Annotated in this window: 56 protein-coding genes, 1 other RNA gene and 1 CRISPR repeat array; of the genes, 43 read left to right on the top strand and 14 right to left on the bottom strand. The window is 40.0% G+C overall.

Annotation, left to right across the window (positions count from 1 at the left end; translation table 11 throughout):
* The first annotated feature begins 126 nt into the window (after nt 1–126).
* From H6G76_RS20080 to H6G76_RS20070, 3 genes are all read left to right on the top strand, one after another.
* Nucleotides 127–870 (top strand): MotA/TolQ/ExbB proton channel family protein, encoded by a 744-nt coding sequence (locus H6G76_RS20080; RefSeq protein ID WP_190704483.1) that lies wholly within the window; start codon nt 127–129, stop codon nt 868–870.
* A 17-nt stretch (nt 871–887) separates the two neighbouring features.
* Nucleotides 888–1,532, top strand: coding sequence for a biopolymer transporter ExbD (locus H6G76_RS20075; protein ID WP_190704481.1), 645 nt, complete (start codon nt 888–890; stop codon nt 1,530–1,532).
* A gap of 421 nt (nt 1,533–1,953) precedes the next feature.
* Nucleotides 1,954–2,319 carry a phage holin family protein gene (locus tag H6G76_RS20070; protein WP_190704479.1) on the top strand — a complete coding sequence of 122 codons (366 nt, stop codon included), beginning with the start codon at nt 1,954–1,956 and terminating at the stop codon, nt 2,317–2,319.
* Nucleotides 2,320–2,473: 154 nt separating this feature from the next.
* Here H6G76_RS20070 and H6G76_RS20065 read toward each other — a convergent pair whose 3' ends face one another.
* Nucleotides 2,474–3,550: a fatty acid desaturase gene (locus H6G76_RS20065; protein ID WP_190704476.1), complete on the bottom strand. Its 1,077-nt coding sequence runs from the start codon at nt 3,548–3,550 to the stop codon at nt 2,474–2,476.
* Nucleotides 3,551–3,779: 229 nt separating this feature from the next.
* On the opposite strand from H6G76_RS20065, the gene H6G76_RS20060 reads away from it, so the two are divergent.
* The 5 genes from H6G76_RS20060 (at nt 3,780) to H6G76_RS20040 (ending at nt 10,285) form a co-directional block, all read left to right on the top strand.
* A complete protein-coding gene (locus tag H6G76_RS20060) occupies nt 3,780–4,268 on the top strand; it encodes an allene oxide cyclase barrel-like domain-containing protein (RefSeq protein WP_190704472.1) in 489 nt (162 codons plus the stop codon).
* A gap of 471 nt (nt 4,269–4,739) precedes the next feature.
* Entirely contained in the window at nt 4,740–5,060 is a 321-nt protein-coding gene (sugE, locus tag H6G76_RS20055) for a quaternary ammonium compound efflux SMR transporter SugE (protein ID WP_190704469.1), read from the top strand.
* A gap of 68 nt (nt 5,061–5,128) precedes the next feature.
* Nucleotides 5,129–5,950: an aminotransferase class IV gene (locus tag H6G76_RS20050; protein WP_190704532.1), complete on the top strand. Its 822-nt coding sequence runs from the start codon at nt 5,129–5,131 to the stop codon at nt 5,948–5,950.
* A gap of 78 nt (nt 5,951–6,028) precedes the next feature.
* Entirely contained in the window at nt 6,029–7,867 is a 1,839-nt protein-coding gene (gene ftsH3, locus H6G76_RS20045; RefSeq protein WP_190704467.1) for an ATP-dependent zinc metalloprotease FtsH3, read from the top strand.
* A 720-nt stretch (nt 7,868–8,587) separates the two neighbouring features.
* A complete protein-coding gene (locus tag H6G76_RS20040; RefSeq protein ID WP_190704463.1) occupies nt 8,588–10,285 on the top strand; it encodes an ABC transporter ATP-binding protein/permease in 1,698 nt (565 codons plus the stop codon).
* On the opposite strand, the gene H6G76_RS20035 is transcribed toward H6G76_RS20040, so the two are convergent.
* A complete protein-coding gene (locus H6G76_RS20035; protein ID WP_190704460.1) occupies nt 10,271–11,770 on the bottom strand; it encodes a sorbosone dehydrogenase family protein in 1,500 nt (499 codons plus the stop codon). The genes H6G76_RS20040 and H6G76_RS20035 overlap by 15 nt on opposite strands.
* A gap of 27 nt (nt 11,771–11,797) precedes the next feature.
* Between H6G76_RS20035 and H6G76_RS20030 the strand changes: the two genes are divergently transcribed.
* Entirely contained in the window at nt 11,798–13,879 is a 2,082-nt protein-coding gene (locus H6G76_RS20030; RefSeq protein WP_199337452.1) for a galactose-1-epimerase, read from the top strand.
* A 22-nt stretch (nt 13,880–13,901) separates the two neighbouring features.
* Here the strand turns inward: H6G76_RS20030 and H6G76_RS20025 are convergent, their stop codons facing one another.
* On the bottom strand, nt 13,902–14,285 hold the full coding sequence (locus H6G76_RS20025; RefSeq protein ID WP_242056465.1) for a PQQ-dependent sugar dehydrogenase: 384 nt from the start codon (nt 14,283–14,285) through the stop codon (nt 13,902–13,904).
* On the bottom strand, nt 14,282–15,346 hold the full coding sequence (locus H6G76_RS20020) for a LacI family DNA-binding transcriptional regulator (protein WP_190704457.1): 1,065 nt from the start codon (nt 15,344–15,346) through the stop codon (nt 14,282–14,284). The genes H6G76_RS20025 and H6G76_RS20020 overlap by 4 nt, the downstream gene beginning before the upstream one ends.
* A gap of 556 nt (nt 15,347–15,902) precedes the next feature.
* Here H6G76_RS20020 and H6G76_RS20015 point away from each other — a divergent pair.
* The 5 genes from H6G76_RS20015 to H6G76_RS19995 all read left to right on the top strand — a co-directional run bounded on the left by H6G76_RS20015 (nt 15,903) and on the right by H6G76_RS19995 (nt 22,849).
* Nucleotides 15,903–16,925, top strand: coding sequence for an ABC transporter substrate-binding protein (locus tag H6G76_RS20015; RefSeq protein ID WP_190704454.1), 1,023 nt, complete (start codon nt 15,903–15,905; stop codon nt 16,923–16,925).
* A gap of 78 nt (nt 16,926–17,003) precedes the next feature.
* The gene (locus H6G76_RS20010; protein ID WP_190704450.1) at nt 17,004–18,557 is read left to right on the top strand and encodes a sugar ABC transporter ATP-binding protein; all 1,554 of its coding nucleotides are present in this window, start codon (nt 17,004–17,006) and stop codon (nt 18,555–18,557) included.
* Nucleotides 18,554–19,552: an ABC transporter permease subunit gene (locus H6G76_RS20005; protein ID WP_190704447.1), complete on the top strand. Its 999-nt coding sequence runs from the start codon at nt 18,554–18,556 to the stop codon at nt 19,550–19,552. Before H6G76_RS20010 ends, H6G76_RS20005 begins: the two co-directional genes overlap by 4 nt.
* Before the next feature lie 109 nt (nt 19,553–19,661).
* Nucleotides 19,662–21,062 (top strand): sugar porter family MFS transporter, encoded by a 1,401-nt coding sequence (locus tag H6G76_RS20000; RefSeq protein ID WP_190704445.1) that lies wholly within the window; start codon nt 19,662–19,664, stop codon nt 21,060–21,062.
* A 194-nt stretch (nt 21,063–21,256) separates the two neighbouring features.
* Entirely contained in the window at nt 21,257–22,849 is a 1,593-nt protein-coding gene (locus H6G76_RS19995; RefSeq protein WP_190704443.1) for an iron uptake porin, read from the top strand.
* 186 nt (nt 22,850–23,035) lie between these two features.
* On the opposite strand, the gene argJ is transcribed toward H6G76_RS19995, so the two are convergent.
* From argJ to H6G76_RS19980, 3 genes are all read right to left on the bottom strand, one after another.
* A complete protein-coding gene (argJ, locus tag H6G76_RS19990) occupies nt 23,036–24,295 on the bottom strand; it encodes a bifunctional ornithine acetyltransferase/N-acetylglutamate synthase (protein ID WP_190704441.1) in 1,260 nt (419 codons plus the stop codon).
* 157 nt (nt 24,296–24,452) lie between these two features.
* Entirely contained in the window at nt 24,453–24,677 is a 225-nt protein-coding gene (locus tag H6G76_RS19985) for a hypothetical protein (RefSeq protein ID WP_190704439.1), read from the bottom strand.
* Nucleotides 24,678–24,698: 21 nt separating this feature from the next.
* Nucleotides 24,699–26,300 carry a peptide ligase PGM1-related protein gene (locus tag H6G76_RS19980; protein ID WP_190704437.1) on the bottom strand — a complete coding sequence of 534 codons (1,602 nt, stop codon included), beginning with the start codon at nt 26,298–26,300 and terminating at the stop codon, nt 24,699–24,701.
* Nucleotides 26,301–26,801: 501 nt separating this feature from the next.
* Here H6G76_RS19980 and H6G76_RS19975 point away from each other — a divergent pair.
* Both H6G76_RS19975 and radC read left to right on the top strand, forming a co-directional pair.
* A complete protein-coding gene (locus tag H6G76_RS19975) occupies nt 26,802–27,740 on the top strand; it encodes a phosphoribulokinase (protein ID WP_190704435.1) in 939 nt (312 codons plus the stop codon).
* 322 nt (nt 27,741–28,062) lie between these two features.
* Nucleotides 28,063–28,794: a DNA repair protein RadC gene (gene radC / locus H6G76_RS19970; protein WP_190704433.1), complete on the top strand. Its 732-nt coding sequence runs from the start codon at nt 28,063–28,065 to the stop codon at nt 28,792–28,794.
* A 203-nt stretch (nt 28,795–28,997) separates the two neighbouring features.
* Here the strand turns inward: radC and H6G76_RS19965 are convergent, their stop codons facing one another.
* Complete coding sequence (locus H6G76_RS19965) at nt 28,998–29,546, bottom strand: 2'-5' RNA ligase family protein (protein ID WP_190704431.1); 549 nt, start codon at nt 29,544–29,546, stop codon at nt 28,998–29,000.
* A 99-nt stretch (nt 29,547–29,645) separates the two neighbouring features.
* On the opposite strand from H6G76_RS19965, the gene H6G76_RS19960 reads away from it, so the two are divergent.
* From H6G76_RS19960 to H6G76_RS37765, 15 genes are all read left to right on the top strand, one after another.
* The gene (locus H6G76_RS19960; RefSeq protein ID WP_190704526.1) at nt 29,646–29,912 is read left to right on the top strand and encodes a YciI family protein; all 267 of its coding nucleotides are present in this window, start codon (nt 29,646–29,648) and stop codon (nt 29,910–29,912) included.
* A 37-nt stretch (nt 29,913–29,949) separates the two neighbouring features.
* Nucleotides 29,950–30,046: signal recognition particle sRNA small type (gene ffs, locus H6G76_RS19955), an RNA gene on the top strand.
* A gap of 25 nt (nt 30,047–30,071) precedes the next feature.
* A complete protein-coding gene (locus H6G76_RS19950) occupies nt 30,072–30,455 on the top strand; it encodes a phasin family protein (protein WP_190704428.1) in 384 nt (127 codons plus the stop codon).
* Between the two features lie 155 nt (nt 30,456–30,610).
* Nucleotides 30,611–31,006, top strand: coding sequence for a hypothetical protein (locus H6G76_RS19945; protein ID WP_190704426.1), 396 nt, complete (start codon nt 30,611–30,613; stop codon nt 31,004–31,006).
* 131 nt (nt 31,007–31,137) lie between these two features.
* A complete protein-coding gene (queF, locus tag H6G76_RS19940; protein ID WP_190704423.1) occupies nt 31,138–31,563 on the top strand; it encodes a preQ(1) synthase in 426 nt (141 codons plus the stop codon).
* Nucleotides 31,564–32,123: 560 nt separating this feature from the next.
* Nucleotides 32,124–33,614 (top strand): APC family permease, encoded by a 1,491-nt coding sequence (locus H6G76_RS19935; RefSeq protein WP_190704421.1) that lies wholly within the window; start codon nt 32,124–32,126, stop codon nt 33,612–33,614.
* A 114-nt stretch (nt 33,615–33,728) separates the two neighbouring features.
* Nucleotides 33,729–34,430, top strand: a complete 702-nt coding sequence (locus H6G76_RS19930) for a cadmium resistance transporter (protein WP_190704417.1) — start codon at nt 33,729–33,731, stop codon at nt 34,428–34,430.
* Nucleotides 34,431–34,623: 193 nt separating this feature from the next.
* Entirely contained in the window at nt 34,624–35,259 is a 636-nt protein-coding gene (locus H6G76_RS19925) for a hypothetical protein (RefSeq protein ID WP_190704414.1), read from the top strand.
* A 53-nt stretch (nt 35,260–35,312) separates the two neighbouring features.
* On the top strand, nt 35,313–35,981 hold the full coding sequence (locus H6G76_RS19920; RefSeq protein ID WP_190704411.1) for a hypothetical protein: 669 nt from the start codon (nt 35,313–35,315) through the stop codon (nt 35,979–35,981).
* A gap of 189 nt (nt 35,982–36,170) precedes the next feature.
* Nucleotides 36,171–37,004, top strand: coding sequence for a TSUP family transporter (locus tag H6G76_RS19915; RefSeq protein WP_190704408.1), 834 nt, complete (start codon nt 36,171–36,173; stop codon nt 37,002–37,004).
* Between the two features lie 3 nt (nt 37,005–37,007).
* Nucleotides 37,008–37,532, top strand: a complete 525-nt coding sequence (locus tag H6G76_RS19910; RefSeq protein ID WP_190704405.1) for a DUF1634 domain-containing protein — start codon at nt 37,008–37,010, stop codon at nt 37,530–37,532.
* Nucleotides 37,533–37,739: 207 nt separating this feature from the next.
* On the top strand, nt 37,740–38,705 hold the full coding sequence (gene phnD / locus H6G76_RS19905) for a phosphate/phosphite/phosphonate ABC transporter substrate-binding protein (protein ID WP_190704402.1): 966 nt from the start codon (nt 37,740–37,742) through the stop codon (nt 38,703–38,705).
* Nucleotides 38,702–40,438 (top strand): ATP-binding protein, encoded by a 1,737-nt coding sequence (locus H6G76_RS19900; RefSeq protein ID WP_190704399.1) that lies wholly within the window; start codon nt 38,702–38,704, stop codon nt 40,436–40,438. The genes phnD and H6G76_RS19900 overlap by 4 nt, the downstream gene beginning before the upstream one ends.
* A 37-nt stretch (nt 40,439–40,475) precedes the next feature.
* Nucleotides 40,476–41,252: an FHA domain-containing protein gene (locus tag H6G76_RS19895; protein WP_190704396.1), complete on the top strand. Its 777-nt coding sequence runs from the start codon at nt 40,476–40,478 to the stop codon at nt 41,250–41,252.
* A 533-nt stretch (nt 41,253–41,785) separates the two neighbouring features.
* On the top strand, nt 41,786–42,547 hold the full coding sequence (locus H6G76_RS37765; protein ID WP_199337451.1) for a calcium-binding protein: 762 nt from the start codon (nt 41,786–41,788) through the stop codon (nt 42,545–42,547).
* Between the two features lie 55 nt (nt 42,548–42,602).
* Here H6G76_RS37765 and dacB read toward each other — a convergent pair whose 3' ends face one another.
* Nucleotides 42,603–44,060, bottom strand: coding sequence for a D-alanyl-D-alanine carboxypeptidase/D-alanyl-D-alanine-endopeptidase (gene dacB, locus H6G76_RS19885; protein WP_190704393.1), 1,458 nt, complete (start codon nt 44,058–44,060; stop codon nt 42,603–42,605).
* Between the two features lie 75 nt (nt 44,061–44,135).
* Here dacB and H6G76_RS19880 point away from each other — a divergent pair, with 75 nt between their 5' ends.
* From H6G76_RS19880 to H6G76_RS19870, 3 genes are all read left to right on the top strand, one after another.
* Nucleotides 44,136–44,729 carry a pyridoxamine 5'-phosphate oxidase family protein gene (locus H6G76_RS19880; protein WP_190704390.1) on the top strand — a complete coding sequence of 198 codons (594 nt, stop codon included), beginning with the start codon at nt 44,136–44,138 and terminating at the stop codon, nt 44,727–44,729.
* A gap of 163 nt (nt 44,730–44,892) precedes the next feature.
* Complete coding sequence (locus tag H6G76_RS19875; RefSeq protein WP_190704388.1) at nt 44,893–46,176, top strand: serine hydrolase; 1,284 nt, start codon at nt 44,893–44,895, stop codon at nt 46,174–46,176.
* Nucleotides 46,177–46,474: 298 nt separating this feature from the next.
* On the top strand, nt 46,475–46,981 hold the full coding sequence (locus H6G76_RS19870; protein WP_190704385.1) for a GNAT family N-acetyltransferase: 507 nt from the start codon (nt 46,475–46,477) through the stop codon (nt 46,979–46,981).
* Nucleotides 46,982–46,985: 4 nt separating this feature from the next.
* Here the strand turns inward: H6G76_RS19870 and H6G76_RS19865 are convergent, their stop codons facing one another.
* The gene (locus tag H6G76_RS19865) at nt 46,986–47,621 is read right to left on the bottom strand and encodes a glutathione S-transferase family protein (RefSeq protein ID WP_190704382.1); all 636 of its coding nucleotides are present in this window, start codon (nt 47,619–47,621) and stop codon (nt 46,986–46,988) included.
* On the bottom strand, nt 47,593–47,919 hold the full coding sequence (locus H6G76_RS19860; RefSeq protein WP_199337450.1) for a hypothetical protein: 327 nt from the start codon (nt 47,917–47,919) through the stop codon (nt 47,593–47,595). Before H6G76_RS19860 ends, H6G76_RS19865 begins: the two co-directional genes overlap by 29 nt.
* 155 nt (nt 47,920–48,074) lie before the next feature.
* Here H6G76_RS19860 and H6G76_RS19855 point away from each other — a divergent pair, with 155 nt between their 5' ends.
* From H6G76_RS19855 to H6G76_RS19835, 5 genes are read left to right on the top strand one after another with little or no spacing between them, the layout of a single operon-like run.
* On the top strand, nt 48,075–48,968 hold the full coding sequence (locus tag H6G76_RS19855) for a LysR family transcriptional regulator (protein WP_190704379.1): 894 nt from the start codon (nt 48,075–48,077) through the stop codon (nt 48,966–48,968).
* 58 nt (nt 48,969–49,026) lie between these two features.
* The gene (locus H6G76_RS19850) at nt 49,027–49,440 is read left to right on the top strand and encodes a GNAT family N-acetyltransferase (protein ID WP_190704376.1); all 414 of its coding nucleotides are present in this window, start codon (nt 49,027–49,029) and stop codon (nt 49,438–49,440) included.
* Nucleotides 49,441–49,456: 16 nt separating this feature from the next.
* Complete coding sequence (locus H6G76_RS19845; protein ID WP_190704373.1) at nt 49,457–49,921, top strand: cupin domain-containing protein; 465 nt, start codon at nt 49,457–49,459, stop codon at nt 49,919–49,921.
* Nucleotides 49,922–49,924: 3 nt separating this feature from the next.
* The gene (locus tag H6G76_RS19840) at nt 49,925–50,434 is read left to right on the top strand and encodes a hypothetical protein (RefSeq protein ID WP_190704370.1); all 510 of its coding nucleotides are present in this window, start codon (nt 49,925–49,927) and stop codon (nt 50,432–50,434) included.
* A 6-nt stretch (nt 50,435–50,440) separates the two neighbouring features.
* Entirely contained in the window at nt 50,441–50,902 is a 462-nt protein-coding gene (locus H6G76_RS19835; RefSeq protein WP_190704367.1) for a protein tyrosine phosphatase family protein, read from the top strand.
* 72 nt (nt 50,903–50,974) lie between these two features.
* On the opposite strand, the gene H6G76_RS19830 is transcribed toward H6G76_RS19835, so the two are convergent.
* Nucleotides 50,975–51,835, bottom strand: coding sequence for a metal ABC transporter permease (locus H6G76_RS19830; protein ID WP_190704364.1), 861 nt, complete (start codon nt 51,833–51,835; stop codon nt 50,975–50,977).
* A gap of 37 nt (nt 51,836–51,872) precedes the next feature.
* Nucleotides 51,873–52,700: a metal ABC transporter ATP-binding protein gene (locus tag H6G76_RS19825; RefSeq protein ID WP_190704361.1), complete on the bottom strand. Its 828-nt coding sequence runs from the start codon at nt 52,698–52,700 to the stop codon at nt 51,873–51,875.
* A gap of 194 nt (nt 52,701–52,894) precedes the next feature.
* On the opposite strand from H6G76_RS19825, the gene H6G76_RS19820 reads away from it, so the two are divergent.
* The 4 genes from H6G76_RS19820 to H6G76_RS19805 all read left to right on the top strand — a co-directional run bounded on the left by H6G76_RS19820 (nt 52,895) and on the right by H6G76_RS19805 (nt 55,907).
* Nucleotides 52,895–53,827, top strand: coding sequence for a metal ABC transporter substrate-binding protein (locus H6G76_RS19820; protein ID WP_397333893.1), 933 nt, complete (start codon nt 52,895–52,897; stop codon nt 53,825–53,827).
* A 228-nt stretch (nt 53,828–54,055) separates the two neighbouring features.
* A complete protein-coding gene (locus H6G76_RS19815) occupies nt 54,056–54,415 on the top strand; it encodes a hypothetical protein (RefSeq protein ID WP_190704355.1) in 360 nt (119 codons plus the stop codon).
* Nucleotides 54,416–54,503: 88 nt separating this feature from the next.
* A complete protein-coding gene (locus H6G76_RS19810) occupies nt 54,504–55,241 on the top strand; it encodes a hypothetical protein (RefSeq protein ID WP_190704352.1) in 738 nt (245 codons plus the stop codon).
* Between the two features lie 18 nt (nt 55,242–55,259).
* Nucleotides 55,260–55,907 carry a prolyl oligopeptidase family serine peptidase gene (locus H6G76_RS19805; protein ID WP_190704349.1) on the top strand — a complete coding sequence of 216 codons (648 nt, stop codon included), beginning with the start codon at nt 55,260–55,262 and terminating at the stop codon, nt 55,905–55,907.
* A gap of 94 nt (nt 55,908–56,001) precedes the next feature.
* Here H6G76_RS19805 and H6G76_RS19800 read toward each other — a convergent pair whose 3' ends face one another.
* The gene (locus H6G76_RS19800; protein ID WP_190704346.1) at nt 56,002–56,235 is read right to left on the bottom strand and encodes a hypothetical protein; all 234 of its coding nucleotides are present in this window, start codon (nt 56,233–56,235) and stop codon (nt 56,002–56,004) included.
* A 325-nt stretch (nt 56,236–56,560) separates the two neighbouring features.
* Nucleotides 56,561–57,544: a CRISPR direct-repeat array (repeat unit 37 nt; unit sequence GTTGAAATTTCAAATAATCCCTATCAGGGATTGAAAC).
* Nucleotides 57,545–57,671: the final 127 nt, after the last annotated feature.

The raw sequence follows: 57,671 nt of genomic DNA, 5'->3' as shown, positions 1-57,671 counted from the left end.
TGAAAAGGTATAATTCCTGTCTCCTCATGAAATTTCTTTGATCTAAGTACCTAACTGCACGTTAATCTTTAGAATTAAAGTGCTTTGGGATAATTGCTTTAGGAACGGAGGGAGGAAAGTTAAACAGTGGATATTTTAGACCTGTTTCAAAAAGGTGGCCCAGCAATGTGGCCTTTGGCAGTTTTGTCAGTTCTAGCTTTAAGTGTAATATTAGAGCGTTTATGGTTCTGGTTGCGAATTTTAACGCAAGAAAAGCAAATAGTTAACCGAGTGCTAGATGCAGCCCAAGATGATTGGGATATAGCCGCAGATATTGCCAAACAAGCCACAGACCAGCCAATTGGAAGATTTCTTTACGCACCATTGCGCTTACTAAGAGTTGATTTAGAAACCTTTCGTTTAGCACTAGAAGCCACAGCAGAAGACGAATTAGCTGGAATGCGTCGAGGGGAAAAACTGTTAGAAGCAGTGATTGCACTATCACCATTGTTGGGATTGTTAGGTACAGTGTTGGGTTTAATACGATCTTTGCGATCAATTCGGATTGGTGATTTAGGAACGGAATCAACAGCTGGGGTAACTACTGGGATTGGTGAATCACTAATTAGCACGGCTACAGGGTTAATAGTTGCAATTGTTAGTTTGGCATTTTATCGCTTATTTCAAAGTTTTTTGGTTAATCAAGTCAAGATTTTTCGCAGCGCGGGTAATGAGTTGGAATTACTTTACCGTCAATCTCCGCCTGAGTTTAGCAAGAGTACATCAACTGTTCAGGATAGCTTTACACCACGACGTAAACAAGCCAAAAGTTCATTTCCTCAACCTCCAGAGCCACCTAATGTGGCTGATTCATTAGATCCTGAGCAATAACCAAAAATTCAAAGACGATGAAAGTTAATCTGCATACTCCAGTTGAAGAAATACAAATTCAAATCATTCCTTTGATTGATGTTGTTTTTTGTATTTTGACGTTTTTTTTGTTAGCGGCATTGCAATTTACTCGCCAACAAGCTATTAATGTTGATTTGCCTAAAGCTGCTACAGGTACAGTTGCGGGGCAAGATGCTAGTAGGATTGTCACTATTGATGCAGTAGGAAACACTTACATAGAAAAACAACCTGTGAAACGGGAGGAATTAGCCGAGAATTTAAAGCAGTATCTTCAACAAAATCCTAACGGTATTTTGGTGCTGAATGCGTCACGAACTACAACTTACAATGATGTCATTGAAACATTGGATATATTGCGCCAAGTAGGAGGCGATCGCGTTTCTTTGGGAATTATCCCAGGGCCTACTCAACCATCAGTTTCGTCGCCTAACCTGCCTGTAGACCCTAATATCCCATCAATTCCTGGTATCCCACCAGCACCAGTCCCAGAATTTAATCCACCTGGTAATTTTAATCCTAATCAAATACCTACTGCTCCTGTTCAGCCACCAGCAGGTCAAGGTGTCAGTCCGCTCAACCCTGGTGTTAATCCTGCTATTCCTAACGCACCAAGAAAAACTAGTCCTGCACCACAAAGGTGAATTTGCCTGAAGAATGACACAAGGGAAGTGGGGAAGACAAGGAGGATTGTTCAGAAGGGTGTAGGGGGTAGGGTGTCGGGTGTAAGAACCCACGCTTAAAAACGTGGGATTAAAATAAGGATGCTGTATTTAATCGCACTGCGTGTTGCGAAATACATCTTTTTTTTACGCTCGCTTAAACCCGGAACTAAAGTTTTTCCATCACCACACCCTACACCCCACACCCTGTTATTTGTCAGAATTTCCTCCTTGTCTCCCGTGTCCCCTCTTATCGCCTAAACCTAAAGAGATACAAAATAAATTATCATCATAGAAAAATATCTGCTAATTTACAGGTAATTGGCTAAACTACCAATATTCTGAGGTCGCTTGCTAAAGTAAGCGATCGCAAATCGCCATTCGCGTTTCAAGGGTTATGGCAATGAATGTAATTGTGACACTTTTAATTGTTTGGATTGTAACATCTATTAGCTTGTTACTGATTAGTAAACTCCCTATAGGGGTTGAAATTGACACTCCCAAAAAAGCCTTTATTTCGGCAGCAGTTCTCGGTATTGTGACTGCGATCGTCAGACCAATTTTACGTCTGATATTTGCAGTGCCAAATTTCCTCACCTTTGATTTATTATCCGGCATTTTCACTTTTATGATTGCCGTAGTTTGCTTTAGTGTTGCTGCTTGGTTAGTTGAAGGCTTTCGCTTGCGCTTCGGTATTTGGAGTGCTGTGCTAGGTGCTTTTGCCCTCACTATTATCAACAGCTTAATTTACAAAATCTTAGGTGTTTAATACTTTGGAGAAACAAGGGTTTAGGGGTGTAAGGATGTGGGGGTGTAGGGGATAAAAAGTAATATTTTACCTCTCATACCATTTCACCAAATAAATGATACAAATAATTTCTCCTCTACCCCCCTGCCTCCCCTGCGGTCTATTTGTATCAAATTTAAAGTGAAACGGTATCACCTCCTGCCTCCTGCCCTCTGCCTCCTGTTATCACTGGAATCATGCGATGGCGATTTGTGGTGTCTGAGGAGTCAACTTCACCAATTAATGAGGGATGACAACTCAACCAATATGTAGATTTTAAATAGCCTAGTTCCAACTTCATTAGTGGTAAATTGTGCTTTTGCAGTACATTTTGAATGCGCGCAAATGCTTCTGGTAGTTGGTTGAAGGGAATATTGGGAAATGTGTGATGCACTGCATGATAATCTAGTCCACCCATCAACCAACCAACTAGAGAACTCGTCTGAATGTTACGACAAGCATAAAGCTGTGTTAGTTGGTGACTAGTAAATTTACCCCACAGCGCGTAGTGTTCTAAGTGATCGCGTGTTTGGGCTATGATGCCAATTACTCGTTCTAAAATTAACCAAAATAACAGGTAGCGCAGGATTTCGCCTTGAAATATTGCCAGCATTAACATAATGCTATGCACAAACAGCATACCCATGACATCAAGCATTATTTGTCGTCGCATATTAGCAACGGTATTTTGAAAGCGTACACCTTTAATAAAAGTTTTAATAATTAGCCCTATTCCACCCAAAATAAAAATATCGCCAAGCCACTGATGACGCACATACCAACGCATTAAAGGGTGCGCTTGCTGGTATTCTTGCCAAGTCCATTGCAGCCTTTCAGGATCTCGTAAGTCAATGCCATTCCAGCTATGATGCAAGCGGTGTAATTGGGCGTAGACGCTATAAGGCCACAGCATTGGCCAACTCATCAACCGAGGGATGATATTATCAAACCACTGCCAACCTGTTAAGGTTTGATGCGCCATATCATGGGTACAAATCAGCCAAAAGCCATAAAAAACTCCCGCCAGTATTGTTGCAGACACAAACACGATATTATTTGGCACTGACCAAGCTAAGATTACTAAGCCCAGAAATATTGAACCAAGTAAGCTAAAGCGTAGTAGCCCGATTGTAGAATTAACTTGGTGTAAGTCTTCTGTAACTTGCTGTAACTCTTGAGCGATACTATTCACAGTCACCGTGCGATCGCCCATAACCCACCTCACCTAAATTTGTTGTCTAAGTTACTATTAGCTTACCGGAACTATCACTACAGGCGATCGCTAGTAGTATGCTTCAGTCAGATCCCCGCCAGATCTAAGCATCACATCCAAACATCAAATTCACAGTCTCCATAGTTTACTTTCTCGAATGTAAGATAACTTATTCTTTGATAATACCTGGCTATGTTATTTGTACGATTAATGCGTTGTGTGTATAGTCATGTTCGATTCTCTAACGGGCGAGTTTGGCTGCAATAATAACGATTCTTTTTTAGGAAAAGCTTATAAGGGTATAGAAGTACTAAAATTATCCTTTACCGAAGACGGGATAGAATCTAGCTTTGCCTTCAATCAAGGCGATGTACCTGGCTTTAACGAAATCGGCGACGGCGGTACCTATAGCTCTTTTCTATTTAACAAATCAGGCAACCGGATTGGCTCTTCCGAAGCCGAGTTTAAACTGGTTCAACAGATTAACGACGGCTCTTTTATTGCTGATATTACCGATACCTTTAACTTCGGCGGCGGCAATACCTTAACAATTAAAGGTCAACTCAATGTTCAGGATTTTGAAGCACTCCAACCAGCTGAACTTAGAGTCACCGGAGGTAGTGGTATATATGATAATGCTATAGGTAAAGCAGTCCTGCAACAACAACAGATCGGAGTGCTAGATGTCATTAATGCTGACATTCAAGTAATTATCTAAAACTATTGGCGATTGGAGCCTATCCTAGTCAGTAGTTTTAGTTAGTATCGCACCGAAACGCGAAAATAGTGCGTTAGCAGGCTTTATTTAGACAATCCTTAAAATCTTCATCTAGATTGAGCTACCGCTTTCTCTAATTTTAAGAAACTTGGCCGCTGCCCAATTGCAACTTGCTACTGCCAACGGAACGGACTATTCTCTGCGTTTTTAAGTAATTGCTTCCCACCATTGTAAAAAATATTGTGCATAAACAAGCAACAATCTAAATTTGTTTGCATTATTGATAAATTCTGGTGAAGAAGTTAAAGTCTGTTTTACACAGAATTAAGGGATTGAGCCGAGATAAGGAATAGATTTGTTTGAAACTCCTACACGGACTGCTGTACCGCAATATTTCTTAATATTTACAATAAGCAAGAATCGTTAAAAGAAGATTAGCTTTCATTTCTGCAATGTGCAGGAGAATAAACAATGGCGTGGGTCTATCTGTTAATTGCAGGTTTATTAGAAATTGCATGGGCAATTGGACTGAAATATTCACAAGGTTTTACAAAGCTGGCTTACAGTATTCCCACAGTTGCTTGTATGGTGTTGAGTTTTTTCTTTTTATCAATAGCACTACGCACACTACCAGTAGGTACTGCTTACGCTGTTTGGACGGGGATAGGTGCAATGGGTACGGCTTTGTTGGGGGTAATTTTACTTGGTGAACCGGCTTCTATGAAACGTTTTATTTGCATTGGCTTAATTTTGGCTGGCGTACTCGGACTCAGGCTAGTATCAAATCACTAATTTTGCTGACCTGCATCGAAACTTGGCATCATAGATAATAACGACTGTGTTAAAAGGCGGGTAAAACTATTTATTGGTATAACGGCAAATTAATCCAATCCCAAACCCTGGAATTAGATATTAACGATCCGGGTTTACTTTATGGTGCTACGGTGTTTACTACTCTGCGGGTTTATCAAAATTCTCTCGATAGTAGTTTAACTAACTGGCAAGCTCACTGCGATCGCCTCAACTCCAGCTTACAAGCCTTTGCTTGGCCACAACCAGACTGGAACAGGATACGCAAAGGCGCACAAATCCTGTGTGAAAGTTTCCCCGTTCTCAGAATTGCCTTGTTTCCCGACGGCAGAGAGTGGATAATTGGCAGAAATTTACCGCAGAATTTGGCAGAAAAACAGCAACATGGTGTGAAATGTGCTGTAGCTCAATCGGAATTTTCGCGCAACCTGCCTTCTCATAAAACTGGCAATTATTTAAGTGCTTGGTTAGCGAAAGCGAGTGTGCAAACCTTAGCAGCCGAGGAAGGGATTTTAGTTGATGTTGCGGGTAATTGGCTAGAAACCACCACTGGTAATCTTTGGGGTTGGCGAGATGGCTGTTGGTGGACACCGCCCGAATATGTAGGGATTTTACCCGGAATTATGCGAGCGCAAATCCTAAATTGGCTGCAAACTCAGCAAATACAGGTGCGAGAGGAACCTTGGACACCGCAGTTAGTCACCCAATTTGAAGCGATCGCCTACACTAATAGTGTGGTTGAAATAATCCCCATCCATACTGTTGAGCAAACTTCAGGGTCGCTACAATATAATCCCTACCATGCCATTTTTCAAGAAATTAGGAGGCTTTTTAGCATGACAGCCGGCTCATTTTGTTATACCTTAAGATAAGTTAACATAATTCTTAATAATGCCCTCTCAATCGAGACGCTCCGCGAAAGCACAAAATATACAGGAGAATAGACCTCAGTGAATAAAAGATGGAGAAATGCGGGGCTGTACGCACTGCTATTTATCGTTGTCATTGCGCTAGGAACAGCATTCTTTGACAAACAACCACAAAGCAGAGAATCATGGCGATACAGTCAATTTATTCAAGAAGTTGAAAAAGGTAGAGTAGATAAAGTTAGTTTAAGTGCAGATCGGTCTAGTGCTGTCGTCACATCTAGAGATGGTACTAAAAAGGTTGTCAATTTAGTCAACGACCCAGACCTAATTAATAATCTCTCCTCCAGAGGTGTTGATATTTCAGTTCTGCCCCAAACCGACGAAGGATTTTGGTTTAAGGCACTGAGCAGCTTATTTTTCCCTGTATTGCTTCTGGTTGGTTTATTTTTCTTGCTGCGCCGCGCCCAAAATGGCCCCGGTAGCCAAGCAATGAACTTTGGTAAATCCAAAGCCAGAGTGCAAATGGAACCTCAAACCCAGGTGACATTTGGCGACGTTGCGGGTATTGACCAAGCCAAGCTGGAGTTAAATGAAGTCGTAGACTTTCTGAAAAACGCCGATCGCTTTACCGCCGTTGGTGCAAAAATTCCTAAAGGAGTATTATTAGTAGGCCCTCCAGGTACAGGTAAAACCCTCCTCGCTCGTGCTGTTGCTGGTGAAGCAGGTGTACCTTTCTTCTCTATCTCCGGTTCGGAATTCGTAGAAATGTTCGTTGGTGTGGGTGCATCCCGCGTCCGCGACTTATTTGAACAAGCTAAAACTAACGCTCCCTGTATCGTCTTCATCGATGAAATTGACGCAGTTGGTCGTCAACGGGGTGCAGGTTTAGGCGGTGGTAACGACGAACGGGAACAAACCCTCAACCAGTTACTCACCGAAATGGATGGTTTTGAAGGTAACACTGGCATCATTATTATTGCCGCTACCAACCGTCCCGACGTATTAGACGCAGCTTTATTACGTCCTGGTCGCTTCGACCGTCAAGTTGTGGTTGACCGTCCCGACTACGCTGGCCGTAGCGAAATTCTCAAAGTTCATGCACGTGGCAAAACCTTAGCCAAAGATGTGGACTTAGATAAAATTGCGCGTCGGACTCCTGGTTTCACTGGTGCAGATTTATCTAACCTGTTGAACGAAGCAGCAATTTTGGCAGCACGTCGCAACTTAACCGAAATTTCGATGGATGAAATAAATGATGCCATCGATCGCGTGTTAGCTGGCCCAGAGAAGAAAGACCGGGTAATGAGCGAAAAACGCAAAGTCCTGGTAGCTTATCACGAAGCTGGTCACGCTCTGGTTGGTGCATTGATGCCCGACTATGACCCAGTGCAGAAAATTAGTATTATTCCTCGCGGTCGTGCAGGTGGTTTAACTTGGTTCACCCCTAGCGAAGACCGGATGGACACTGGTTTATACAGCCGCGCCTATCTTGAAAATCAGATGGCTGTGGCCTTAGGTGGTCGTCTGGCTGAAGAAATCATCTTTGGTGATGAAGAAGTTACCACAGGTGCTTCTAACGACCTGCAACAAGTAGCAAGAGTTGCTCGCCAGATGATAACACGCTTTGGGATGAGCGATCGCTTAGGCCCAGTTGCCCTCGGTCGTCAACAAGGTAATATGTTCCTCGGACGCGATATCATGTCAGAGCGCGACTTTTCGGAAGAAACTGCTGCTGCCATTGATGAAGAAGTTCGTAAACTGGTTGATACAGCTTACAACCGCGCTAAGGAAGTATTACTCAACAACCGTCACATCCTTGATCAAATAGCACAAATGCTAGTTGATAAAGAAACCGTAGATGCTGAAGAATTGCAAGAAATTCTCGCAAATAACGATGTGAAAACTGCCGCCTTTGCTTAATCAATTGCGGTGAAAATTTAAAATCTAGATTTGGGGTAATTCTACTCAGAATTACCCCTCTTTTTTATTTATAGCTACCTATGCAGACTTCATAAGTATGTCAAACTAATTAAACATCAAAAATAGTAGGGGAGCCAGTTCGCTCAAGTCAGGAAATCCGCTCGCGCGACTGTCTCCTCTGTGGTTCGATAAATTAAGCTTTATCGGAATTTTTGCGTAATATCATGTCCGGCTTTACAGTTGTGATCAATGTACATCTGTGCAGAGACGACAAAACCCTCTCCCCTGCGGCCTTAATCATAAGTCTTTAACCGAACACGATATAAGTACTCATACCGTTTCACTTTAAATTTAATACAAATAGACCGCAGGGGAGCCAGCGCGTTGGGGGGGTTTCCCGACTTGTAGCGACTGGCGTGGGCAGGGGAGCAGAGGGGCAGAGGAGAAAGAAATTATTTGTATCATTTATTTGGTGAAATGGTATGAGACTCTAAAATTTAGTCGCGTTTTACCTGATGCAAGCTGTTTTACCTCTATGTGAATTGGCGGTTCGATAGATATTTAGTTATGCCGTATCAGCGTTTATAAACATATGCGTTTACATACATAACTCTTTTCTATATGTAGTGAAAAATTTATATTTACTTTATTGTTTGATGATAGACTCTAAAAAACAGTTTTCAAAAAGTAAATCATTTTAAAAAAAGTAAATATTTATACATGAAAAATACTAAACGTAAGTTTCTCTGGAAGTTTTGGAGTATTGCAAAACTTTATTGGGCTGGTGAAGAAAAATGGGGTGCCATTGGTTTACTTTTGATTCTGATCACGATTAATCTAGTTACTACCCAAGTAGATGTCATCGTCAATAGTCAAAACGGCAGTTTACTTTCGGCTCTCGCTGCAAAAAATGCTAATCAATTTTGGAATATTACAATTAGTTTACTAGGCTTATCTCTATTTTTGGTTTTGAGTTGGGCTACTTACAACTATGTAAGAAAAAAATTAACTCTATATTGGCGACGCTGGTTAACTAACCATTTTCTAGATAATTATTTTAAAAATCGAGCTTTTTACGAACTCAGCCAAGCACAAAAAGAATTAGATAATCCAGATCAGCGTATATCTCAAGATATTAATAGCTTTGCTGATGGGTTTTTATCCTTATTTTTTGATTTATTACATTCAACTATCCAAATTATTGCTTTTAGTGCAGTCTTATGGATAATTTCTCCAACTTTAATGATTTCTTTAGTAATTTATGCTGTCAGTGGCACATTAATTACTACGGGTATTTTCGGCAGAAAATTAGTTAAAATTATTTTTAATCAAAACAAAAAAGAAGCTGACTTCCGTTTTGGTTTAGTCCGCTTGCGAGAAAATGCTGAATCTGTGGCTTTTTATCGGGGAGAAGCACAAGAAGCAAGGCAAGTTAAATTTCTATTTAATCGGGCATTTAAAAATTTTAATGATTTGCTCCTTTGGCAAGAACTATATTTAAATTGTTTTATTAGGATTTATCAATTTATTCCTCGTTTATTGCCAGCAGTTATTATAGCTCCTCAAATACTCTCTGGAGAGTTAGAAATTGGTAAATTTGGGGAAGCACAAGGAGCATTTTTCACTCTTTTTAATTCGATGTTTGTGATTTCTAGAACATTTAACGAACTGGCTGGTTTTGCAGCATCAATTGAACGTTTATATGAACTGGATAATTTTTATAAACAGTTAAAACCCGGTATTTATCAAGAAAAACTTCAGTATGCAACCATTGAAACGGTAGAAGAAAACCGTTTAGCTATTCAAAACCTAACCTTGTATACACCAAATTATCAAAGAATTTTATGCACAGATGTCTCAGTAAATTTACAACCAAGAGAAGGACTATTAATTATTGGTACTAGTGGTTGTGGTAAGAGTTCTTTATTGCGAGCGATCGCCGGGTTATGGAATTCTGGTGATGGTACAATTATTAGACCAAAATTAGATGAAATATTGTTCTTACCTCAGCGTCCTTATATGGTGTTGGGTAGTCTCCGCAATCAGCTAATTTATCCCCATGTCGATATTGATATTAGCGATGAAGAACTACAACAGATATTAAAACAGATCAACCTGCCAGATTTAGCAGAAAGATTCGGCGGTTTTGATGTCGAAAAAGATTGGTCTGATGTACTTTCTTTAGGCGAACAACAGCGTGTAGCCTTTGCCAGAATTTTAATTAACCAACCGCAGTATGTCATTTTGGATGAGGCGACTAGTGCTTTGGATGTTAAAAATGAAGAAAACCTTTATCGGCATTTAGCTCTTAAAGATATAACTTTTATCAGTGTCGGTCATCGTCCTACTCTCTTTAAATATCATCACCAAGTTTTAGAATTACTAGACAGTGAAAACTGGGAACTAAGAGCCATATAAAATAGCACTTTTTTTATCAGGTTTAGAATATTCGGGTGAACGTACAATTTTTCTCACCTTACCATCGCTCTTAGAGGTTACATAGATTTCACCCTGTTCATCTACTCCAAACCTGACATCAGAACGTTTACTACCAACTATTTCTAGGAAAGTACTTTCTTTTTTCCCATCAAACAGTCTAAGTTCTTTAATCTTAGCTTGTTTACCATTCACAAGTTCATTTACAGGTACATGAAAAAAGCGTCCATCGTTGCCAAAGTCAGCAAAAATATACTGTCCTACTAATTCAGGAATAGCTTTACCTCGATATACATAACCACCGGCGATCGCCACTCCATAAAAACCTTTCCAGCTAGCAGGTTGATCATGATCATATTGAGCAACCGGATATGTGTAACCATACTTGGAATCATCTTTAGGTAAAGGAAATAGAACATTCTCATTCTTTTCATCTATTACCCAGGTTCCCTCACGATTTCCCCAACCATAGTTAGCACCTTTAATTCCAAGATTGATTTCTTCAATCAAAGCTTGACCGATATCAACAATTAACATTTTTCCTTCACCGCTTCTATCCCAACTAAAACGATGGGGATTACGCAACCCATAAGCCCAAATTTCTCCTAGAGTCTTTGGGTTGTCATCCTGAGCAAAAGGATTATCTTTCGGAATGCCATACTTACTATTAGCACTGTTCCTACCTAAAGGATCTATCCGCAAAATTTTTCCTAAAGGTGTACTTAAGTCTTGTCCATTGTCTAAAGGATCTGTATCGCTAACAGGAAAACCGTCACTTCCGCCATCTGCTGTAGCAATGTACAACATTCCATAATCAATATCTCCAAGTTGAGCATTAGGATTAAAGCCTAATTGCCCAACATTATGATCTGGATATGGCTGTTCAATCCGCATAATTTCTCTGAAAGTTCCAGAAAAAGTATTAGCCGCAGGATTAGTAGTTTTCCATTCTAAAATTACATCATGGTGAGAACTTTCAACGATATTACCTGTGCTATCAATAATTTTTTTAGTTACGGGAAAGTCAGGGACAGAGTTATTTTTCTCTTCGCTGTGTACAGTATAAAAAATTCCATTTCGTTTAAATCCTGGATGGAAGGCGAAATAGGCAAAACCTTGTTGAGAGGTATCATAACTAAAGCCTGAACATACTAATCTCTTTAAATCCATATATACTGATGCTTTATTATTATTAATTACATAAAGTTTGCCACGCATATCGTTGACAAATAACCTACCACTACCATCATTTGCACTAGCTAACAGATTTAATCTAGCAACTCTTTCTTTACTTCTCCCTGTACCACTTTGGGGTATTTGAACTACTTCTTGAATGCCTACTGAAAGCTGTGATTTTCCAATCTTTTCAGGAATCGGATTGGTAACTTGAGCCGAAGAAATCTTAGAAAATATTAAGCTCAAGAGCAAAACTATACAAGTGCCAATTAGAAGGTATAATCTTTTCATTATTTATTTGTAAATTGATTTTACTTTATGCAATCTAGGATTATTAATAATATTAAATTAGCTTCAATTACAATAGGTTTGGGAATTAGTATTATCTTGATGAGTGTATTGTATCCTTGTCAAGGTGAGAGAAATAAAAGTCAAGCGGTATCGTTAAATATAGATAAATCACTGGCTAAAGACTCGCATCAGCAGAATGCAAGTATCTCTGTTACTGAATGGGGTAAAGCTGAAAATGGTCAAGCTGTACAACTTTTTACTTTGACTAATGCTAATGGCTTAGTTGCCAAGGTAACAAACTATGGCGGAATCATTACAGCATTAAAAGTTCCTGATCGCAATGGTACATTAGACGATATAGTATTAGGATTTGATAATCTAGAAGCTTATAAACAGGCAAATCGTTATTTATATTTTGGTGCAATACTTGGGCGAGTAGCCAACCGTATTGCTAATGGCACATTTACTCTTGATAGTAAGAAATATACTCTAACTACTAATGCAGGCTTACATCATCTCCACGGCGGTAAAAAAGGGTTTGATCAAGTAATTTGGAAAGCAGAACCAATCAGAAACTCTACCGAAGCAGCACTAAAATTAACATATTTAAGCTCTGATGGAGAAGAAGGGTATCCTGGTAATTTAAAAGCAACAGTAACTTATACGTTAACCAATAATAATGAATTAAAAATAGAGATGTCTGCCACAACAGACAAGCCTACCCCCGTTAATCTAACAAATCATTCTTACTGGAATTTAGTTGGTCATGCTTCTGGCAACATACGAGGACATCAATTATCAATTAATGCAGATAAATACATACCCACTGATGCTCAAAAAATCCCTACAGGAGATATTAAATTAGTTAAAAACACTCCCTACGACTTTACCAAACCCAAGTTAATTAATGATGGGCTTAAACAACTTGAGGGAGATAAACCTAGTTATGACCTCAACTATGTACTCAACGGTAAACCCAGTCAAATAAAACTGGCTGCAACCGTGTATGAACTATTATCTGGGCGACTCATGGAAGTTTATACAACTAAACCAGGAATGCAGCTTTACACTGGTTACTTGCAGAATTTAAAAGCTCAGGGGAAAGGAGGAGTTAACTATCAAGCATATGCTGGTTTATGCTTAGAAACGCAATACTTTCCTAATTCCGTTAATCAACCCAACTTTCCTTCAACTATCTTACGTCCTGGTCAAATTTATCGTCACATCACCATATACAAATTCTCTACAAAACAGGACGATTTACAAACAATTGTTGACAAAAATGCCAAAGTTGAGAAAATCGCCGCAGGTTTTCAATTTATCGAGGGGCCGCTTTGGCATCCAGAAGATTTTCTCCTCTTTAGCGATATTCCTGCTAATACAATTTATAAATGGCAACCCAATAAAAAATTAGAGGTTTTCCGTCATCCTTCTGGTAATGCTAATGGCAATACTTTCGATAAACAGGGGCGTTTAATTACTGCGGAACACAGTAATCGTCGTTTATCTCGTACAGAAAAAAATGGTAAATTAGTAAGTCTTGTTAGCCATTATCAAGGAAAACGTCTTAATAGCCCAAATGATTTAGTAGTGAAATCAGATGGAAGTATCTACTTCACAGATCCACCCTATGGTATTAAAAAAGAACAAGAAGAATTAGGGTTTTATGGTGTTTATCGTTTGAAAACAGATGGGAAGTTAACTCTATTAGTTAGAGATTTTGTTCGTCCTAATGGTATCGCTTTTTCTCCTGATGAAACCAAACTATATGTTAATGATTCAGAAAGAGGTCATATCCGTGTTTTTGATGTTGATTCCAATGGACTTTTGAAAAACGGACGTATTTTCGCCCAACAGAAATATCCCGGTAAGGAAGGAGTTCCTGATGGCATGAAAGTAGATCTTGGAGGAAATGTTTATAGTACAGGGCCAGGAGGAGTTTGGGTTTACTCTCCTGCGGGTACTCTATTAGGTATTATTCAAGTCCCAGAAGCTCCAGCTAACCTAGCTTGGGGAGATAGTGATTATAGAAGTTTGTACATCACCGCAAATAATAGCTTGTATCGCATACGCCTGAGAAATCCAGGTGTTAAACCAGGAGAAGTTTAACGCTAAATAACCCAAATTCAGGTTAGTTAGGAAATCGGTAGACGATAAAAGAACATTCTAACTTTTTAGCTCCCCCTAAAGGATTGATCCTTAAAATTTTTCCTAGAAGTGTACTTAAGTCTTGTCCATTGTCTAAAGGATCTGTATCGCTAACAGGAAAACCGTCACTTCCGCCATCTGCTGTAGCAATGTACAACATTCCATAATCAAAATTTCCTGGTTTAACATTAGGATTAAAGCCTAATTGCCCAACATTATGATCTGGATATGGCTGTTCAATCCGCATAATTTCCCGAACAGTTCCAGAAAAAGTATTAGCCGCAGGATTAGTAGTTTTCCATTCTAAAATCACATCATGGTGAGAATGATGGACTTCAATAACATAAAATTCTAGTTTCTGTTTCAAGGAATGGTGAGTTTCGCTAAAGCAGAATTTTTCCGTTTATTAACTGTTGTTGTACTATCCCTTTGGACTAAAAAAGGAGATAAAAGGAGATTTTCTACAGGTTTTTCTTGAAATAAATCTAGTAACATTGTCATCGCCAACTTACCCATTTCTAACATTCGTTGGCTGACTGTTGTAAGTGGTGGTGTTACATAACTGCTGAGGGCGATATTATCAAATCCTACGAGGCTTAAATCTTGCGGTACGGAAATACCTAGTTCTCTACAAGCTAGGAGTGCGCCGACTGCTACCATATCGTTGTAACAAAAGATGGCAGTTACTCCAGCTTTGACTAGTTGAGGTAGCATTTTTTTGCCAAGATCAATATCTTTGATGGTTTCATGATCTTGATGAGGAATTACCACCCAATCAGAATTTTCTGGTATACCTGTATGATTCAGAGCGATACGATATCCTTCTAGACGCTGTTTGTCTGCTTTGCTACCATCGCCTACACTTAGATAGCCAATAGAAGTATGTCCTAAATTTATTAAATGCTCTACAGCTAAAGTACCACCTAAGCGATCGTCTAGAGCGACTGAGTGAAATGTGTCCCTTAGTTCTTCAGTGGCGATGTTAATTAGGACTGTTGGCACAGTCAATTGCGTTAACTGCTTCGTATACTCCTTATTAATGCGTGAGTCAGCTATCAAAATACCGTCCACTCGTCGATAATTAAAATTCTCAATAGCTGCTATTTCTTGCTCAAAGTCTCCATGTGAAGCACTTAGCAAGACATTCAACCCAGCTTGTCGCGCAACTTGTTCAATTCCCTCTACTAACTCACCAAAAAAAGGATCTGCAATAGAAGTGACAACGACCCCAACGGTATAGGTGCGTTGAGTTTGCAGACTCTGCGCGATCGCATTTGGTACATAGTTCATCTCCTGCGCTAGTTTTTTAATCTCCTCTCTCACTTTCGCGCTAATTAAAGGACTATCTCGTAAAGCGCGAGAAACTGTGGAGTGCGAAACGCCTGCTTGACGCGCAATATCTTCAATCGAAACCTTTCGTTTACTCATTTTCAGCTTGGCTGTAAGTAACTTAAATAAAATTAACACATATTTTATGCACAGGTGTGCAAAGATAAAAAATATTCAGTTATGCACACCTGTGCATAACCTTAATTAAACAACCTAAAAAATCATTACTGAAGTTGGAAAAATTAATTTCAGTCTGCAAATTGTGAGGAATTGACAGATGGAATATTATGTGAATTTTAAGAAAAATGAAGTTTGTGATCCAAGTAGCCTTTTTATGCATTTAAAACCAAAAAATGACGATCCCTAAGTTGTGAATACTAGTTGTAACAAGACTTTGCGGGTATCTCAGGCAAGTGAGTCAGTGAATTATCTGCACACCCTATCTCACTAGAACACATGAAAAAAAGCTTAGGGATCAAAGACTAGTAATTTTTACTTATTAATAGAAACATTTTCCCAGCAGTCTTATGTGAAATCTATCGTTGGGAGAAGGCATTAAGTAGGAAATAAGCGGCAATATATAGGGAGGTTTTTAAGATAGTTAATTTTTCTACACATATCTCGGTTTTTTTCCGGTTTTTTACTAAAAATGTAAATGAATGTGAACAAAAAAGCACTCGCAGCGACTTTATTAAGTATTGTCAGTGGTACTCTTGTTAGCTGCACAAATGTTTCTCCCGATGGCGACACTGCCACAACTAACACTGATGCGAAAAACGTTACAGATATCAATACACAAACCACCAATGGCGATGCTAAATTACGAGCCGTTGGTGTTACCCTTGGCGATTTAAGTAACCCTTTCTTCGTTGTCATGGCGCAGGGTGCTGAGAAAGAAGCGAAGAAAATTGGTGGTAGTGATGTCAAAGTAACTGTAGTTTCTAGTGGCTATGATCTAAACCAGCAATTTAACCAAATTGAAAATTTTGTTGCTGCTAATACTGACGTTATTATTCTTAATGCTGCTGACAGTAAAGGAATCAGACCAGCTGTTGAGCAAGCAAGAAAAGCAGGCACGATTGTAATTGCGGTAGACACAGGCGTAGATGCAGAGGTAGATGCGACCGTCACCACAAATAATGTGCAAGCTGGCGAAATTGGTTGCCAATATATAGCCGATCGCCTGAAAGGTAAAGGCAATGTTGTGATAGTTAACGGGCCGCCAGTCACTTCGGTAATTCAGCGAGTGGATGGTTGCTTGAAAGTGTTAGCCAAATATCCCAATATCAAACTACTTTCTAAAGACCAAAACGCCGAAGGTAGCAGAGATGGCGGACTCAGGGTGATGAGCGATTTGCTGGTTACATTCCCCAAGATTGATGCTGTCTTTGCGATTAACGACCCTAGCGGCGTGGGAGTAGACCTAGCAGCTAACCAAGCCAAACGCAAAGACTTTTTCATTGTGGGAGTTGACGGTGCGCCAGAAGCAATCCAAGCGATCGCTTCTAAAGATAGTGTATATGCGGCAACGGCTACACAAGATCCTAGAGGGATGACGGCAAGAGCAGTTCAGGTAGGTAATGATATCTTGCATGGCAAAAAACCCAAATCACCCAACATTTTGATTCCTGCCAAGCTGATTACCAAAGAGAACGTGAGTACATCTACAGGTTGGTAAGTTTTGGAGGCAGAAGGCAGAAGGCAATAGTTAGTTATTATCCTTCACTCAGCACTTTTAACTCAGCACTTAATAGTCATGACAACAAATATTGAAAGAGATTTTCGTCCGGCGGCAACTGCCACCCCTGTATTAGAAATGCAGGGGATTGCTAAACGATTTCATGGTGTCCCAGCTTTGCAAGGTGTGAATCTCACCGTTTATCCAGGGGAAGTTCACGCCCTGATGGGTGAAAATGGGGCAGGTAAAAGCACATTGATGAAGATTCTTGCTGGGGCTTACATTGCTGATGAAGGCGAGATTCGCATCAATGGTCAAGCAGTGAAAATTACCGATCCGGGTACAGCACGACGAGCCGGCATTAATCTGATTTATCAAGAACTGAACGTTGCACCCAATTTAACCGTTACTGAAAATATGTTTATGGGTAGCGAGTTACAACGAGGTCAGTTTTTAGACCGCCAAAGTATGGAACTCGAAGCCCAGCAAGTATTAGATAGCTTGGGAGCTAGTTTTGCACCACAAACTATAGTTGGTACACTGGCGATCGCAGAACAGCAACAAGTAGAAATTGCACGGGCGTTGAAAGACAACAGCCGGATTTTGGTGATGGATGAGCCAACAGCCGCCCTATCCGACCGCGAGACTGAACGTTTGTTTGAAGTGATTCGCAAACTTCGCAACGATGGCATCGCCATTATCTATATCAGTCATCGGATGGAAGAAATCTACGCCCTAGCTGATCGGGTTAGTGTGTTGCGCGATGGTCAATATATTGGCAGTCTGACAAGAGAAGAGATATCACCGCAGAGATTGGTACAGATGATGGTTGGTCGTTCAATGCAAGACTTTTACGAACATCAACGACAGACCAATCCCGGCCCAGTTGTATTAGAAGTCAGAAATATTAGTGACGGACGCAAAGTTAAACCCGCTAGTTTTCAACTTCGTGCTGGCGAAATTCTTGGACTCTCCGGGTTAGTAGGTGCTGGACGTACAGAAGTATCCCGGTTAATTTTTGGTGCCGATCGCAAAGTTAGCGGTGAAGTCTTCCTGAATGGCAAAAAAATCGAGATTAATTCTCCCAGTGATGCGATCGCGGCTGGTATTGGCTATGTTCCAGAAGACCGCAAAGATCAAGGTTTGTTTCTAGAGATGAGTTCCCGCAAAAATATTGGACTGAATAGACTCAAACAGGATGCCAGGAGTGGCATTGTTAACTGGGCTTTAGTGAATAAGGTTGCCGCAGAAGCAGTCGAAAACTTCCATATCCGCCTAGCTAACTTAGAAATCAGAGCCGTGGATCTTTCCGGGGGGAATCAGCAAAAACTCCTGCTGGCGCGTTGGTTAGCCATTAATCCCAGAGTATTGATGCTGGATGAACCGACACGCGGTGTAGATATCGGTGCTAAAAGCGAAATTTACCGAATTATTAGTGAACTAGCAGCCCAAGGCGTAGCAATTCTCATGGTTTCCAGCGAACTCCCGGAAATTGTTGGCTTGAGCGATCGCGTTTTAGTCATGCGAGAAGGGGAGTTAGTCGGCGAACTTGACAACAGCCCCGGCAAAGAAATTACCCAAGAAAAAATTATGCATTATGCAACTGGAGCATCGGAGGTAACAGCATCATGAGTCAAACCTTAAGACCTGTCAACAATAGACCAACTGAGCAGTCCAAATCCAGTCGGCGTAGATCAATCAACAATTTCCTGCAAATTGCGGGTATTTTGCCGATTCTGGTGATCATCTGCATCTTGTTTTCGCTCCTGACACCCAACTTTTTCACAGCAGGTAACGCCGTCAATATCTTACGTCAAGCATCAATCAATATTGTGCTGGCAACCGGGATGACCTTTGTGATTCTCACCGGGGGTATTGACCTTTCCGTCGGGTCAATCTTGGCTGTGTCGGCCGTAGTTGCGGTGTTAGTCTCTTTGCTTCCGGCTTTGGGTTGGATAGCTGTACCTGCGGCTTTAGTGACAGGGCTACTGTTAGGTTTACTCAACGGTGCGATCATTACCTTTATGGATGTGCCGCCGTTTATTGTCACCTTGGGTTCGCTAACTGCCTTGCGGGGTGCTGCCTACTTGGTTGCCAATGGCACAACAGTTATTAACCGGAACATTAACTTTGCTTGGATGGGTAATAGCTATGTCGGCCCTATTCCCTGGTTAGTAATCATTGCGCTGCTGACTGTGGCTGTGAGTTGGTTTGTCCTGCGCCAAACTGTTTTAGGTGTACAAATTTATGCTGTTGGTGGTAACGAAAAAGCAGCAAGATTAACTGGTATCAAAGTCAATCGTGTATTGCTATTTGTCTATGGCGTGAGTGGATTACTGGCAGGTTTAGCCGGAATTATGAGTGCCAGCCGCCTATATAGTGCCACAGGGATGCTAGGACAGGGTTATGAATTAGATGCGATCGCGGCTGTAATTCTAGGCGGAACCAGCTTCACAGGCGGTATCGGCACAATTGGCGGCACATTATTAGGCGCATTAATCATTGCTGTGCTTAACAATGGTTTGACCCTGTTAAATATGTCTTACTTCTGGCAACTAGTCGTTAAAGGCTTAGTAATTATTGCCGCAGTCATGATTGATAGACTCCGCAGACGTTCCAGACGTTAAGGAAGGCAGGAGGCAGATGGCAGGAGGCAGAAGGAATGAATCTTTTTAACTCTGCGCCTCTGCGTCTCTGCGTGAATAAATCACAAAACTTTTTATAAAAGATACAACTATGACATCTACCACAACTCGGCGTAAATCTAACACCTTCTATGTAATTTTAATTGCGGGTGCTGCTGCCCTCGGTGGCTTCTTATTTGGTTTTGATACCGCAGTTATTAATGGTGCAGTTGCAGCTTTGTCCAAAGCTTATAGTGCCAACAGCGTACTAACTGGCCTTGCCGTGTCGCTGGCATTATTAGGCTCGGCGGTAGGAGCCTTCTATGCCGGGAAGATTGCCGACCGATATGGTCGAGTTAAAGCAATGATAGTTGCTTCAGTGTTATTTACACTCAGTGCTATAGGCTCTGGAATTGCCTTTACTATTTGGGATTTTATCTTTTGGCGGGTATTAGGTGGGTTAGCAGTTGGAGCTGCCAGTGTGATTGCCCCAGCCTACATTGCTGAATGTTCTCCTACCCATTTACGCGGCAGGTTAGGGTCTCTGCAACAACTTGCGATCGTGATTGGGATTTTCATCGCTCTGCTGTGTGACTACTTCATCGCTGTCTCCGCAGGTTCCGCCGAGTTGCCATTTTTGTTTGGCGTAGCTGCATGGCGGTGGATGTTTTGGACAGAAATTCCGCCAGCTGTGTTGTATGGGATGGCAGCTTTAATGATTCCCGAATCGCCTCGTTATTTAGTAGCCCAAGGACGAGAGCCAGAAGCCGCTAATGTTTTAGGTAAGATTATCGGGGGGAACGTTTTAGCAAAAATAGAAGAAATTCGCCAAACAGTTCTCACAGAACGCCAGCCTAGATTTTCTGATCTTTTACGCAGAAGTGGTGGACTCTTGCCGATTGTTTGGATTGGCATTGGCTTATCTATACTTCAACAATTCGTCGGTATTAACGTTATCTTCTACTACAGCAGCGTTTTATGGCGAGCCGTTGGATTTTCGGAAAAGAATTCCCTCACGATTACGGTGATTACAGCTGCGGTAAATATTATTACCACACTGATTGCGATCGCCTTCGTCGATAAATTTGGTCGTAAGCCTCTGTTAATTCTCGGCTCAATCGGCATGACCGTGACCTTAGGAACAATGGCTACTCTATTTGGCACTGCACCAGTTGATGCTGCTGGCAATCCTACCCTAACTGGCAATGCAGGTATTATGGCTCTTGTAGCCGCCAACCTTTATGTATTTTGCTTCGGTTTCTCTTGGGGGCCAGTCACCTGGGTACTGTTAGGAGAAATGTTTAATAACAAAATCCGTGCGGCTGCACTTTCAGTTGCTGCGGCTATGCAATGGGTAGCGAATTTCCTCGTTTCCACAACATTTCCTCCCATACTGCAATATTTCGGCTTAGGTTCTGCCTACGGTCTATACACAATTGCTGCCGCTATCTCACTCTTTTTCGTCCTCTTTTTTATTAAAGAAACCAAAGGAATTGAGTTGGAGGATATGTAAGTGGACAAGCTAATAGGGAACGGAGAATAGACAACAGTGTTTTGATTCTCTATTCCCTATCAACTTCACCTTTCCCATCAATCAGATAAAGCGAATTATCTCCATAACATATCTGCGTACCTCTGCGCTAACCTCCGCGTACCTTTGCGTTAGAAAGAGATTTCCCAATTTCACCAAATACTTTAGTAAATCCAATGTGGAAATATTTTCTATCTAGTTTTTCGCTTTTATTGTTAGCATCTCCAGCAGTCTGGGCAGAATCTTCAGATGTTAATACAACCTTGCAAGGACAAGTCACATCTGTTTCCCAATTTTCTGATGTCCAACCAACAGATTGGGCATTTAGTGCATTGCAATCATTAATTGAACGCTACGGCTGTATTGCCGGTTATCCTAATTCTACTTATCGCGGCGATCGCGCTTTAACTCGTTATGAATTTGCCGCAGGTTTAAATGCTTGCTTAGATCGGATCAACGAACTAATTGCCACATCTACTAGCGATTTAGTCCGTAAAGAAGACTTATCAGTATTACAAAAATTACAAGAAGACTTTGCCGCAGAATTAGCAACCCTGCGCGGTCGGGTAGATACTTTAGAAGCAACTACAGAAACACTTGAACAACAACAGTTTTCCACTACTACTAGGCTGAATGCTCAAATTATTACCGCCGTTAGTGATACCTTTGGCAATAGAGTAGGAGGTACACGCGATGAATCTACCACCTACTTTGCCACTCGCGGTCGTCTCAATTTAGAAAGCAGTTTCACTGGCGAAGATTTATTGCGAGTCCGGCTAGAGTTTGGCAACTTTGCGAATAGCAATGGCACAAGTCAAATTGCTGCTGCAACAGGCACAGGGATGACGCGTTTAAACTTCGATTATGACAGCAACAATACTCTGATTGTACCCCACATCCGTTACTACTTTCCAGTTAGTGATTCCCTCTCTTTCGTTGTCGGCCCTACAGGCATTGGTTATACCGACATTTCAACTACCGTCACTCCCCCCACGATCGCTGACGATGGCAATGGGGTGCCTTCGCTATTTGGTTCATACAGTCCCTTATTCCGGCGAGGTGGCGGTGGTGCTGCCGCTAACTGGAACATTACTAAAGACTTGGTGCTTACCGTCGGCTATTTAGCAAGCAGTCCCAATACCCCATCAGCTAAGAACGGACTATTTGACGGCGGCTACAATGCCCTAGCGCACTTAGCCTATTATGGTGAGCAAGGAGCTATTGGTGTGGCTTACTCTCACGGTTATAGCCCTAGTGGAACAGTTGAGGTGGCAGCTGGAACAGGTAGCCTTCTAGCAAATGCTCCTTTCGGCGAAAGCATTGCGACTTCTAACAACATCGTCGGCACTCAAGGATACTATCGCTTTTCGCCAAATTTCCAGGTTCACGCTTGGGGTGGATATATCTGGACAACCGCCGAAAACTCTGGTTTCAGCAATGTTTCTAATGGCAGAGGTGGCACAGATTCTCTGTTCGTAAACAGTGGTAACAATGCTAACGCTTGGTTCGGTGCGGTTGGTCTATCGTTTCCCGATGTCGGCGGTAAGGGCAATTTGCCAGGAGTTCTTTTTGGTTTACCACCACGTGTAACTCACAGCGATGTGCGTGACGAGGGTGATACCTCTTATCACATCGAAGCTTTCTATCGTTGGCGAGTTAACGATAATATCTCTGTGACTCCTGGCTTTTGGGTCGTTCTTAACCCAGAAAATAATAGCAACAATGATACTCAATATGTAGGCGTAGTTCGGACAACCTTTGATTTTTGAACTGGCTGAGTACGGTAGGTGACAGGTTATAGGTTACAGAATTAAAAGGTATAAGATCTAGGGTGTGTTAGGCGCATACTTTTGAGATGAATTATTAAAAAAAAATTATCAAAGTGCCTAACGCACCGCCACATAATATATATGGTGCGTTACGCTAACGCCATAACACACCCTACTGAAGATTTACTAGGTTGTGTACTCAGCATTGATTTTCACGTAGTCATAACTTAAATCACAGCCCCAAGCTTTACCTACACCATGACCATTACCAACGTTAACGGCAATGATTACAGGATTATCTAATCTTTGGGTTTTGATATTGCTAGAATAATCAGCAGCAGCTTGTTTTAAATATGCACTGGCGGCTGCACGGTCAAATTGCAGAGGTTGACCATTTTCTAAAAGCAAGAAATTGCCTAATTTAACTTGCAAGTTGTCTTGCTCAAATGGTACACCTGCACGCCCGGCGGCGGCGGCGATGCGTCCCCAGTTGGGGTCACGCCCAAAGATTGCAGACTTAACTAAAGATGAACCAGCAATGGTTTTGGCGATTTGTCTGGCTGCGAGGTCATCATGGGTTCCTGTAACTTGTACTTCTATAAGACAAGTTGCACCTTCACCATCCCGCGCGATCGCTTTGGCTAAATGCTGGCATACTGCTGTTAACATAGCCTCTAATTTCTCGGCTTCTGCACCCATCTCGGTAATTGCAGGGGTGCGAGATTGACCATTTGCTAAAGCAATTAAGCTGTCGTTGGTGCTTGTATCACCATCTACGGTAATCGAATTAAAGCTTTTATCTGCTGCCCGACTCAACATTTGCTGCCAAAGGTGCGGAGAAACAGCCGCATCACAGGTGACAAATGCCAGCATAGTCGCCATGTTAGGGTGAATCATTCCGGAACCCTTGGCAATACCACCAATTCTGACGGGGCGATCGCTTATAATTGTTTCTAGCGCAATAGATTTTGTGACTAAATCTGTAGTAATAATTGCCCCAGCAGCCGCATCTGAACCTGTCTCGGAGAGTGCTGCTACTAGTTTGGGAATACCGCTACGCATAGCATCCATCTTAATGCGTTGACCAATCACACCAGTAGAGGCTAACAAAATCAATTCTGGGGAAATATTTAATTCTTTAGCTAACAATTCAGCACTTTCATCTGCATCACGCACACCCTGAATACCTGTGGCCGCGTTGGCTTGTCCAGCGTTGCAGAGAATGGCAACAGCACTCTGTTTATTTTGCAAGCATTGACGACAATAATCTACACAGGCGGCTTTGACGTGAGAAGTTGTAAATACACCAGCTGCGATCGCCTCTACATCAGATATTATCAAAGCTAAATCTGGCAATCCCGACGGTTTTAATCCTGCGGTGATACCTGCGGCTTTATATCCCCTTGGCGCTGTCACACCACCAGTAATTTCCTGCCAGTCTGCCATTTTAACTTCCCCTTACAACTAGATAGCGACTTGACTGGCGATTATACCAATTAAAGGGAACAGGTGATAGGTTACAGGTTACAGGTTACAGGTGATAGGGTTAAAAGCCTTTTGGTGTCTAAGCTTTATGATCTACGTAATGTCCTGACTACCTTGGCTATTGCCATACAAGTCGATGCATTAACAATGTAAGGCGATACATTAACAATGTAAGGCGATACATTAACAATGCAGGACGATACATTAACAATGCAGGACGATGCATTAACAATGCAGGACGATGCATTAACAATGTAAGGCGATACATTAACAATGCAGGACGATACATTAACAATGCAGGGCGATACATTCGATGAACGGGACTTTCCCTGTCACCTGTCACCTATCACCTGTCACCTACTCCCTAGCTATACCCATCCCAACCTAAGGGAAACGTGTAATCAGAAAATAACGGAAAATTTTGATTGTCGCTGCGGGTTTCGTCATCCAATACTTTGACAACTTTGTTATATATGTCTTCTGCCTGCTGAGGAGAATCACCAATACTGGTTAATCCCAGTTTACCAAATTGTGATAAGCAACCCATCAAATGAAAGACTGTGCCTGTTTCTGTACCGCTATCAAAATGCAAGCGATGATGGGCGATAATATCCATCAAATCATTAGGTAACAATCCCCGATAGCGGTCTTTTTGCAGATTATCAGTGGCAACGTAATATTTAGGACGACCTTGTTGAGAGTAAAATAATCCCGTAGACAGGTCATAACGACCGTTAGTTAATAATTTGAGTGTCATGAAAGGATGGGTAGTCCCACCTTTACGCAGATTAATTTCAATTGCCTGAATATCCCAATCGCCATCGCCTTTGTCAACGGTGATAAAATCAACGCCAAATCTTTCTAGCGCGCCTTTTTCAGCTAATTTTCTGCCAACTTTTAAGCCTAATTGTTGCAGTTGCAAACGATAGCGTTCATCGGCTGGAAAGCGACATCCTAAATAAATCTGTCCATCTGGCCCGCCGAGAATTTGGTCGTGGGTAGAGAGGATTTCGACTTCGCCTGTGGGTGTAATGCGTCCTTGCACACTAGGCGAACGCTTGATTTCACCTTCCACAAATGCTTCGGCAATTGCGCCTAATTCAGTAATACGCCCGGAAAAATTTGCCCAACTTTCTTTCTTAGCTTGAAAGCGTAATGAGGAAAAGCGATCGCCAATTGCTGTTACTCTTTGCTCATGAGAAGCTTGCCCTGGTGCTAAATTCATGATTGGTCGTAAATCTAGCAAGGCGTTTCCTTCTCCTGAAATGCCTTCATTAAGTTTGACTACCATCCGTTGTAACTTTGGCTGGCGTTCCCACAAATCAGCCGCCGCTTGGGCTAAATCTTCAGGTTTCCACATCAAGTCACTACCATCGGGATATGGCACTTCGCTTTCGCCAAAAATTTGCCGACTACCACTTTTCGTTCCCCAAATTTGCAAATCTGGTGCGGCTGCATATAATGGCACATTTAATTTTAAAGACAATTCTGCCTCTAAATCAGTGGAGTTATAGCAAATCATAAAGGCTTTTTCTAGCCTTAAAGCTTGCTGAATTCTATCAAGTAATCTGGAACGTTCTAAAATTTTTTGGGTGAGTGGTTTAAGAGAAGAATCATAAGTTGAAAGCAGTAATAAACGATTGCGGGCATGAGAAAATGGAATTCCTGGTAATAATTGTAAATAATAATCAATAATACTTGGATGCAGTGGCATGGATGTCACATAAATTAGCCTAGTACGGGGATTCCGCAACCGCATCAAAGAAAATAATAATCTCTCTTCATAATGTTCACAGCCTTCAATTTTGCGGAGTTCGCGCTGATCAATGCTGAGGGAGGGAACAACCAATATATCTGCTTCACTATTATCAAATAGCTCGATAGTTTTCCAGCGATCGCGCAAAGTTGACTGCAAACGGCGAAACTGATCAATCTGACCCAACTCAGACACATTTAAAGTTACCATAACCCTTACCCCATAATGATCCCCGACACTGCCGTATATCTTCGGTATAACGCACAGTCAGCTATATATAACTGACGCTTAATACTTCTTGACTGCGAATATTAACTTTTACTAATGCCATAGTAGAGATTTAGGCAATTTGTTGACTATGCCCCTAAAGTAGGAAAAATGAATGGATAAAAAGATGGCGATCGCAAGTAATATTTCTTTGTGAAGTTGCACCGAATTTTTTATCTGTTATTTCTTTGTGACCTTTGCGTCCTTTGTGGTTCGTTATCTAGTTTGACGCATCTTTATACAGAACAGATATAACCAACAAAAAGTTTTCACATTAGCCTCAGACTTTTTATTAATTAGTCAAGAAATGCTCACACAAACATCTTTATGTATAGAGATGTTGCAGTTAAGATTTTTCCCTAATTTCTAGGCTACTTGCCCTTTAAAATAAAAAAACGGTCTCTGCAAAATTTATTACTAACTTTTTAATATCGGGGGTGTGTCATGAGCCGTCCAATAATTCTTGGGATTGTCGGTGATAGCGCAGCCGGAAAAACAACCTTAACCAAAGGGATTGCTCAGATACTAGGGCCAGAAAATGTCACAATTATCTGTACAGATGATTACCACCGTTACGATCGCCAGCAACGTGCAGAAATTGGCATTACAGCCTTACACCCTGATTGCAACTATTTAGATATTATGCAGCAGCACCTGTCACTACTACGCACAGGGCAGCCAATTCTCAAGCCAATTTATAGCCACAAAACCGGGACATTCGAGCCACCACAGTACATCAAGCCGAGTAAATTTGTCATCATTGAAGGATTGCTTGGTTATTCTACCCTGACCGCTCGTGGCTGTTATGACGTGAAAGTTTACCTAGCACCACCAGAAAGCTTACGCGCCAACTGGAAAGTTAAACGAGACACTCAAAAACGAGGCTACACCCCAGAACAGGTATTAGCAGAATTAGAAAAGCGCGAACCAGACTCAGAGCAATTTATCCGTCCCCAGCGACAATGGTCAGATATAGTAGTAAGTTTTTATCCACCCAACGAAGATATAGAAGAAAACAACGGACACCTCAACGTGCGTTTAGTATTGCGTCCTACAATTCCGCATCCAGATTTTACCCCGATTATTAATTTAACTAATGGTAATTCTGGGTCAGCGATTCGCTTAGGGCTAGACCGCGATATGAGTAAACCAGTAGATGTATTAGAAGTAGACGGTCACGCCACCTCAGAACAAGTGAACAAACTAGAACATATTATCTGTTCCGATATGCCGCACTTGCGAAATATATGCGATCGTGAAAGTAATCCTGAACTAGGTAAAGTTGCAGGCACAACCGGAGAAATCTTACAAAGTTATCCTTTAGCTCTGACACAGTTAATCATTACTTACCATATGCTGAAGGCAACGCAAATGTATCAATAAAAACTTTAAAAATTAATTACTAGTGATGAGACTGTGAGTAAAAGCTATTACTTAGATATTAAGTAAGTGTAATTAATCAAACATAAAACAAAATTATGGTGTGTTGTCGCAACGCGCAATGCACCTTCTTTTCTGTATTTTAATCATCTATAAAACTATTATGAGTTTCTATAATGCTCATCCATGTAAACTTTAAGACCAAGATAAATAGAAAACAGACAACCTACCAAAATTAAAGATTTTCTCAACTCAAGATAATTATGAGCGCAAACAAGGGATAACTAAAGTTAGTTGCATCTGTATTTAGTTGTTTAGTTGTTATATGACCTATTGCCTCAGAATTGCCGATATCCCGACAAATGAACGTCCGCGTGAGCGATTAATGACGCATGGCCCGAAAATTTTAGCGACAGCAGAGTTAATTGCAATTCTCTTAGGCACAGGTCAAGGGCCAGGTAAACTCTCAGCAGTGGGTTTGGGGCAATATCTTTTACAAGAACTAAGCAAACATCAGCGTGACCCATTAGCAGTGCTGCGAGAAGTTACACCTGCTGAACTCATGCAAATTCCGGGTATCGGCCCAGCAAAAGCCACGACTATTTTAGCGGCGGTAGAACTTGGCAAACGTGCCTTTCAATCTCGTCCTTTAGACCGGACACCAATCGAGAGTCCAATGGCGGCGGCGGCGGCACTGAGTCAAGACTTAATGTGGCAGACACAAGAACGTTTTGCGGTATTGTTATTAGATGTCAAGAACCGCTTGTTAGGTACGCAAGTAATTACCATCGGTACCGCAACTGAAACTTTAGCTTCTCCGAGAGAAATTTTTCGAGAAGTAATTCGTCAAGGCGCAACACGAGCAATAGTAGCTCACAACCACCCTTCTGGTAACGTTGAACCTAGCCAAGAAGATATAGAACTAACGCGTCAATTGTTAGCAGGAGCGCAATTGTTAAGTATACCTCTGCTAGATCATTTGATTTTAGGTAATGGCAACCACCAAAGCCTACGCGATATTACAACCTTGTGGAATGAATATCCTCAAGGTGATTAGAGATTTTCAACAAATAATTGTCCTCAATTGTCGGATGGGCATCCTGCCCGTCCTAAGTGAGTAGTAGACTTCTTGCAGAAGTCGGGAAAAGGGTAAGGGGGAAAGGGTAAAGGGATAAGAAAAAACCCTTTCCCTTTGCCCCTCTTGCAAAAAGAGTTTTGCAAGAGGGGCAAAAATATCCGCACCACAAGAAATATTTGCAATTATTCACCACTCAAAAAAGCAAACTCTGATTTAATATTCCAGCGTTTACCATCATGAATTAATAGCGTTAACTTGTCAGCCGCGAACTCAAAATGCAGTTCACGATTTTCAAACTCTGGCCAAGCAGCTTTAAAATTTTGCTTTGTTAAATCTCGAAACGCTACTGTCATGTGGGGTGCAAAAGGACGCTTTTTACCAACCTCGTCGACAATACCTAAGTCCGTTTCCATGTGTGCCATTAAAGCTGCTTGTAATTGCAACAGTTCTTGGCTTCTCACCACATCAATATAGATAACGCGGGGAGCAAAAGCACTAAATCCACTGAGTGTTACTTGTAATGACTTTTGTTGGCTAGCAAATTCTCTTAAAGATGCTTCTAAACGTGACACTTGATCATTTGCCCATTCAAATGGCGGTTGTAGTGTAATGTGAGGCGGCGATTTTTGGGCATGACGACTGGCGTAGTTATCAGCAAAATATTGCTTAATTTGGTTGGCGTAATCTTGAATATCTTGCGGTGGGAGAAGGGCAACGAAAAAGCGGTTCATTCCAGTTTGGATTTTAAATTGACACTGAGTAGCGAATGCCGAGAAAAGATTACAACTATATTATTGAAGATACCGCAGCGCAGCGAGGTTGCTAACAAAATGCCGTGGTTTGTGAAGTTAGAGGAAGGAAAGGTAGATAAATCTATCTTTGACCAATATATACCTGCCCACAAAGCTTACGTACAAGAGTTAATCGCCAAAGGATATAAAGCCCGTTCAGGGTATTGGGCGAAAATGGGTGGAGGGATGTTATTGTTTGAGGCCGCTTCTATGGAGGAAGCACAAGCAATTGTGGCTGGTGATCCCTTGGTAAAAAATGGCTGCGTCAGCTACCAGCTTTACGAATGGAAAATTGTTGTCGAGTAGGACACAAATACTGACTTTTAGTGTTATGATTTCTTTAGACCTGGATCTATGCGACTGCAACGCCTAAATCTTGTCAGAACCGGAAGGTAGCAGCAATACGGGATGCTTGTAGTAGGCGTAGTCTCCGGGTCGCCCTATTTTTAGGAGCGATCAGCAGCAATGCCTGGCTTTGGAGATATTGTACAAAAAGCTTTTTACCTCGGTGTTGGGTTAGCTTCTTACGCGGGTGAGAAAGCGGGAGGGAAATTAGCCGAATTGCGATCGCAAGTCCAAAAGCTGGCAGATGAAATGGTGGCAAAGGGCGAAATGAACACTGAAGAAGCCCGTCGCTTTGTTGAAGACATGATGAAACAAGCTCAACAAGCACCTGTCCCTACTGAGAACTCTGAAAAAACAACTTCTTCTGAACCTCGCCGCATCGAAATCTTAGAGGAAGACGAAGAGCCAACGATAAAAGAGACCTCACCCGAAAATGTGGATAACTTGCGCGACCAAGTGCTAAAACTGCAAGAAGAGTTACGAAAATTGCAACGCGATCAATAAACAGCAGTTTTTATCTCTATCAGCAGTCAATAGCATTTTGGTATAGTGTCACACCCAAAAACTCGTAACCTACGCTGCCTAAAATTTACTAAGCGTACTTCAATTTGGGTGGCTGTTAGTATCCTAATTTTATAGCCAGGAAGAGTGTCAAATTTATGGAAGAGTGGCAAAAAGATTTATTGGGAATCGTGGAAACAGTCGCCGAGGAAGTAGACCGATTCTTTCAAGGAATGAATGAAATGGTAGATGCCTTTTTTGAACTGACAGAAGAATTGACGGAGCAAGTGCAAAATAACCTTGCCACCGAAGTAGAACAGTACTTACAAGAGATATCTGCACCTTTCTTAGAAATTTACTGGGATCTTGAAGATGTGGTGACAGATGCAGATCCGGGTTTTCCCTATACAGTTGAAGCTACACCAGAACAGAACCCTGCTTGCGTAGGCTGTACAAACTACCACGGTCAAGTTTATGGCAGTAATTTATTAGTTTGTGCCATGCATCCGCACGGTTGGGATGATAAAAATTGTCCCGACTGGGAGCAAGAGTAGGAAGAGGCAAGGGGGCAGGGCGCAGGGTGCAAGGGGGAAAAGTGAGAATCACAAATGGCAAATTACCATTGACTATTGACCCTTGACCCTTGACGATTGACTATTGACCCTTGACTCATGACAAATAACAAATGACAAATGACTATTTAGCTGAAACTACATCTGTGCCTAACCAAGAACTAAAATATGGCGAACGCAACATTGAAGAAGGGAAATTAATAACTTTTCCTAATCCGCGTGTCGGCAGACGATATCATATCAATATTACTTTGCCTGAATTTACGTGTAAATGCCCATTTTCTGGCTATCCTGACTTTGCCACAATTCACGTGACTTATGTGCCAGATGAGCGAGTTGTGGAACTAAAAGCGATTAAGCTTTACATTAACAGTTATCGCGATCGCTATATTTCCCACGAAGAATCGGCAAATCAAATTCTAGATGATATCGTTGCTGCTTGTGACCCCTTAGAAATCACAGTCAAAGCAGATTTTGCTCCTCGTGGAAATGTGCATACAGTTATTGAAGTGCATCACCAGAAATCATCAGCAAATTAAACACCAGATACATACAAAGAAGCCTGAGAGGAAGATTGCTTTCAGGCTTCTGTTTTGGCACTTTTGCGACTAGAAAAATTTTGCGATCGCTTATTTATCTTTGAATTTTACCCTTTCCCCCTTAACCGAAAGGTATTGTGAGCCTACCAACTTTGCTTAACTAGTTACTGATAGCTATATAATTTTTATAGTAAATACATAAATTCGAGTGATTTAAAGTAGTATTTTAATATTAAAACTAAATTATAAAATATACAAATTAATACACAATAAAAAAAGAAAAAAAAGTATTTTTAATTACAACTTTATAAACCAAAATATAATAAGTAATTGTTACGAAATTTCAATATTTATGCGTTTTTTTAAGCTTATTTAAAGCAAAAATAAAGAGAAATTAAGTTTCATTAGTTATATTTATTAATTCAAAAAGAAAAACTATTTGCATTTACTTATTCAGGACGATAACTTAAATCACACGTAGTGATAGCGATCGCTGGCTAAAAATACTACGAGTACAAGCTGAGTAAACGCAAATACTCAGAAAACCAGGGGTGTTATTGATGTCCAGTGAATTTAAGATAAATGCAAACCAGGAAAAAGTCTCACAACAAAGTTTTCATGGCTTGAAATCACACTGTCTTTCTTTTGGCGAAGTTTTAGCACAATCTTTTGCCGTTATCGCACCGACAACCATTCCGGCATCCAACGTCGGTTTAATTGTTGCCCTTGCAGGTAACGGTACTTGGTTAAGTATGGTTATCGGTTTGGTGGGACTGGTATTTGTTAGCATCAATATCAATCAATTTGCTAGCCGTTCTGCTTCACCTGGTTCTCTTTACTCTTACATTGTCAAAGGACTTGGCCCGACAGCAGGCGTTATCTGCGGTTGGAGTTTGGTTTTGGCTTACCTGTTTACAGCAATGTCGGTGTTGTGTGGTTTTGCCAACTTCAGCAGCACATTAATTGGTTATTTAGGAATTCACCCCTCTAGTATCAGCCTACTAGCTCTAGGTGCGGGGATTGCTTGGTATGCAGGTTACAAAGATATTCAACTTTCCGCAGTCGCTATGCTGTGGATGGAAGGCATATCCATCGCACTGATTGGAGTTTTATGTGTAATTATTTGGGCGCATCACGGTTTTGCATTAGATATGCCCCAGATTACTTTAAGTGGTGTTCAACCAGGTAGCCTAGCAACAGGACTTGTATTGGTAATGTTTGCCTTCTCAGGCTTTGAAAGTGCAACAAGTTTAGGTGATGAAGCAAAAAGCCCCTTAAAAACTATTCCTCGGTCAGTTATTGGAAGTGTGATTCTTGCAGGATTATTCTATATCTGCACTACATATATAGAAGTGCTAGCTTTTCGCAACTCAGGAGTAGATATTACCAAGACAGAAGAACCTCTGGCTTATCTCTCACAACAAATAGGTTTAGGTTGGCTGGGTGAGTTAGTTGGCTTAGGTGCGCTGGCTAGCTTCTTTGCTTGTGTCTTGGGTAGTATTAATCCCGCCGCGAGAATTTTCTTTTTGATGGCGCGTCATGGTTTATTTCATGCCAAGTTAGGAGATACACACACATCGAATAAAACGCCTCATATTGCTGTCACGATGTGTTCTCTGTTGACATTTTTGATCCCGGCGCTGATGGCCTTATTTCAAATCAAACTCTTTGAGAGTATGGGTTATCTAGGTGCGATCGCTAGTTTCGGATTTGTCACCGTTTACATCTTAATCTCTATAGCTGCACCAATTTACCTTTACAAAATCAACAGCCTACAGCGCAGAGATATCGTATTCTCCCTGATAGCAATCGGATTTATGTTTATTCCATTGTTAGGCAGCGTGGGAATCCCTGGTAGTACAATGTTCCCAGTTCCCGAAGCACCTTATAATCTGTTTCCTTACCTGTTTTTAGTCTATATTGCCATTGCTGGTGGATGGTTCGTTGTTCAAAGATTGCGATCGCCAAAAATGGTCAAAAAAATGGTCAAATCTATCGAAGCTATTCATATTAGATTTGATAGCGATACCAACGGCAAACCGAAGCGGTAACACCGTAAATAAAAAGTCAATTATTATTTGTCATGCGTAGTTTATTGGAAGCTAACTACAAACAATAACTTATAGCTATTGATAAATTGAACATCCAAAACCCTCAAGTGCGCGATGGAAGAATTAATTACCGCAATTCCTACAGGAATAACAGCGTTTACAGCAACTAATCTAGATGATTTAGTAATTTTGTCATTGTGGTTTTCTCAAACCAACAGCAATTTCCGTTCGCGGCATATTGTTATAGGGCAGTTTCTCGGATTCAGCCTCTTAGTAATTGCCAGCCTTACTGGTTTTTTTGGTGGTTTAATCTTACCAAAACAGTGGATAGGGCTTCTGGGATTAGTCCCTATAGCAATTGGTATTAGTACCTGGATAAATCAAGATAATGATGATTCAGACACAGAAAAAGAAGAATTGCAACAGACTAAAACATCCCCTTTTTCAAGTTTAGTTTCTCCCCAGACCTATAGTGTGGCAGCAATTACAGTCGCCAACGGTAGCGATAATATAAGTATTTATATGCCGTTGTTTGCTAATAGTAATATCATCAAACTGCTGATAATTCTCATCATCTTTTTTTTACTTGTAGGAGTTTGGTGCTATGCAAGCTACAAACTAATTAACCAAAGAAATATTGCCGATATCCTTACCCGCTATGGGAGTAATCTTGTTCCCTTCGTTTTGGTTGGCTTAGGAGTTTACATCATCTTAGAAAGTGGTGCATTAAATCCTCTGGCTTTAGTAGCAAGTTGTATCTGCATCATGGGTATAGTCAAAAAATATAAACCTAAGGTAGAAGTCGAAGAAAACTAATTTAGCCTAAAACTAAGTAACTGGTAATATCTAAACTGACCAATTCTAGTATAAATGTTGTCTATCTTTGCAGTCAAAATTTTCTTCTCTTTGTCAGAATTGGTTGATAAATTTGTATTTTGATTGATAGTAGTATCCATCATCTAGTGATAACGTCTAAATAAAGACGAATTTAAGTTATCAGGAGAAAATCATGAAATTGTTTAAAACATTGTTATTGGCTTTCACACTTTTAGTTAACTTTTTGATCGCCAAACCCGCTTGGGCTGACCCGCCAATACTGACACAAACTCCTGATTATGCAGAAGTTCAACAAGCAATTAATGAACTTACCCAAGCCAAATTATCTCCAGAAGAATCAGGATATACCCCAGAACAAATTGAACAGAAAACAGGCGAACTTAAACTGCAAAAATATATTCTGGAAACAGCTTTAGAATGGGGGCAATGTCGTAATTTAACTGGACAGAATTTAGCAGTTTATGCCCATAAAGCCAAGAAAAATCAAGAGCCAAGTCTTTACTATTTAGGCAACAATAAAATCACCAACGACGAATGGAACTGTGATGGTGTTTATTTACCAGCCGGAGTCAAAATTGCAGGCTTAATTCCTGGCGATACCCAAGGACAAGAATTAACAGAACCCCTCGCGTTGAAATTTGTACCAGGAACTCAGCTAATTGCTCAAACAAACCCACAAACAGGTGCTATTGAGTTAAATGTTCCTCCTGCAAAAGTGTTCAAACCAACTGAAACTACTTGGCAAATTCCTAATCTATCTACAGTAGATATCAACGCACAAGTTCCTAATGCTCCCATAGAAGACTAAAGCAAACAGATTTAGCTTCTGAGAATGAATGATATGTTTTCAAGAGGAAAACCATGAAATTATTTAACTACCTTTTGCTGATTTTAATTATTGTGCTGAACTTTATGTTCGCTCAACCTTCATTAGCAGACCCACCAAAAATTACCAAAAGCCCTGATTATGTAGAGGTAAAAAAATCACTCGATCTCCTGAAAGAGCAATTAGCAGCAGTAGAGTCTGGAAAAGAAACATCAGAACCGTTGACAGATGAAGACCTTCAGAAAAAAATCGAGGAATTATCGTTTCAGCAATATGCTTTAGAAAAAGGTATTAATTGGAGTCAATGTCGTAATGAAACAGACAAAACAATAGCTGTTTACGGACCTAAACCCAAAAAACCGAAAACATCCTACGATAATACACTCTATTTTTTAGGTGCTGGTCAAACAACACCAGAGCAATGGGATTGTCAAGGTATTTATCTACCAAACGACACCAAACTTAATAGCCAAAATACTGATACCAATCAACAAATCGAAGGTGCTGTAGCTATCAAAATCTTCAAAGGAACACAATTGATAGCTAAGAACGATCCCGAAACAGGAGCATTGGAATTAAATATTTCTCCCAGTAAATTCTACAAGTCTGGTGATATTAACTGGTATATTCCCAATGTGTCCTCAAGAAATATTGCTTTTAGAGTTCCTGATGTTCCTGTAGGTGGCGAAGAAGAAGCTGATTAAAACATATTTGTAGAGACGTTACATCTAACGTCTCTACAAATATAATCTTGGTAAGCTGTTCAGCATACAAACAGCACTACTAAAATTATGAATTAATGACTTAAATCCTCTCCCCTGCACCTCTGCTCCTCATCTCCCCTGCGGTCTAAACTGCAAATTAAGTGATTAACAGCTTAAGAGGCTTAACCTGTGAATATTCTGGAATTTTCTTTATTAGTTTGGGTGGGTTCATTTACCGCCGGGTTAATAGGTGCATTAACTGGGTTAGGCGGTGGAGTTGTAATTGTTCCTTTATTAACTTCAGTATTTGGTGTCGATATCCGCTATGCTGTTGGCGCATCTTTAGTATCTGTAATTGCCACTTCTTTAGGGGCAGCATCTACATATATTAAACAAGGTTATACAAATTTACGGCTGGGAATGTTTTTAGAAGTAGCAACAACTACAGGTGCTATTATAGGAGCTATTATTGCTACTAATTTTTCTGTCAAAGCACTAACTATTGTGCTAGCAATTATCCTACTTTATTCTGCATATCTCTCTCAACAACCAAAACGTCAAGAACCAGAAAATGAATCAGAAGATGCCTTGGCCAATTATTTAGAACTCAATGGTGCTTACCCAACGGCGGATGGATTTATAGCTTATCAAGTTCATGCTGTTCCGGCTGGTTTTGCTGTCATGTTTGTATCTGGAATCATTTCAGGATTACTTGGTATTGGTTCAGGTGCATTTAAAGTTTTAGCAATGGATAACGTCATGCGTATTCCATTTAAAGTCTCGACAACCACCAGTAATTTTATGATTGGTGTGACAGCAGCCGCTTCAGCAGGGGTTTATTTAGCTAGAGGTTATATCGACCCTGGGCTGTCAATGCCTGTAATGTTGGGAGTTCTACCAGGAGCTTTTTTAGGAGCCAGAATTCTGATAGGTGCTAAAACGCAAGTTTTAAGAATAATCTTCAGTTTTGTATTAATAGCAATGGCTCTGAAGATGGTTTACAACAGTGTGATTGGGGTGTAATTGATGGTGTCTTTTGATTTATTTCGGCGATCGCTTACTTTCATACCTAAAAGCGAAGTTGTTGTAGAATCTTTACAGCCCGAAGAACCTGATAGCGATATTGCAGCGTTAACACAGCATTCTAAAAATACTAATAGTGCAGATTCACACAAAAATATTGTTAAAAGCGAGAGTGAAAAAAACTTTGAGAATTTACTAAGTAATTTATTAAAATATGGGGTTTTGACTGCTAGTGCTGTAGTTTTATTTGGTGGTATTATTTACTTAGTTCACCACGGTAGTGAACCTGCTAGATATCAATTCTTCCGAGGAGAACCGTCGCAATTTCGCTCTTTGGATGGCATAGTACAAGCACTTTTAGCAGGAAGTGACCGAGCCATTATTCAATTAGGACTATTACTTCTAGTTGCTACTCCTATCCTACGGATAATAATTTCCTTATTTGCTTTCATTAAAATGCGTAACTGGAGCTTTGTGATGATTACCTTGGTAGTGCTGACCAGTTTGATTTATAGCCTTGCAAGATAATACCCGACTTTTTTGAAAAGTTGGGTTTATTTTTTTCACGAATAATTTATGGCTGTTATCGCATTTCTTGCATGACAAATTAATCAAGACTGTTAGCTTGATGTTTTTTAAGGGAAAAATAAAGCTAACCAAGGACTGTATTGCAACTCTCATGGGTTATGCAATACAGTCCTTCACAGTTTTAGTCATATATTTGTACTTGACTCTATGGAAAAAGGCGTAGGTACGCAGCAACAAGTCCCTAGAAGCTGCTTATTCAAAAAAAGTAGATTTCTAACTTTAGCAGTGGTTTTGCTACTAGGTGCAGGTTGTACCAAAAACATATTTAGCAAGCCTCAGCCTATTTTAGATAGTGCAGTCAACAACAAAAATCATTTATCTACCTTAAAAGTTGGGGTGCTACCTACGCAAAGCCGTACAGAACAAGAACGAATGATAAAACCCCTAGATGAATACTTAGAAAAATCTCTAGGAAGGCAAGTTGACTTTCAAATTGGTAATAACTACAAAGAGGTCGTTGATTGGTTAGTGCAAGGTAAACTCGATATGGCTTACTTAGGGCCAGTTACCTATCTAGAAGCTGTAGAGAAAGGCGCGAAAGTTGAACCTTTGGTTGCACCTATCGATAAACAGACAGGGCAACCTTGGTATCGCTCATGCATTATAGTCAAAGCAGACAGCCCAATAAAAACTATCAAAGACCTTAAAGGCAAGCGCGTTGCTTTTGTAGATAAATCATCTACTTCTGGGTATTTGATGGCAGCAGCAAGTTTAAAAAAATTAGAAATTAACCCTAATCAAGATTTGGCTAAGGTTATCTTTGCAAGTAGCCATAGCAAAAGTATGGAAGCATTAGAAAATGGTATTGTTGATGCCTCAGTCACTAATATTTCCTCTTATTTAAAACGGCAAAAACAGGGAAAACTGACTCCTCAAAACTCCAGAGTTATTTGGGAATCAGCACCTATACCTCATTCCCCTATTGTAATTTCTCAAAAACTATCGCCTGAATTAATTTTTCAATTGAAAAAAGCTTTTATTAGTAGCCCAGATGGGATTGAAGATATTGTTGGAACCGAGTCAGCCGGATACACCTTAGTTATTCCTTCCGACTACGCACCAATTCAACAACTCCGCCAAGAACTAAATTTAATTTCCACTTCGGCAAAATGAAAATATCTACAAAGTTTTTTACAGCTTCAGTTATCACTCTTGGATGTATAATTGCGATCCTTGTTGGTAACACTCTACTTATTCAGGGAATTAAACAAAATATCCGCGATAAAAGCCAGCGCAGTACAGAAACAGTTAAAGTTGCGCTAGAAGCAGAGAATGCGTTGAAGTCACAAATTATAGAACTTAAAGATGTCCTTTTATTAAAAACTGACACTACTCCCATAGAAAAGTCTTCAACACAGTTTCTCCAATCTTTAGATAGGTTAGAAAATTTACTACAAAATACTCCAGAAATTGCTGTAATTCGTCGTCGCCATCAATTTCTGAGGCAAATGACAAATCAGCTAACTCAATCAAATTCCAGTACAATCTATTTGGCAGATTCTCAACAGTATTTTCGGGCAATTAATTCTTTTAACCGAGATATTGAGTTGTTCTTATCTCAAATAGTTGAACGTGCTTATCAGCAAAACATCCTTGTAGAAGAGGAACTAAAAAATTTACACCAAGTACAGAGAATTATTTCCTTTGGAGTTGTAGGTGTAATTATCATTCTCTTTCTATGCAAATTTTTACTAATTTGGCAACCGACAATTCAATCTTTATATAAGTTACAAGTTGGTACAGCCGAAATTGCCAATGAAAATTTTAACTATCGTTTGAATATTACCACAGGCGATGAAATGGAAGACCTGGCTAAAGCATTTAACTATATGGCACTTAAGCTAAATGAATCTCGTGAAACACTGTTAAAAAATACAGAGTTGACAGCTATGAATCAACGTTTAGAAATTGAAGTTGCTGAACGTAAACAGGCAGAATTAGAACTTCAGCAGACTTTCATAGAACTTAAAAATACGCAAGCGCAATTGATTCAAACTGAAAAAATGTCTAGTTTGGGCCAATTAGTAGCTGGTGTAGCACATGAAATTAATAACCCAGTTAACTTTATTTACGGCAACATTACCCATGCTTATGAATATTCTCAAGAACTGCTGGAGTTAATAAGTTTATATCAAGAGCATTTTCCTGAACCTGGAGATAATATTCAAGAAAAAATTTCAGATATGGAGTTAGAGTTTGTGTTGGATGATTTACCAAAAACTCTGATTTCGATGAAAATGGGAGCGCAAAGAATTCGAGAAATTGTTTTGTCTTTACGCAATTTTTCCCGATTGGATGAAGCAGATATGAAAGAAGTCGATATTCACGAAGGGATTGAAAGTACTCTGCTGATTTTGCAGAATCGGCTAAAAGCAAAGCCAGAACATCCAGCAATTCAGGTTATTAAAAAGTATGGTAATTTACCTGTAGTTGAGTGTTATGCTGGGCAGTTAAATCAGGTATTCATGAATATTATTAATAATGCCATTGATGCTTTAGATAGTTATTATCGTGACCGCAGACCACAAGAAATTGCGAATAATCCTGCTCAGATTATTATTACTACCACAGTTAGCAACAATAATCTTGTATTACTAGAAATTGCAGATAACGGGCCAGGAATGACCGAAGAGACTAAACAAAAATTATTTGACCCTTTCTTTACAACTAAACCTGTTGGTCAAGGTACAGGCTTAGGTTTATCTATTAGCTATCAAATTATTCAGAAGCACTCTGGCGTTTTGCGTTGTAGCTCAGAATTAGGTCAAGGTACTAAGTTTTCGATTGAGATTCCGTTGTCTCAGCAGCAACAAAAAACAGCACAAATGCAAGCAGCGATCGCTTAAACTATCTAACATAGAATCAGCACTACAACGGTAAGCCATGCAAAATGTTACTCAATCTAGCACTACAAGGCTAAGTTTAGAGCTATTCCATGTCCAGACCAGCACAGCTTTTGAGTTACCACCAAATTTGGTAGCTATTCGCATTGGTAAGCCAAATGACCAAAATTTGCCTGAGATTGACGTTTCCAACCTACCAGATGCCGAGATAGTTTCTCGTTCTCACGCCCAAATTCAGGTGGATGGTAGCAATTACTTCCTTGAAGACTTAGGCAGTTCCAATGGTACATTTCTCAACGATACAAAGTTAGAACCAGGAATTACCTATCAGTTAAATGTAGGCGATCGCATCGACCTTGGGCAAGGTAATAAAGTAACTTTTATCTTTCAAAATCAATTACCAAATCTGCTTGCAGGTTCAAATGTTACTGCTATTCAACAGCAAATTCCTGAGCAAAATAAACCAACTGTGGTAGATAAAACAACTAAGCTGGTGGGTTTAGCCTTGATGGTTGCCAGCACAGTAATTTTAACTGCCAACATTAGAATTGGTCTATTTTTTAGAATCCCTGGTGTTGCCTTATGTGTGATCGGAGTTTTTGTGCTGTGCCAGCAACGTATTAATCGCAACTTAGGCTGGATTTTAATTGCTTTAGGAATTCTAGTGATGATATTTACAGGTAATATTTTCGCCTCAGTTAACCTGTTATTATTACTAGGTACATTTGTTTTATTTGTGGCAGGTTATCTGCTTTTTACGACTGGTAAAATATTTGGTTATGATTTGCGATCGCTTCAGCAATTAATTAATAGATAATTTTCTATACAAGAGCAAGAACACATAAACTTTTCCTTGATTGTGAGTTCGACGGATGATAAAGAACCCCTCTCCAAACCTCTCCCCGAAGCGGGGAGAGGTTTAAAAACCTTAATTTTTCGTTCCTAAACCAAGATATTAAAGCTCCTCTCTGCGTCGGAGCGAAAAGTTGAGCCAGTGCGTTGGACGGGTTTCCCGGCTTAAAGCAACTGGCGTTGCGCGTCCGGGTTTCCCGGCGCAAAACTTTTCAAGTCAGAGGGATTGGGAAAAGGTTCATCGAATTCACGTTAATAAAAGTTGAAATAGCGTTGAGCTTTACTCACAAGTTCCTCATATTTGTGTTTTAAAAACTAATAAAAAGCGCATAAATACATTTAGAAACACAATAGGCTTATGAGTTACCTGATGTTCTTAAATTTTGACTGTGCAACTTCTACTGTCATAAGAAAAAGAAATCTTTTTTGGTAATGGCAATAACCGAGATATCAATCCTTACAACTTACTGAATGTATTTGTTCAAGAAATAAAATACTATGGCAACCTTTTTCGGCAACGATTCTAATAACACCCTACCTCCAAGTGGAGCAGATAATAGTGGCGACGATACGATTAATGCTGGGCGCGGCAGAGATGATGTTAGAGGTGGCACAGGTAATGACCTGTTAATAGTTAACTATTCCAGCAATACTTATGCTGGGGGCAACTACACTCCGGGAGTCAGGAGTACGGTTTATAACAATGGTTCGGGTAACTTTTGGGCATACAAAGATGATGCGCGCAATTATGACCAAGTTGACTTTCAACAAATTGAGCGCCTGAGTGTAACCGGAACTAACTATGATGACACGCTCAATGGTGGGACTGGCAGCGATATCCTGAATGGTGGTGGGGGTAATGACATTCTCAATGGTGGTGCTGGCAATGATACGCTCAACGGCAGTGCGGGTAATGATACTCTTACGGGTGGTGCTGGTGCTGATAGTTTCCGCTTCAATGCACCTAATCAAGGTATAGATACCATTCAAGACTTTTTATCTGTTAATAGTGATATTATCCAGATTTCATCTGCTGGCTTTGGTGGTGGTTTAGCTGTAGGTACTTTATCGTCTGCTCTGTTTAGATCTGGTGCTGGTATATCTGCACCAACCAACAGTACTCAACGGTTCATTTATGACAATAGTAATGGTTATTTGTTCTTTGATGCTGATGGCAATGGAAATTCTTTTGCAACCACTCAAATAGCAACTATTACTGGGACAACTCCACTGAGTAATACTAATATCGTTGTTATCTAAAGTCTTTGGTCTCCACATTTTTTGTGGAGACAAATCAATAAAAATAGCGATCGCACTAACAACGTCGCAACTGCGTTAACAAAACAACAACATCATCAATAGCTTGCCTGATAGCACTAGCTGGCTGTTCTGATTGATTCACAATAATACTAAAAGCTAACGGCTCATACTGTGACGGATTTATATAACCAGATAGAGCAATAGCACCCATTAAAGTACCTGTTTTTGCTTGCACAATTCCTTCAGCAGGTGTGTTGCGAAACCGCTCTGTTAAAGTGCCACTCACACCCGCAACAGGTAAAGAAGCCCGAAAAACTTTTGCTTCAGGTGATGCTGCCATTGCTTGTAAAACTTGCACCAAAGCTTCAGGGCTAACTAAATTTTTGCGGGATAATCCTGAACCATCTACTAACTTATAACTAGCAGAATCAACGCCTAATTGTGTTAACGTATCTTGTAAAACTTTTAAACCCACATCAACAGTAGTTTGATTTTTTGCTAATGGTTGGTTATTAGCTAAACTCCGTAATAAAGCTTCAGCAAACAAATTATTACTATTTAAATTTGTATCTATTAACAACTGAGATAAAGGTGGAGATTCAATAGCCGCTATTTCTCGCTCATTCTTATTAGTACTAATGCTAGTTTGTTTGACAGTAATACTTTCTGTTGCCAAACTCTGACGGAAGTGACGCAAGAAATTTTGTATTGGGTCAAAAACAGCGATCGCAGTAATATCTGGTTGCGAATTTACAGCCAATTGCCCTTGAATGTAAAGCACAGGCCCTTTTAAATCACGGCTAACTCTAACTGCGCCCGGTTCGTCTTTTTGAGTTGTGACAGAATTATTAACCACTCGCCACTGATATGCTTCTGTGGGGTCAGCCCATTTAAGTTGCAATGGTTGTCCTATACTTTGAGGGATAGCAGTTAATACAGCAGCATTTTCATTCAAAATCAGGCTATTAATCGGCGCGCCATAACTAGCTTGTACATCTTCCCATTGCCAACTCGGAGGAATCATATCTCCTTGAAAATAACTATCATCAGCAATTAACTCATTAATTTGAGTAATACCTTGCTGACGTAGCTGTTTTGCTAATACTGTCAATTGAGCATTTTTTAAGCTGGGATCTCCCCTACCGACTACACGCAAAATGCCATCACCGTCTTGATAAATAGAGGTACGAATGCGAAAATTGGCCCCCAATTGTTTCAACGCCGCAGCCGTAGTCAATAACTTAGCATTAGAAGCTGGTGTAAAGTATTTTTGGGCATCATGACTGTAAAGAGTTTGGGTAGAAGCCAAGTTTTTTATTAAAATTCCCCAGCGTGCGCGACTAAATAAAGGACGATTAATAACTGTATTTATAGATGCTTCTAGTTGAGCAGAGCAAAAAGATGTTGTTGTAGCTGGGGTTGGAGTTTGTGCTTTAACTGCCTGTTGGGTAATACCGATGTGAGTCCCAATAAACAGTAGTATCAAGCTCAGAGAGATTTTTTTAGAAAACATACTCAAACTTCGACTAAGATCATCAACCATGCGCGTTGCACACCCCTACTCCCTACTAATTACTTTTAATAATTTATGGCTAAACTTTTTGAATCTATAACTGAGGAACTACAAGAGTTTATTACGGCTCAACACCTTTTTTTTGTAGGTACTGCGCCTTTAAGCTCTACAGGTCACGTTAATTTATCTCCGAAAGGTCTAGATTGCTTTCGTATCCTATCACCCCACCGAGTCGGTTACTTAGATTTGACAGGTAGCGGCAACGAAACATCTGCCCATTTGCAAGAAAATGGGCGAATCACCTTTTTGTTTTGTGCTTTTACTGATACCCCTCTTATTCTCCGGTTGTATGGTAAAGGATGCGTAATCTTACCGAATTCTCCTGATTGGGATTCTACTTATTCTTTGTTTACGCAGCTACCAGGAACTCGCCAAATTATTGTGGCTGATATTGAGCGTGTGCAAACTTCCTGCGGCTTTGGTGTTCCAATGTACGAATACCAAGGTCAGCGTCAGATATTAGTCGATTGGGCTAGTAAAAAAGGGGAAGAAGGAGTCAGAGAGTATCAACAAAAGAAAAACCTTATGAGCATTGATGGTTTACCAACTCCGGTAAGTCAATTATTTGAGGCGGAAGAGTTAGTATCTAGCGAAACAAGGGAAACTTAAAAGTATCGAAATTTATTTTTTCGATTAAGGAACTATTCGATTAGTTCAGTGTCTTGACGTAAGGAATTGTCCCGAACTATGATTCGGGTTTATTCCGGATCAACCGGGACATTCTGGAAAATTAGTGAAATTCAATTCAACTGTCGCTCTGTTAATCACACACATGAGATTACGCTTTTTTTTACTTAGCGTTGCTAGTATTGTTCTGCTTTCTTCTCCAGTGAGAGCCGCCCGTTTACAGTCTTGGAATTTTGATACGACACAAAATCAACTCAACATTACAACGGCATCGGGAGTTAAACCAAGAGCATTTTTAATTCAAAACCCAACACGACTGGTTATAGACCTTCCCGGAACTGAATTTGATAACAATACAGTTCGTAAAAGCTTTGGTGCCACAGTTAGAGAAATTCGTGTTGGCAAGGTTGATGAAAAAACAACAAGATTAGTAATTGAATTAGCACCAGGATATACTGTAGACCCAGCAAAATTACTGGTTCAAGGTGATTCTTCGACTCATTGGATAGTGAAATTCCCACAGGTGCAACGTATTGATAATAATGTTGTTCCTGTTGCCTCTGGTGAAGAACAAATTCCTGTTCCCGTTAGTGATGTTTCTTTGTTTGCGGGAGTTGTGCCTTTAGGTAAAGAAATGCCACAATTGCGATCGCAAGTGCAAGCATTGGTGGCTCGTTATCGTTCTCTCGACCCAGGATTATTCTTTTTAGATTTAGATACTGGTAACTATCTAGACTTTAACGGGGAGAAGGTATTCCCGGCTGCTAGCACAATTAAGTTTCCAATTTTGATTGCGCTATTTCAAGAAATCGATGCAGGTAGAGTCAAACTGAATGAAACTTTGGTCATGCGCCGTGATTTAATGACCGGAGGTTCAGGCGAAATGCAATATAAGCGTGCTGGTAGTCGGTTTAGTCTATTGGCAACCGCGACTCAGATGATTACCATCAGCGACAATACTGCTACCAACATGATTATTGATCGGTTGGGTGGTAAAGCTAAATTAAATCAGCGTTTTCGCAGTTGGGGTTTGCAAAACACTTACATTCAAAATTTGCTAGGCGACTTCAAAGGTACTAATAAAACCAGTCCTAAAGACTTAGTACGGCTGTCAGCATTAGTTGCTAGCAATAAATTATTGAGTGACTCTAGCCATGCCAGAGTTATGGGTATTATGCAGCGTGTTCATAACACTAAGTTATTACCTGCTGGTCTTGGTAAAGGTGCCGTCATTGCTCACAAAACCGGAACTTTAGGAATTGTTTTGGGTGATGCCGGAATTATTGAAATGCCATCTGGTAAACGTTATTTGGCAGGGATTTTTGTCAGAAGACCTTTTAATGATTTAAAAGCTAGAGATTTTATTAATCAAGTTTCTCGACTTGTTTATGGTTATTTAGAACAGCCAAGAGTAGCTAGCAATCCTTAATTATTGTTTTAGTGTAAATAAAAGTTTCGTGAGAGCAGGGAACAATATTAGGCAATAGGCAATAGGCAATAGGCTGGAAAGTCTTTTTGTGTCTGAGTTTTACGGTAAGCTTATGTCCTAAAACAAGTTTCAACTGCTATAAGTAAGTCTGTGAGAAAAAACCTAACTATGTTACAAAAGATTAACTAAGCTAAAAGCCTCTTTCCTCCTGCCTTCTGCCCCATCCGCTCTACTTAATTCAACCCCTGATATTAATATCTAGGGGTTTTTGCATTCAAATTCAATTGCTTTTTTGAGTATGGATTTTACGATTCGGCCACTCGCCCAACAAGATAAACCTTTTCTCTGGCAAATGCTGTACGAAGCAGCGCATATGCAAGCAGAAGGTAAAACTATCCAAGATGCAATGAATCATCCTGATTTGGCAAAGTATGTCAAGGGTTGGGGAAGTAAAGATGACCTGGGGTTTGTTGCGATCCTCAACAGCAATCATCAACCTGTAGCAGCCGCATGGCTAAGGTTATTAACTGCGGAAAATCCGGGCTATGGCTATGTTGATGATTCCACACCAGAACTAGCGATCGCTACCCTCCCTGAATATAGAAATCAAGGTATCGGCACTAAATTACTCGCTCATTTACTAACAGCCGCCAAAACATCTTACCCAGCAATATCACTAAGTATTAGAAGCACCAATCCCGCTTTGCATTTATATGAGAGATTTGGCTGGCAAATTGTACCCGGTAGCGAAACTGTTAACCGCATCGGTGGTATTTCATTCAAGATGAAATTGGTTTTTAACTAGCAATTCATTCTTGATTTTCCCTCTTAGCTGCTGCTAACCACTCTTGCATGGCTGACAGTGCCAAAATTGCCTGCATATATTCTCTAGAAATAGTATCTACCTGCACATCGTAGGTAATAAATCGCATGACAACCGGAGCAAAAAAAGCATCTGCTATTGTAAATTGACCAAATAAAAAATCACCATCTTGAGAATATTTAGTCCGACATTCTTGCCAAATACTAGTGATGCGGTCAATATCTTGTTGTACTGCTGATGTTAAACCTTGACCCGGAAGTTTAGCACAGCAATTCATGGGCATATTTTGGCGGAGGTCTTGAAAACCAGAGTGCATCTCCGCGCTTACAGAACGAGCTACTGCCCTAACAGATTTATCTTCTGGCCACCAATGGTAATCAGGAAATACTTCCGCTAAATATTCACAAATAGCTAGAGAATCCCATACAATCAGATTATTGTGGATTAATACAGGCACTTTTCCAGAAGGAGAATATTGTCTGATTTTTTCAGCCGTATCTGGTTTATATAAGGAAATGTAAATCTCTTGGAATTCTAACCCAAACTGTTTCATAATTATCCAAGGGCGGAGTGACCAAGAGGAATAATTTTTATTACCAATTACTAAAGCCAGTTCGCACATAATTATAAGACCTTGATACCTGTTCAATCCATATACGTAATTCAGCTTCAGAGCCAGAAGCAAAAGATTTGTCAGTTTTAGGATCGTAAGCGCACCAATATTTATTACCTTGGCGGTCTACTTTTTTCCATACTTTTAATTCATTAGGGTCTGCTAATAAAGCTTGTCGTAACTTTTTCCAAATATCTAGCAGTATTTTTTTAATGTAGGTATTACCAACTATTAATTTACTGTTTAAATTTGAATTACAATTTGTGTCTATGTCTTTTGATTCTAGACATCCAAGGTCATTTCTCATATTATTATTCCAGAAAGTAGCTTAGTAATTAAAACTGTAGCAATGTCTCAGTTATCAATCAAATCATTACTTGCATAGTTTCTATAAATAGAATTTATAGATATAAAAATTTATTAATCAAATCTGTTTATCTAGTCTTGATTACATCATTGGCCATGAAACTCTCCCAACTTCGTGCAGTGGTTGCAGTAGCAGAACGGGGTAATTTTAGTGAGGCTGCATTAGAATTGCAGCTTTCTCAGCCAGCTATTAGTCATGCTATTGCAACTTTAGAAGAAGAACTAGGTGTGCCTTTATTTGCCAGAGGTCGTCATGGTGCTGTGCTGACACCTGCTGGCGAACGCATTCTCTACCATGCCCGTCAAGCTTTACAAAGTTTAGAAATGATGGAAAGAGAAGCAAACTTGCATAAAGGTTTGCATGGTGGTCATGTGCGAATTGCTTCATTTCGTAGCGTTGCGACTCACTTATTGCCAAAAGCGATCGCAAAATTTCATAATCAATTCCCAGAAGTCGCCATCACTATTATTGAATCGATGGCCTATACAGATGTCGAACAATGTTTGCGTGATGGACGCGCTGACATTGGGGTTACTTATCTTCCCACTAGTGATGAATTTGAAACTTGGGAAATATTGCGAGATGAGTATGTAGTTTTATTACCACCAGCAGCAAAAATCCAGGGTGCAAAAATTACTTGGGATGATATTGCTTTCTATTCTCCGGTTTTGTTAGCCTGCTTACCCTGTGGACGACCTCTACATCAGCACATCAAAACAGTTGCACCTTTTATGCAAACCTCTGCTGATATACAAGAAGATTCCACGATTGTCAGTCTAGTTAATCAAGGATTAAGAGCAGCTATTTTACCTCGTTTAGCAGCCGTGCCAATTCCTAAAGAAGTGCAAGTTTATAGTTTACCAGAACCCATCGAAAGAGTCATGGCGATCGCTATATTGTCTAATGCGCTTCATGTGCCTGCAGTGTTTACATTTCTAGAAATGCTAAAAAAATTTGATTTTTACACTTTGGTTAAAGCTACTTATTGATAATATTTAGTAAGCAGATATAGAGTAATTAAATATTTCTCTGTAGCTTAGTTACATTATGACTTACCAATTTGTTGACAACCTCACCGATCAGCAGATTTCTGAGTTAGTGAATTTGTACAAAAACGAATTCTGGAGCAAGCAGCGTACATATCAGGATGTCTTGAAAATGCTCAAAGCTTCAGATATCATCATTGGTTTGATAGATAGCAATGAACAATTGATTGGTTTTACTAGGGTCTTAACTGACTTTGTTTATCGAGCAACTATTTATGATGTCATCATTAAGCCAACCCATAGAAATCAGGGGCTTGGTGTAAAATTAATGGATGCGATCGTAAACCATCCTCAATTAAATCAAGTTGAGCATATTGCTCTTTACTGCTTGCCTGAAATGATTCCCTTTTATGAACGTTGGGGTTTTACTGCTGATATCGGCAATCTCAAATTGATGTATCGATATAACCATTAGCAAAAGGATAATATAAATGATTATTAACCCTGATAATGTTCCAAGTCGTACAACTTCTATTTACCCAGATAAATTTCAACACATCGTTGCAGGCAGAGTTAAAAAAGCCTTAGGAAATGCAGCAGGCTTAAAAAATTTTGGAGTTAATTTAGTTACCCTTGCCCCAGGAAGTGCTTCTTCTGTCAGGCACTGGCATACAAAACAAGATGAATTTATCTACATTATTGCTGGGGAACCCACACTAGTAACTAACGCAGGTGAAGAAATCCTCAAACCAGGAATGATGGCAGGGTTTCCGTCTGGGGAAGAGAATGGACATCACTTGATAAATCGCTCTGATGAAGTAGTTATTTATTTAGAAGTTGGTGATAGAACTCCTAATGATGAAGGTAACTATCCCGATGATGATTTGATAGCCAAAGCAGATGCTAATGGTAAATGGTTTTTTACAACCAAAGATGGAACCTTATATAAGTCTTAATTCATGAATAATCTGCGATCGCAACATGAACCAGAGGTGTTTTCGGCTGTACTTAAATATGCCAGCATGAAAGGAGAATTTCTCTGGGCAATATCTAATCCAGTTATAAATAAATCTTATTATATGGATATAACCTGGGAAAATCTGCGGATTCCAGCAAAAATTATCTCTGGTATGAAGATTGTAGGTTTTCCTTATCTGCAAAAAGAAACCTACGATAATTGGATATCAATTAACAATCAATCTTCCTTATTAAATTCTTTGATTAAAAATCCTCAAGTAACTCTACTTTCTCAGGAAGATTGGGTAAACTTTGCACAACAGTATGATTATAGATGGTATATCTTTTATACATTAACTCGTCCCGGCTTTTCTCAAGATTTTTCCCAGGCATTAATTCAGATAACTGCTCATTGTCCAGCTGGGCCACCTCAGTACGGAAGTTTACTATATCTAGAAAGAATTAAAGATATATGGACAGTCAAATCATCTTATGGATTATACAGTCAATAAAAAATTATGTTTGAACAAAATAATCTTATAGAAATATACAACTTCTTACAAATATCTGATAAAATTGCCACTTCAGGACAACCAACCGCCGAACAATTTGCAACCATTAAAGAAGCAGGATATCAACTAATAATCAATCTGGCGTTGCCAACATCAAACAACGCTTTACCTAATGAAAATGAAATTGTCGAGTCTCAAGGAATGCAGTATGTCCACATTCCGGTAATTTGGGAAAATCCAACCCTTGAAGATTTAAATCAGTTTTTTAATGTAATGCAAGCAAACGCAGAGAAACAAATATTTGTTCACTGCGCTGCTAATATGAGAGTTTCTGCATTTATCTATCTTTATCGTCGTTTGCGTCAAGGCTTAAATGATGAAATAGCCAAACAAGATTTACAGCAAATTTGGATTCCTAATGAAGTGTGGAATAATTTTATTCAAGAAGCAGTCCACAATTATTCATGAGAAGTTAGATACCCGACTTCTTAAAGAAGTTGGGTATCTGGACACATATAATAGTTCGCAAAATTTATAACCTCAATCACTACCTTTATATTTCTGATTCACATTTGGAATCAAAACCCCATGCTTAGGGCTAAAGAGTAAAGCCAATATAAATAATGCAGATACTACTAAAACAACGGCGGGGCCGGAAGGTAAATTATAAAAGTAACTGAGATACATACCACTAATACTGGAAAATACTCCAATTACTGCACCGACAATCATCACTTCGTGTAGGCGTTTGACTAATAAATAAGCTGTCGCACCTGGTGTAATTAACAGCGATAGCACTAAAATTACGCCGACTGCTTTCATACTGGCGACAATGGTTAAAGCAATCAGCAACATCAATCCAAAGTTTAGCCGATTGACTGGCAAACCTGCGGCTTGCGCGCCTAAGGGATCAAAGGTATAAAATAAAAGCTCTTTATAGATTAAAACCACAACTACTAAAACAATAGCGGCGATGATTGCTGTATCTCGCACTTCATTAGCGGTAACGCCCAGAATATTGCCAAAAAGAAAGTGATTGAGGTCGATTTTGTTGTCTTTTTGCACAACTGTAATTAAGGTAATTCCAAGGGCAAAAAATGCGGAAAAAACTATGCCCATAGCTGCATCTTCTTTAATGGGCGATCGCGTTCTAATCCAGGCGATCGCCATTGTACTCAAAACTCCGGCGATAAATGCGCCAACAAATATGTTTGCACCGATCATAAAGGCGATCGCTAATCCTGGTAAAACAGAATGACTAATAGCATCACCAAGCAGTGCTAGTCGTTGCACCATTAAATAGCTGCCTACAACTGCACACAACAAACCAACTAAAATAGCAATCACAAGCGATCGCTGCATGAAGCCATATTGTAATGGCTCGATTAGTGCTTCTAGCATAAGAATTTTACGAACCGCAGAGGACACAGAGAAGAGTTTAAGCTGCGTCGGAGAAGTACATCACTTTTCCGCCGTAAGCTAGATGTAGGTTTTGTTCTGTGAGTACTTGTTGTCTTGAACCTGTGGCGACTAATTCGCGGTTGAGTAAAATCAAATCATCGAAATGGGTGATGGATTCGCCTAAGTCGTGGTTGACGACTAGCACGATTTTGTTTTCGGCGGCGAGTTCGTGGAAAACTTCAAAAACTACTGATTGGGTTTTTTGATCGATACCCACCAATGGTTCATCAAAACAGAAGATGTCTGCTTGTTGTGTCAATGCACGGGCTAAAAAGACTCGTTGTTGCTGTCCGCCTGATAATTGTCCGATGGGGCGATCGCGAAATTCACTCATCCCTACTCTTTCTAGGGCGGCGTTGGCGATTTGGCGGCTAACTCCAGAAAAGCTACGCAACCAGCCTGTTTTCTTTACCCGTCCCATCATCACTACATCCCAGACTGTAGCGGGATAAGTCCAATCAATTTGGCTGCGTTGTGGTACATAGGCAACTTTTGACCTTTGCTGCATCAAAGGTTGGCTTTGGTACATCACCATCCCACTACTAACAGGAACCAAACCCAACATTGCTTTCATCAGGGTACTTTTGCCAGCACCATTCGGGCCAAAAATCCCTGTCAATCTTCCTGGTTTAATTACACAGTTAATATCTCGCAACGCTTCTTGCGTCCGGTAGTGTACGCCCAAGTGGGCAATAGAAATTGCGGCTGTGGAATCCATATCAATAGCTTTGATCATGGGTGTGGGGCGTTCCCCTACCTTTTTCTGAGATTGGCTCAATTTTGCGTAAAAAGAAACGTTTTGCATAACTGACTTTTCATATTTATTACTTGAGCTTACTATAAAAATGAGAAGAATATGAAAAAATCTATAATTAGAAGTAATATCACAGATAAATGATTCTAATACTTGAGAAAGAGCGTGCGTGCGTCTCCAATAATCCAACAGTCGCTAGGCAGAAAAAAGTTATTTGTAGCTTGGTTTCTCGGCTGTGCCTGGGAATGCTTTTGCCATTGGCTTTATTTAGTTGTAGTCAAAACAATGCCAACTCTAAACCTGCCCAAGGTAATGAAAAGCCTTTGGTTGTGGCGACTAGTACCATTATTGCCGACTTAACCCAAGAGGTAGGCGGCGACGAAATTCAAATAAAGGGAATACTTCAGCCTGGTGCTGATCCTCATGTTTACGAACCAGTCCCAGCAGATAGCAGGTTTTTAGAAGAAGCCGACTTGATTTTGTATAACGGCTACAACTTAGAACCAGGATTAATTAAAATGATGAATGCTGCGGGCAAGGGACGTAAATTAGCTGTGGGGGAGGCGGTTAAACCTTTGCAATTAGATAAAGGCAAAGGTGAAATAGTCCCAGATCCGCACGTTTGGGGAAGCGCCGAAAATGCGATCGCAATGGTAAACGCAATTCGGGATGGGTTAATCGAGTTATCGCCAGAAGATAAAGAAAAATTTACTCAAAACGCAACGCAACTAACTAACCAATTAAAACAGTTGCATACTTGGATTAATGAACAAATTCAAACGATTCCCGCAGATAAACGCCGATTAGTGACAACCCATGATGCTTTTCAATATTATGGACGTGCTTATCAAATCGCGATCGCTGGTACATTAATTGGCATTAGTACCGAAGAACAACCCAGCGCGCAAACTGTACAGCGATTGGTAGAATCAATTAAAAAAATCGCCGTTCCCGCAATTTTTGCCGAAACTACAATTAATCCCACGTTAATTAGAACCGTTGCCCAAGAAGCAGGTGTGCAATTAGCACCGCATCAACTCTATTCTGATTCTATTGGGGCTAAAGGAAGCGATGGTGAATCTTACATCAAAATGATGGAAGCTAATACCCGCACTATTGTAGAAGCTTTGGGTGGTAAATATACACCATTTAAATTAGATAAAGCAGGGAACAGGTAACAGGTGATAGGTGACAGAGTTAAAAGTATTTTTAGGATGCTTGAAGAAGCAAAATCATATTGATTATTTCGAGAGAAAGAGGTGATAGACAACTCTAAAAGCTAATATATAACTTTAGTTATGCTATCTCTAATTTCATCAGAAACTCTCTCTAGGGAAAGAACTCTTCATGGCTGTAATTTTATAAATTGAGTTAGTGAATACATAACCTTAATTTTTGAAATAGCCATGACTAAAGAACTAGAAAATCAAAATAATCAACCCGACAGTAATCAAACAGAAATTGAACAGCCTGTAAGTCAAGATTGGCATTCACGGGAAGAACCAACCGCTAAAGAAAGAAACCTGACAGCGAACCCAGGAGATAGAATTTCTGATAAACCCGAATCTGTAGAAGAAAAAGCAAAACAGGTTGCTGTCGATTCTCCAGATATCACAGGTGATCATATTACAGTTCCAACTTACTTTGTTGTCGATGAACCCAACGGAGAAAAGAAAGCACTTCACCATGTGAAAGATGCTGAAGAAATTTCGGATGTAATTCGTCAAGCTAGAGTTGACGAAAATGGTAATCGGATTTGGTGGTAAGATTTGACGTTGTTTAATCAATAGAGACGTGAGCGATCGCGTCTCTATATTATTATTAATACCCTCGAAAGTATGAGGGTGATAAATCATGCAAAATATAACTTATAACAAAGACTTAACTACTTCGACAACTTCAGAACTAAAAAATATAGTTTTAGAAATAGTTAAAGGTAAAAATAACCAATCTTTAAGAGAAAAAGTAAAATTTTATCAAAATCAACTAGAACCCTATTTTATTGAATTAAGCCACCGCAATCCTACCCCTAATGTTGCGGAACAAGCAGCAATTGTCATTGGCGTATGGAAATCAGTATGGTCTACTATCCCGTTTCAAGATATCGTACCAGGGAGAATAGACGAGCAATCTTACCAAATCTTCCATGATGATGGTTACTATGCCAATATTGCCCGTTATGCACCTGGACATCAGTCTAATGTTTTGCGGATTTTTACTTCAAAAATACCAGCCTACGACTTAATGGTGTTGCAGAAGTATGCTATTAAAAATGAGCAATGGCAAATTCAAAACGTCGGTATATTTCAAGCATTTAAAAATCGAGAAAAACCTTTGACAATTGAAGATGCAAATAATTGGTTTACAAATATAGTTAAATCTAAATTTCAACAACCTGCTGCAAAAATCGACTTACGGCAGGAAGTTGATTTAGACACAATTGACAGAAATACTGCCAAAAAATTTGAAAAAGCTTATTTAGCTATTCCTACCCTAGAGCATTTATATATAGATAATGATTTTAGGTTAGTCAAGAGTCAAAGAGAAACTAAACAACGACCAAGTTATACAATAGCTGTGCGTCTACGTTGAACTTAGAAGGCAAAAATTATGGACTCAACACAACAACAAGTTATTAGTCATCATAGCTATAACTACTTATTATTTTTGCCCAAGAACGACGCAGCAAAAGGGCAGCTTTTACCAACGATAGTCTTTTTACATGGTTCTGGTGAACGAGGCTCAAATTTAGATGATGTCAAAAGACACGGTATTGCTAAAGTTGTTGAAGAACAACCAGACTTTCCCTTTATAACTATCTCTCCACAATGTCCTAGAGGTCAGTTTTGGTTAGTAAACAAGTTAAGTATTCTATTAGATGAAGCATTGGCAGCTTATCCTATTGATAGCGATCGCATTTACCTCACAGGCTTAAGCATGGGTGGTTACGGAACATGGCGTTGGAGTGCAGCCGAACCCCAAAAATTTGCTGCGATCGCACCTGTTTGTGGTGGAGGCGAACCACACAATGCGCGTAACTTAAAAAATCTCCCCGTCTGGGCATTTCATGGCGAACAAGATGATATTGTCCCCTTAAGTGAATCGGAAGAGATGGTTGCTGCACTCAAAGCCTGTGGCGGTAACATCAAATTTACAGTTTATCCCGAAGCTGATCACGATTCATGGACACAGACATACAACAATCCTCAATTGTATGAGTGGTTTTTGCAGCATCAGCGACAGTATAGTAGGGGATAGGTGACAGGTGACAGAGTTAAGAGGCTTTTGGTATCTAAGTTTTATCCCTATTGCCTGTTGCCTATTGCCTGTTGCCTGCTGTAAATCAAGACTCTCATGCAGCGTTCTCTTCTGTGTTTAATAGCTGCAACCATTGAACAATACTTTGACGTTGCGCTTCACATACCTTAATGCTTGCACAGCGTAACGCCTGCCGTGGGAAGATAGCTCGTAAATCAGCCAGCATATCCAGCGATTTACAAGCCTCTAAACATTCGACGATGTAATCAATTGATTCGAGGGTGAGCCATTCGGGAGTTGCGTCCAACTCGCAGATGTGATACTTCATAAGGAGTGCAATCACCGTTTGGTTTAATCAAAGGCTTATATCTAGATTAAGCGATCGCTTAATTTTTGGTTTGCCAGTGTCCATCAAAAGATATCGATTTGCGCGGATGGGTAGGTGTCAAAAATTAGGCTTGAATGAAAATCGCTGTGTTACTTTCTGTACAAGCTTTTGCAAGAATAATAAATTAAAAATACCCGCGCGTATTGTGCAGACTGGGTTTCAGCCATTTTACGTAAATCAATTTAAATTTATTAACAGTATAATTCGACTATCCGCGAAACTGAACCTTGAAAACCTCATAAAAACTAACTTTCAGCCTTCTGCCGTTGAAATTTCAAATAATCCCTATCAGGGATTGAAACGATTTCTGATGAGATATTTGAATTAATCAAAACCAAAGTTGAAATTTCAAATAATCCCTATCAGGGATTGAAACATTAAAAACTTGATTATCTCCATCAGCTACAACTGTTGAAATTTCAAATAATCCCTATCAGGGATTGAAACGGGTGTAGGCATAAGTTTTTAATAATACAAAGAAAGTTGAAATTTCAAATAATCCCTATCAGGGATTGAAACTTGACTCCCATTACACTCAAGATAGCCGAAGCCTCTGTTGAAATTTCAAATAATCCCTATCAGGGATTGAAACTTGCAGAATAAATTTATCAAAAGCCAAAAATGCTAAAGTTGAAATTTCAAATAATCCCTATCAGGGATTGAAACGCGTGGCTAACTAAGGTAATTCCCAGAACTTCATATCGTTGAAATTTCAAATAATCCCTATCAGGGATTGAAACACTTGGTATTGAGTCAACTGTCACGGAATCATTGTTGAAATTTCAAATAATCCCTATCAGGGATTGAAACCCGTTACTGTTGTTGGGGTGCAGGTAGATTGTGTTGTTGAAATTTCAAATAATCCCTATCAGGGATTGAAACTGGGAACGTTCCCGGCAAGACACCAACCTGTTGTTGAAATTTCAAATAATCCCTATCAGGGATTGAAACTTTTTCTTAGTTGCCACTCCCAACAATTAAAAGTTAAGTCAAGGTTGAAATTTCAAATAATCCCTATCAGGGATTGAAACATAAGCGTATACTGGTGGCACTAAACACCAATTTGTTGAAATTTCAAATAATCCCTATCAGGGATTGAAACTGCTGCTAATGGCAGAATCGTATTTATAAATCTTCGGTTGAAATTTCAAATAATCCCTATCAGGGATTGAAACCCTATTTTTATCGCCATTACTGCGGGGTGGATGATGAGTTGAAATTTCAAATAATCCCTATCAGGGATTGAAACAACTGCCACCTTACCAAGTCGTAATTTATAGAACCCATTTGACATCTTATGAGGTTTTGAATTAAGGTACTCCTCAGCATCTAAAATCCAATGCTAATGGCGTATTCCAGCGACTTCACTGATGCAG

The organism is Nostoc sp. FACHB-152 (assembly GCF_014697475.1).
GTDB lineage: Bacteria > Cyanobacteriota > Cyanobacteriia > Cyanobacteriales > Nostocaceae > Nostoc_B.
Note: the sequence above shows the minus strand (reverse complement) of the source record. Positions and strands in the feature narration are given on the sequence as shown.

Bases quoted from the DNA above. Each gene is read 5' to 3' on its own strand.
- H6G76_RS20040 (WP_190704463.1), top strand. From the start codon at position 8,588: ATGAAAAATACTAAACGTAAGTTTCTCTGGAAGTTTTGGAGTATTGCA.
- H6G76_RS19875 (WP_190704388.1), top strand. From the start codon at position 44,893: ATGAGATTACGCTTTTTTTTACTTAGCGTTGCTAGTATTGTTCTGCTT.
- dacB (WP_190704393.1), bottom strand. From the start codon at position 44,060: ATGTTTTCTAAAAAAATCTCTCTGAGCTTGATACTACTGTTTATTGGG.
- H6G76_RS19945 (WP_190704426.1), top strand. From the start codon at position 30,611: ATGGAAGAGTGGCAAAAAGATTTATTGGGAATCGTGGAAACAGTCGCC.
- H6G76_RS19900 (WP_190704399.1), top strand. From the start codon at position 38,702: ATGAAAATATCTACAAAGTTTTTTACAGCTTCAGTTATCACTCTTGGA.
- H6G76_RS19895 (WP_190704396.1), top strand. From the start codon at position 40,476: ATGCAAAATGTTACTCAATCTAGCACTACAAGGCTAAGTTTAGAGCTA.
- H6G76_RS19870 (WP_190704385.1), top strand. From the start codon at position 46,475: ATGGATTTTACGATTCGGCCACTCGCCCAACAAGATAAACCTTTTCTC.
- H6G76_RS19820 (WP_397333893.1), top strand. From the start codon at position 52,895: ATGCTTTTGCCATTGGCTTTATTTAGTTGTAGTCAAAACAATGCCAAC.
- H6G76_RS19855 (WP_190704379.1), top strand. From the start codon at position 48,075: ATGAAACTCTCCCAACTTCGTGCAGTGGTTGCAGTAGCAGAACGGGGT.
- H6G76_RS19810 (WP_190704352.1), top strand. From the start codon at position 54,504: ATGCAAAATATAACTTATAACAAAGACTTAACTACTTCGACAACTTCA.
- H6G76_RS20075 (WP_190704481.1), top strand. From the start codon at position 888: ATGAAAGTTAATCTGCATACTCCAGTTGAAGAAATACAAATTCAAATC.
- H6G76_RS20005 (WP_190704447.1), top strand. From the start codon at position 18,554: ATGAGTCAAACCTTAAGACCTGTCAACAATAGACCAACTGAGCAGTCC.
- H6G76_RS19845 (WP_190704373.1), top strand. From the start codon at position 49,457: ATGATTATTAACCCTGATAATGTTCCAAGTCGTACAACTTCTATTTAC.
- H6G76_RS19980 (WP_190704437.1), bottom strand. From the start codon at position 26,300: ATGGTAACTTTAAATGTGTCTGAGTTGGGTCAGATTGATCAGTTTCGC.
- phnD (WP_190704402.1), top strand. From the start codon at position 37,740: ATGGAAAAAGGCGTAGGTACGCAGCAACAAGTCCCTAGAAGCTGCTTA.
- H6G76_RS20035 (WP_190704460.1), bottom strand. From the start codon at position 11,770: ATGAAAAGATTATACCTTCTAATTGGCACTTGTATAGTTTTGCTCTTG.
- H6G76_RS20010 (WP_190704450.1), top strand. From the start codon at position 17,004: ATGACAACAAATATTGAAAGAGATTTTCGTCCGGCGGCAACTGCCACC.
- H6G76_RS20020 (WP_190704457.1), bottom strand. From the start codon at position 15,346: ATGAGTAAACGAAAGGTTTCGATTGAAGATATTGCGCGTCAAGCAGGC.
- H6G76_RS20030 (WP_199337452.1), top strand. From the start codon at position 11,798: ATGCAATCTAGGATTATTAATAATATTAAATTAGCTTCAATTACAATA.
- radC (WP_190704433.1), top strand. From the start codon at position 28,063: ATGACCTATTGCCTCAGAATTGCCGATATCCCGACAAATGAACGTCCG.
- H6G76_RS19960 (WP_190704526.1), top strand. From the start codon at position 29,646: ATGCCGTGGTTTGTGAAGTTAGAGGAAGGAAAGGTAGATAAATCTATC.
- H6G76_RS20060 (WP_190704472.1), top strand. From the start codon at position 3,780: ATGTTCGATTCTCTAACGGGCGAGTTTGGCTGCAATAATAACGATTCT.
- H6G76_RS19920 (WP_190704411.1), top strand. From the start codon at position 35,313: ATGAAATTATTTAACTACCTTTTGCTGATTTTAATTATTGTGCTGAAC.
- H6G76_RS19950 (WP_190704428.1), top strand. From the start codon at position 30,072: ATGCCTGGCTTTGGAGATATTGTACAAAAAGCTTTTTACCTCGGTGTT.
- queF (WP_190704423.1), top strand. From the start codon at position 31,138: ATGACAAATGACTATTTAGCTGAAACTACATCTGTGCCTAACCAAGAA.
- H6G76_RS19975 (WP_190704435.1), top strand. From the start codon at position 26,802: ATGAGCCGTCCAATAATTCTTGGGATTGTCGGTGATAGCGCAGCCGGA.
- H6G76_RS19815 (WP_190704355.1), top strand. From the start codon at position 54,056: ATGACTAAAGAACTAGAAAATCAAAATAATCAACCCGACAGTAATCAA.
- H6G76_RS19805 (WP_190704349.1), top strand. From the start codon at position 55,260: ATGGACTCAACACAACAACAAGTTATTAGTCATCATAGCTATAACTAC.
- H6G76_RS19925 (WP_190704414.1), top strand. From the start codon at position 34,624: ATGAAATTGTTTAAAACATTGTTATTGGCTTTCACACTTTTAGTTAAC.
- H6G76_RS19850 (WP_190704376.1), top strand. From the start codon at position 49,027: ATGACTTACCAATTTGTTGACAACCTCACCGATCAGCAGATTTCTGAG.
- H6G76_RS19930 (WP_190704417.1), top strand. From the start codon at position 33,729: ATGGAAGAATTAATTACCGCAATTCCTACAGGAATAACAGCGTTTACA.
- H6G76_RS19840 (WP_190704370.1), top strand. From the start codon at position 49,925: ATGAATAATCTGCGATCGCAACATGAACCAGAGGTGTTTTCGGCTGTA.
- H6G76_RS19865 (WP_190704382.1), bottom strand. From the start codon at position 47,621: ATGTGCGAACTGGCTTTAGTAATTGGTAATAAAAATTATTCCTCTTGG.
- H6G76_RS20015 (WP_190704454.1), top strand. From the start codon at position 15,903: ATGAATGTGAACAAAAAAGCACTCGCAGCGACTTTATTAAGTATTGTC.
- H6G76_RS19965 (WP_190704431.1), bottom strand. From the start codon at position 29,546: ATGAACCGCTTTTTCGTTGCCCTTCTCCCACCGCAAGATATTCAAGAT.
- H6G76_RS19995 (WP_190704443.1), top strand. From the start codon at position 21,257: ATGTGGAAATATTTTCTATCTAGTTTTTCGCTTTTATTGTTAGCATCT.
- H6G76_RS19910 (WP_190704405.1), top strand. From the start codon at position 37,008: ATGGTGTCTTTTGATTTATTTCGGCGATCGCTTACTTTCATACCTAAA.
- sugE (WP_190704469.1), top strand. From the start codon at position 4,740: ATGGCGTGGGTCTATCTGTTAATTGCAGGTTTATTAGAAATTGCATGG.
- H6G76_RS19835 (WP_190704367.1), top strand. From the start codon at position 50,441: ATGTTTGAACAAAATAATCTTATAGAAATATACAACTTCTTACAAATA.
- H6G76_RS19800 (WP_190704346.1), bottom strand. From the start codon at position 56,235: ATGAAGTATCACATCTGCGAGTTGGACGCAACTCCCGAATGGCTCACC.
- H6G76_RS19825 (WP_190704361.1), bottom strand. From the start codon at position 52,700: ATGCAAAACGTTTCTTTTTACGCAAAATTGAGCCAATCTCAGAAAAAG.
- H6G76_RS37765 (WP_199337451.1), top strand. From the start codon at position 41,786: ATGGCAACCTTTTTCGGCAACGATTCTAATAACACCCTACCTCCAAGT.
- H6G76_RS20000 (WP_190704445.1), top strand. From the start codon at position 19,662: ATGACATCTACCACAACTCGGCGTAAATCTAACACCTTCTATGTAATT.
- H6G76_RS20065 (WP_190704476.1), bottom strand. From the start codon at position 3,550: ATGGGCGATCGCACGGTGACTGTGAATAGTATCGCTCAAGAGTTACAG.
- H6G76_RS19860 (WP_199337450.1), bottom strand. From the start codon at position 47,919: ATGAGAAATGACCTTGGATGTCTAGAATCAAAAGACATAGACACAAAT.
- H6G76_RS19880 (WP_190704390.1), top strand. From the start codon at position 44,136: ATGGCTAAACTTTTTGAATCTATAACTGAGGAACTACAAGAGTTTATT.
- H6G76_RS20070 (WP_190704479.1), top strand. From the start codon at position 1,954: ATGAATGTAATTGTGACACTTTTAATTGTTTGGATTGTAACATCTATT.
- argJ (WP_190704441.1), bottom strand. From the start codon at position 24,295: ATGGCAGACTGGCAGGAAATTACTGGTGGTGTGACAGCGCCAAGGGGA.
- H6G76_RS19935 (WP_190704421.1), top strand. From the start codon at position 32,124: ATGTCCAGTGAATTTAAGATAAATGCAAACCAGGAAAAAGTCTCACAA.
- H6G76_RS19830 (WP_190704364.1), bottom strand. From the start codon at position 51,835: ATGCTAGAAGCACTAATCGAGCCATTACAATATGGCTTCATGCAGCGA.